The following is a 57,671-nucleotide window of genomic DNA, read 5'->3' on the forward strand; positions in this document are numbered from 1 at the left end:
ATTAAATGAGAAAGGTTTATTGGTTATTCTTGTTCTCACATTGGTAGCAGCCCTGTTTTTAGGCGGTTGCGGTGATAATGGTAATGACGATACTGAAATTACACTCTATCATCCCACCGGCCGTTACCCACAGGATGCTGCGGTTGCCGAAGCTGTACAGGCTATGTTGGCTGACGTTGGTTTGACTGTTAACTTGGAGACTCTGGATTGGGGTACCTACCTCGATACCGTAATCGTACCGCCGGAAGAAGCTGAGCATGACATCTTCATGCTGGGCTGGGGTACCATGACACTGGATGCGGACTACGGTCTGTATGCCCTGTTCCATTCCTCTCAGTTCCCACCCTCCAACAACGTATCCTACTACGATAATGAAGAAGTTGATGCACTGTTGGACGAGGCACGGGTAACTGCCGACAGAGCAGAGCGTGAAGCATTGTATCATGAAGCCATTAACATTATTTGGGAAGATGCTCCTTGGATTTTCCTGTATGACGAAGGTCAGGTTAATGGCGTTAGAGATAACGTACGGGGCCTGATTCACCATCCTCTGGAGAATCTCTCCGCCTGGGATGCCTGGATTGAAGATGAAGATCAGGATTTGATAATTGCCATCGGAGCCGAGGCTGAGAATCTGGACCCGATTACCATGATGTCTTCGCCTGCAGCTACTATTTCTGAGCATATGGCTGAGACACTGATTTATCTGGATGTTGACGGCACCCTGCAGCCGCAGTTGGCTACTTCCTGGGAGCCCAGCGAAGATGATATGTATTGGGATCTGACTCTGCGTGAAGGCGTTGAGTTCCATGATGGTACTCCCTTTAACGCTGAAGCAGTAAAGGTCAACCTGGACCGCTTCATGGCTGATGCACCTTTTGCTTTCCTTCTGGGTGAAGTAAGTGAAGTTGAAGTGGTTGAAGAGTATCTGGTACGGATCCATCTGGAACGTCCCTTTGCTCCCATCGCTTCCCACCTGTCCCATTCCTTTATTGCCATGCACAGCCCCGCTTCCCTGGAAGCATTGGATGAAGGTGAGTTTGTAGAAGGCCCCGTTGGTACAGGTCCCTTTGTTTTTGATGGCTGGGACCGCGGTCAGCAAATCAAAATGGTTCGCAATGACAACTACTGGGGTGACGCTCCCCAGCTGGATACCGTTACTTTCCGCTTTATTCCTGACGAAGGTTCCCGCGTTGTAGCTCTGGAGACCGGTGAAGTACATGCCATCATGGCTGTACCTCCCAGTGAAATCGCACGGCTGCAAGATGTAGACGGAGTCGACATTGTAGAAGAAACCAGTGTACGTGTAATCTACCTTGGTTTCAACCAAGACCTGGAGCTTTTCCAGGATGTAAGAGTAAGACAGGCACTAAACTATGCTGTAGATAAAGAAGCTATTGTAAACACCATCTTCGAGGGTGTTGGCTCTCCATCCACAGCTCCCATCGTTCCGGCAATCTTTGGTTACAACGAAGTAGGCCCTTACGAGTACAATCCGGAAAGGGCAAGAGAATTACTGATTGAAGCTGGAGTAATATCTGAGTAATGAGTAAGTGACACTTCGGGGTCAGGGCCGGCTAGACGAAAGTTTAGCCACCTTGTCCCCGATATGTGTGTTAATGAACATTTTCTGCAATGCTTTAGCGAGGCAAAGTAAGATTTTCAGAAGGCGATCAGCCGGGGAGTGACTGAAATTATGAGTTCTTATATTTTAAGGCGCCTGTTTTTGGCTATCCCGGTTTTACTGGGAGTTTCTATCCTTGTTTTTTCTATTGTGCGTTTGGTACCCGGCGAACCGGCACGGGCCATGGCCGGTCCCAATGCCACACCGCAATTTATTGCGCAGATAGCAGAGGAGTTGCACCTTAATGAACCGCTGCATGTGCAGTATGGTATTTATATGAGAAATCTGCTGCAGGGGGACTTGGGCAGGTCCACCTATTTCCGTCGCCCTGTTGCTACGGTATTGGGAGAAAAGTTTCCTAATACATTACGACTGACGATAACAGCAATGTTTGTTGCAACCGTTTTGGGCATGAGTGCGGGTATTGTTTCCGCCACAAAGCGGGGTTCAATTCTTGACAATGCCAGTATGCTCGGCTCACTTATTGGGGTAGCTGCTCCGGTATTTTGGTTGGGCATAATGTTTCAAATATTTTTCTCAGTTCGTTTGGGATGGTTTCCTTCCGGAGGCATGGAGGGGTGGCAGTCGTATGTTTTGCCTTCCCTTACTTTGGGGATGGCCAGTGCGGCTCTGATTTCCCGCATTACCCGCTCCAGTATGCTAGAAGTGCTGCGTTCGGAGTTTATTGTTACCGCCCGGGCCAAGGGCTTAACCGAAAGGGTGGTTATCTTTAAGCATGCCTTAAAGAGTGCTTTCATTCCCGTTGTTACCGTAATGGGCCTGCAGTTCGGTACTCTTTTGGGTGGTGCGGTTTTAACAGAGATTGTTTTTTCCTGGGACGGCATTGGCCGCTTGATGGTAGATGCCATTCAGAACCGGGACTATCCGCTGGTACAGGGAGCGGTGCTGTTGTTGGCCGTTATGTTTGTGTTAATTAATATTTCCGTAGATATTGTCTATGCTTGGCTAGATCCGAGAATCAGCTATTCTTCACGGGAGGGGGAGTAAGCTATGGGTGAAGTAAAAGTTGCAACCCCTTCTAAGTTGGTGTCTAAAAGTGATTCTGAATTTTATCAGGTGATGAAGCACCTGCGGCGCAACCGCATGGCTATGCTGGGGCTGGCAGTACTTTTGGTGTTTATTTTTGCAGCAGTTTTTGCTCCATTTTTGACAACTTATGATCCGATAAGAACGGACATGGGCAATGCCCGGCAGTCTCCTTCTGCGGAGCACATCCTCGGTACCGATGATTTAGGCCGGGATATGTTTACACGGCTTATCTACGGTGCCCGTGTTTCTTTGCAGATTGGTTTGATAGCGGTGGTCATCGGTTTGGCCGCCGGCGTTCCTCTGGGTGCGTTGTCCGGCTACTATGGCGGCACCTTTGATTTGATAGTGCAGCGGCTGGTGGATATTATGATTGCTTTCCCCGGTATTTTACTGGCCATTGTGGTGGTAACCATATTAGGGCAAGGGGTAAACAATGTGATGATTGCTATAGGTATTGCCTCTATACCGATATACACCCGGCTTGTACGGGGGTCAGTGTTGGCGGTAAAAGAGCAGCGTTTTGTGGCTGCAGCCAAAGTGCTGGGCATCAGCAATTATAAGATTATTTTGCGCCATATTATGCCTAACTGCCTAGGCCCCATTGTGGTGCAGTCCACCTTCCAGGTAGCTACCGCTATTTTGTGGGCCGCGGGTCTGAGTTTTATCGGTATCGGTGCCACCCGTCCCACTCCGGAGTGGGGTTTAATGCTCTCCAGCGGGAGACAGTTTATCCAGACTTCTCCTCACCTGACCACCTATCCCGGCTTGGCAATTCTCTTTTTAGTCCTTGGCTTTAACTTACTGGGTGATGGCTTGCGCGATGCTCTTGATCCCAAATCCAGGAGCGTCAGGTAGGGGGGATATGATGGAATACTTGCTGGAAGTAAAAGACTTACAGACGTCCTTTTTCACAGAAGAGGGAATTGTGCGGGCAGTAGACGGAGTATCCTTTAATGTCAAACCCGGTGAAATTGTGGGAGTGGTGGGAGAGTCCGGCTGCGGCAAAAGTGTGGTTTCCCAGAGTATAATGCGCCTGGTAGCTTATCCGCCGGGCAAGATTGTGGGCGGAGAGATCCTTTATAGGGGCCAGGATTTGTTGAAGAAAAGCAATAAAGAGATGAGAAAGATCCGGGGTAATGAAATTGCCCTGATTTTTCAGGAGCCCATGACTTCATTTACGCCGGTGTACACCATCGGTAACCAGATTGGTGAAGCTATTCGGCTGCACCAGAATGTCAGCAAGCAGGAGGCGCAAAAGAGAGCGGCGGAAATGTTAAAGCTGGTGGGTATCCCCAGAGCGGAGGAGATCTTAAAAGAGTATCCGCACCGCTTAAGCGGGGGGATGCGGCAGCGGGCCATGATTGCCATGGCACTGTCGTGTAACCCTAATCTGCTCATCGCCGATGAGCCCACCACCGCACTGGATGTAACCATTCAGGCTCAGATTCTGGAGCTGATGAAAGACCTGCAGCAAAAAATTAACACCGCCATTATCTTTATTACCCACGACCTGGGTGTTATTGCGGAGATGGCGCAGCATGTGCTGGTGATGTATGCAGGGAAAGTGGTGGAGGATGCCGGTATTGAATCACTCTTTGACGAACCGCTTCATCCCTATACCGCAGGCTTGATTAATTCCAAACCGAAATTGAACGAGGAGCGGGAGCAGCTGGACTTTATTCCGGGGGCGGTGCCTAACCCGGTGGAGATGCCGGAGGGCTGTGCCTTTAATCCCCGCTGTCCAAAGGCAATGGATATTTGCCGGGAACAAATGCCGGCAATGATTGAAGCTAAGCCGGGGCATCAGGTAAGATGCTGGTTATACTGTGATGAGCGGGGGGGTAAAGCATGACTTGCGCTGAACCAATCTTACAAGTTGAAGGATTAAAAAAATACTTCCCCATCAAAACCGGTGTGTTTTCCCGGGTGTCCAGTTATGTGCGGGCTGTGGATGATATTAACCTGGATATTTATCCCGGTGAAGTGTTTGCGCTGGTGGGGGAATCGGGTTGTGGCAAGTCCACCACCGGCCATACCATTATGCGCATGACCAACCCCACAGCGGGGAGAATTCTTTATGAGGGCAAAGATATAGCTGCAATGAAGGGCAAAGAACTGCACCAACTGCGCAAAAAAGTTCAGCTGGTCTTCCAGGATCCTTATAGCTCTCTTAACCCCCGTATGACCGTGGGGCAATCCATCGGTGAAGCGTTGGAAGCTCATGGTGTTACCAAGAGGAATGAACGGCGGGAAAAAGTGGAAGCAGTCCTTGAGATGTGCGGTTTGGCCACGTATCATTACCGTCGCTATCCCCACGAGTTTTCCGGCGGGCAGAGACAGCGGATTGTTATTGCCCGGGCACTGGTTTTGGAGCCGCGTTTTGTGGTGGCTGATGAACCGGTCTCCGCGCTGGATGTGTCCATTCAGTCGCAGATTATTAATTTGCTAAAAGAGCTGCAGAGTAAGATGGGTCTTACCTATCTGTTTATCTCTCACGATTTAAGTGTGGTAAAGCATATGGCAGACCGGGTAGGTGTAATGTATCTGGGCTCTATGGTGGAAGTGGCTCCAAAAACAGAGCTGTATAATAACGCCCAGCATCCCTATACCCAGGCTCTTTTGTCTGCGGTGCCGGAATGGGATCTGAGCAAAGAGAAAAAACGGATTATCTTAAAAGGTGACGTGCCCAGTCCTTCCAATCCACCTGAAGGTTGCAGGTTCCACACCCGTTGTCCCTTTAAAATGGACATCTGTGTGGAAGAACGTCCGGAACTAAAAGAAGTATCTCCTGGGCATAAAGCCGCCTGCCACCTGTGCAGCCGGTAAACAACTGCAAACTAATAATAGGCCATGAGGATTTTCATTATCCTCATGGCCTTTCTTATAGTGCCAGGAAAATTATATCGCTTCGTAGATAGCGAAGCTGCTAAGGTAACCAGCAAAAGCACGAGTTGAGGGAACTTCAATACGCGTGCTTTTCTTATTTAAGACTCTCGTAATATTTGGGGCAGGATAGGGGAGTAATTTGGAGAAAAAGGTACATAAGTTTCTCTAAGGTGGTGTAATTATGAATGAAGAACGGCTAGGCATTCTAATGCAGGAAGCGTTTGAATTACATACATCAGGAGAGATTCAAAAGGCGGAGGCTTTGTTGTTGGAGGCGTTGGCGGAAAATGAACTGCCCATGATTCGGGTTGCTTTGGCGCAGCTTAGGCTTACTTCGGGAAACCCCCAGGGAGTTTTGGAGCTGATTGCCCCATTGCTTCACGAAGATGATTTTGTGGTAACCATGATGGCCGCCCGGGCATACCTGGAGTTGGACAAGACCCCTGAAGCCGGCAGGCAGCTGGATAAGCTGGTGCGCATTGTGGACAGAATTATATCGGCCAACCGGGAAGGGCTACGGGGAATGAAGCGGGAGTATCCCGGAGTGGTTCTGAACCTGGTGGGTTCACTGGGCCAGCACCGGCGGGTGCTGGAGCTGTATAAGCGCTGGGCACAGTGCAAGTCGGACTGGGTAGTCCGGCACTATGTGGCGGTGGCCTGCTTTAATCTGCGCCGCTATAAACAGGCCGCTTCGCACTGGAGTGCCATTGGAGAAATGCCGCATGCTTTGGGGATGCAGCATGTGGCGGTGCTGGCTGAACGCGGTACAGTACCGCCGTTTTCTTTGGAATATGCGCTGCCAAATCCTGAAATGATAAGCGAGCTGCTAAACTCTGCCACAGTGGATGTTGAAAAAAAGGGTATGCAGATGGGGATTTTACGCATGGTTCTTTTGGAAATGGCTTTGGATGAAGAAGAGGATGATGAACTAAGGGAAAGCGCGTTGGCTCCGCTGATTTGTGGAGGCGGTGACTGGGGCGCAGCGTTGGGGATGGGGCTGTTAGAGTCATCGGTGATACGCAAACCGGTGAAGCTGGCAGTTACTAAATTGTTGGTGGAAGCAGGTTTCTTCCCTGAAGAGACACCAATTCCGGTGATGCTGGACGGGGAAATGACTTCGGTGGTTATTCACCGAGAGGAGAAGAAAAAGGAGCCGGAAAGTGTATCTGAGAACATGTTGCAGGATATGCTCTACCGGATTGAGGAGCATTTCCGGATAGATGTGGAACAAAAAACACTGCCGGTGACGGCGGATGTGGCGCGGGGTTTGAAGAATATGCCGGCAGCCTGGTTGGAGGCAATTTGTGAGTTGTTGGGTATTCGGGCAAAGAGGTTGCGAAAAGAGAGGGAGAAACAGATTGTAAACCATCTTACCACCTGGGGTGGGCTGTATGGTGTGGTGCAGAGGCTGTCGGAAGATGAAAAGGAGCTGCTGGGGTACGTATTGGATAAGGGCGGTTGGGTCCGCCTAAGCAGTGTGGCCACAAAGTTTGGCTCCATGGAAGGAGACGGTTTCTACTGGCTGGAAAAGAAGCCGGAAGGTACGCTGGCCCGTCTGTGGTGTCATGGGTTGGTTATGGTGGGCTCTGCCAAGATAAATAAGCGGCGGGTAACGTTTGTAATGGTTCCTGTGGACCTGCAGGAAAGGCTGGAACAGTTGTTAAACGGTTTTGTGCCGGAGGGTTGGGTTATTGCAGAAGATGTGCTTAGAGAAACCGCTGCTGCCATGGCTGAAGAAACCCGGTTATCTGAGGTGTTTCAGTTAAGGGTGGAGTTGGAAGGGACCCACCCGCCGGTCTGGAGGAGTCTTGTGGTGCCGGAGACTTTTACTTTCTGGGAGTTACATGTGGCTATTCAGGATGCTTTTGGCTGGGAAGACCGTCATCGGCATATGTTTTACGGTTCAGGACTTGCAGACAGGGGAAAAGTAAAGATTGGCATGCCGGATGAGGCTTTGTTTGCTGAAAGCGGCGAAGTGCTGGCAGGTTGGGAAATACAGGTAGGGCCTTATTTTTCCCGGGAGGGAAAGCAGATGAAGTATCTTTATGATTTTACCGATAACTGGCTTCATATAGTAACGTTGGAAAAAAAGAGGCCGGCACGGGAAGGGTTGGCTTACCCTCAATGCAGCGGCGGTGAACAAATGTGTCCGCCGGAAGGTTGCGGCGGGAATTATGGTTATCGGAAACTGTTGGGTAAGGGGGAGATTGTGCCCGGTTCTTTTAACCCGCAGGAGGTTGTCTTTTCTGATGCGCAAAAACGGTTAGAAGAAGTGCTGCAGATTCGCTGAATTCATTGTAAAAGTATTTTTGGTGCAGGTTTTTAGTATATGACGTTTTGTGATAAGATTGGACAAAATACCGGATTGATTTTGCGGGCAGGAGTTAAGCTATTGTTGGAGAATTTAAAAAACTATACGAGAGATACGGAGGGATAAAGATGAGCGTGACCAAAGAGAATTTGGATCGTGTTCTGGCATATCTGCCCTATTTTCAGGACCAGGAGACCGAGAAGTTTGAAGTGTCATCTGTGTCCATGGCCGGGCCGTATATATATGCAGAACAGGTGGTTAAGTTTCTTAAAACCTTGCATGAAGAGGGACTGATCATTGATTTTGACTGGCATGGCTGGGGACAGGAATCCATTCGTTATTTTACCGACAGAGAGCTGATAGAATCTGCCGATTTGGAGACGGTGCAAAAATTATTTTCCACCATTGTCAAAGCAGAGAAGATTACCAACGGTGTACTGGCGGAGATGATAACCAAAGGGGTTATTGTCGATCTTTTACTACGGTTATCACAACTACGAAATGAAATGCAGAAAGGGTAGTGAGAACGTTTGAAACCAATAGACCGCGTCAGAGGCAAAAAGCCGGAACGAATTCTCAAGTATGTGACAGGGATTTTATATTTTTACGGTGTAATTAGTTTTGATGGCCTCTATCAGATTTTAAATGAAACAATTGAACCGGATATTGACCGTGAGGAGTTTCAGCTGCTTTTAGACAGCAATGCCAGCCTGGAAAAAACGCCCTACATTTTTAAAAGGCAAGAGGACTGGTATTACGATATTGAAGTGGCTGATATTGAGCGGGTGCTGGCGGCACAAAAAAAGCATGCCGAAATCCCATTCAGGCCGGTAAGCGAAGATGAAACAAGACTTGTGGTGGATGAACAATTCCCCCGGATGTGGAACAACAAAGAAGAAGCGGTTTATACCTGGCTGATGAACAAATGTAAGGATGTGCAGTTATCCATTGCACTGACGCTGGAATATGCGGCAGAAGTTAAAAACGGCATGACCGCAGAGGAGCTGCTGCAAAAAATTGAGAAGCAGCTAAAGCTGGGTCAGGCAACAGATGAAATCAAAAAGATGGTATATGAGTTTGCTTTCGCTACGCCACAATGGATTCTGAAGGGCTGGTCCGCCGAAGAGTTGGAGAAAAACAAGCATCAAGAGATTTAGGAAGCTGCGCAAGCGGCTTCTTTTATTTTGGTTTGAAGGAAACCAAGCAAAGAGCGGCGAATACTATAGATTGAAGAAAATATTCACATACTTTAATATGAATTTAAGGAGCGATAGCTTTTGAAAAACAGCAAGCTAACAACGCAAATTCTTACGCGTACCGCTATGCTTTTAGCCCTGACCCTGGCCTTTCAGGCCTTGGGCCTGCCTACGGTTATAACCGGGCCGATGGTCAACTTTATGCTTGTTTTGTCGGTGATTCTGGTGGGCACCGGCGGAGGTGTGTTTATCGGCACCATTACGCCTTGGATTGCTCTTTTGGTGGGAATACTTCCGGCGCCTCTGGCACCTGCCGTGCCTTTTATTATGGCGGGAAATGCTATACTCTGCCTCACTGTGGGAGTGTTGTCGCAAAGCACTGCTATGAGGGTGTTAGGGGTTATCCTTGGTTCTTTGCTGAAATTTGCCGTGATAGGGGGAGCAGCTTCCTATGTATTGACGCTTCCCGCTCCCATGGCGCAAATGCTTACTTTTCCTCAGTTGACCAATGCTCTTTTGGGCGGTTTGCTGGCGGTAAGTATGGCTTCCGCCATTCAGTGGGCGGTGTCGGCCGGAAACCACAGTGCGGCAAAATAAATGAAATTAAGAAGCAGCAAATTCAGCGCCTTCATCATGCAATTGATGGGGGCGCATTTTACTGCAAGCAATGTTTGGTGGTAAAATGACAAAAAAGAGAGGGGAGGAGCTTTAATATGGAAAAAAACAATGAGTCGAGAGTTCTGACCTATGTTGGGGGAATTCTTCATTTCTACGGGGTCATCTGTTTTACAGATTTGCAGGAACTTGTCCGGGAGCGTATCGGGGATAATATGGGGGCGGTTGCCCTGCGTGACATATTGCAGACGGGAGTTTCCCAAGGCAGGTTTTCAGCGGTGGGAGACTGTTACTATGATTTGGAGGTTGCCGATGTGGAGTGGGTTTTGGCGGGACAAGCCAAACGGGATGAAATCGGCTATCGGCCTGTTTCTGAAGAAGAGGCGCAATATGTGGCGGAAGGCAAGCTGCCGCTGTTATGGAATGAAAATGAGAAGGAGTTTTTTCGTTGGCTGGTTACGTTGTGCGGAGGTGATGCAGAGCGGGCAGCTCTGTTACTCTTGGATTATGAGGCCCAAATCAGAAATAATTTGGAGCCGCTGCAGCTGGCTCAGGAAGTGGTGGCAGAATTGGGCTTAAGTGAGTCAGATGAGGTGCGGCAGGCTGCGGCCAAGGTAGTAGCCCTTTATAAACATGTACCGCTCTGGACTCTTAAAGGCTGGACTCCCGCTGATGTACTGTATGGAGACTAAGATGTACGATTAAATAGAAGGAATCAGGCTTTTAATACAGAAACGTACTAGCAGGGGGAGCAGGGAAAGATAAAGCTCTCGCCATAGATGCCAGACATAAGAGGTGAGTACATGCCAAGAAGAATGGACGGAGAAAGGGTATTAAGTTACGTAACCGGGTTGCTTCATTTCTATGGCGTCATATGCTTTGAAGACTTGTTCAATGTTGTATCAGAAATGATGCGGGAGGAGCTGGACCGTGATGATTTGCGGGTGCTCCTGGAAGCGGCGGCCGCCCATGAAGACGGCCCTTATGTATTGGATATGCTGGATGACTACTATTTTGATATTGATGTGGAAGACATTGACTGGGTTCTGGAGGAGCAGGGCAAGTGGGACCTGCCATACCGGCCTATTACAGAAGAAGATGCCCGGTTAGTGGTGGAAGACCAGTACCCGCTGCTGTGGAAGGAAGGGGAAACCGCTTTCTGGCATTGGTTACAGGACAAATGTGACGATGATAAGCAGCTGGCCATGACCATGGTGCTGGAATACGCAGCGGAGCTTAAAAATGGTATGTCCACACAGGAGTTGGTTGAAAAAATAGTTGAGAAGCTGGCCTTGGCCGGCGCCGAAGAAGTGCGGGAAGCTGCCAGGATGGTCCACCGGTTTGTGGAAGATGTGCCCCGTTGGTCCTATAAAGGATGGCGCCCAAGTGAACAAACCAACCATTAAAACAATATACTGTACTGTGAGTCACCTGACCGGTGGCTTTCATGATAGATGGTCCTGAGCATGACCTGAAACTGCTCATTAAACAAAAAAGACTGTTGACGTTAACGTTAACGATATTATAAAATCATAGTATCAGCTATTTGAAGTCATATTATAAGTTCAATTAGAAGGAGTTTTAATCATGGAAGAATACACAATTTCTGAGTTAGCCGGTGAGTTTGGAATTACCACCCGCACCATCCGCTATTATGAGGAGATGGAGCTTTTGCATTCCCACCGGGAAAGTATTCATCACCAAAGACTTTATGACGACCGGGACCGTGTGCGCCTGAAGTTGATCCTGCGGGGCAAACGGTTAGGTTTTTCTCTGGGCGAGATTAAGAATTTGCTTGATCTCTACGATGCGGATCCCACCCAGCGGGAACAGTTGATACAGGCTGTGGCTTACGGGGATAAGAAAATTAAAGAGATCGATGAAAAGATTTCTGAATTGCAAGCTACCAAGGAAGAACTCCTGGAGTTTAGGGAAAGGTTTTTGGAGTTGTTGCGGGAGGGAGATAAGTAGGAAAGGAGAGGCGCCAATGTTGTCGTTTCTGATGGATGAGAGGCAAAAAAGCCTGCAGGAGGAGACAAGGACATTCGTTAAAGGCGTGGATAAGCAGCTGATTCTTGATATGGACGCAGAACGTATTACCTATCCCGCCGGGTATATGCGGGAGCTGGCTGAGGCTAATTTGTTGGGGCTGCGTTTCCCCCGGGAGTATGGCGGACGTGGGTATGGTTGGAGCGAGGAAGTGGTGGCCCTGGAGGAAATCGGTTATTTGGGGACTTCGCTGGCCTGTCTCTACTCTTTGCCGTCCATTGTGGGGGAAGCCATTAATATTTTTGGCAGCCAACAGCAAAAAGAAGACTATTTAAAAGCAACGCTGCAGGGCAAAAAGTTTACTGCTGAAGCTTTAACCGAGCCCCGGGGCGGTTCTGATTTCTTTGGTGCAACCACCACGGCAACAAAGACCCAAGGCGGTTACGTACTTAACGGACAAAAACGTTTTATTGTGGGGCCGAAGGGGCCGACTATTTTATGGTTTATGCCAGAACAGATGAAAACGCCAAGCCCCATCAGGGCATCAGCGCCTTTCTGGTGGACCGGGGACCCGGTGTGGAAGTTAAACACGTCTATGGTTTAATGGGCACCCGGGGCGGCGGAGCAGGACGGCTGGTGTTTCGCGACGCCTTTGTGCCAGAGGAGAATTTGCTGGGTGAGGAAAACGGTGCCGGAGCGATCTTCTACCAAATGATGATTCCTGAAAGACTGACAAGCGCTGCCGGTGCGCTGGGAATGGGGCAGGCAGCTTTGGATGTGGCGGTAAAATACAGCCGCAAACGCAAAGCATTTGGCCAACCCATCAAAAACTTCCAGGCGGTCAGCTTTAAAGTGGCTGAATCCATTACTCAGCTGGATGCGGCACGGTCAATGATTTATGCCACCGCCCGCTGTGTAGATACAAACACCCCGGCGGCACTGCAGCGGCGCATGGTTTCTCAGGCTAAAAAGTTCTGTACCGATACGGCCTGGGAGGTTGTAAACCATGCCATGCAGATTTTGGGCGGTATTGGCTACACCAACGTATATCCGGTGGAACGTCTGCTGCGTGATATCCGCCTGATTATGATCTGGACCGGAACCAATGAAATTATGGACCTCATTATTCAGCATGAGTATTTTAAAGAAACACAAAACGGCCCCGCCGGCCGTGATGTTGAAAATGATGCCCCAGAGGCAGATAATGAAGAAGAAAAAATATATGAATAAAGAAAATGGAGCGAGGCCTGCTGGCCTGCTCCATTATTTTTGGTGTGATTAACGGGCCCCTCCGCCACCACCGCCAAAACCTCCGCCGCCTCCAAAACCACCGCCGCCGGTAAATCCGCCGCCGCGGCCGGAGCCTGAGGAAGAGGAGCTGGTGGCTGTTTGCAGGGATTGGGAGATTTGTGAAGTGAGGTTATCGAAGCTGCTGGTCATGGCGGTAAATGAAGTCGGGCCGCGGGTGCCGTACATATACCACCAAGTGCCGCCAAAGCGGTGCCCGCCGCTTTCCATATTGGGATAAACTATTTGCAGCTGCTTTATCACTTCTTTGGCCACACCCAGAGTAATGGCGTATACCAGGTAGTGTTCCCAGAGAACCAGAGACGGTATTTCATGGCGTTCCATTTGGGAGAAATGCTGCAAAAAGCGCCGAAAAGCCCGCCAGCGGACAAAGTCCTCCACTCCCCGCCGGGAGCGGCGGCGCAGTACTGTGCCGGTAATTATCAGAATCAGGGCGGCTAAAAAGAGGGCCGGGGTGAGGACGTTTGCCGCCAGAAAGCCCAAAGGAAGCAAGAGAAAGCCTAATCCAAAGGCTATTATTTTGCCGGTGCTGACGTCTGAATCAAAGAAGTCCAGTTCCACGCCGCGGGCACTTAAAGTATATTTCCAGTCCTGCCAGAACTTTGCAAAAGCACTGCGTTGATTCTTGGCGTATTCTTCCAGTTCAATGAAGGTAAGCTGGTTTTGGTTGGTGGCCACCTTATCAAACATGAAGTCCAGTAATTTAGTTTCATGAGTTGCCAGTTTACCGCCTTTACTGATTAGGGTGACGCGGTAATCCTGCTTCTTGCCGCCGATGCCAAACAGGCCCCGTTTTTGCGGATCATATTCCTCCAGGCGCAGATTGCCTTTTCGTGCCAGGTCTACCAGGGTGGCGGTCAAGTCCTCCGGTTCCGTTTTGCCAAAGCGCCACAAAACACCCATCTCCGCGGGAGTGTAGTCGGCGGGAAGTTCCCGGTAGTAGTCACCGTCAAAGTCAGGCGTGTATTCTTTGCCGTAGCGCTTCCAGATAAAGAAAGCAAGGATTATACTGCCAAGCACTATCAGCGCCGCACCAATCCAGATAAATTGCTGTCTACCCCGTTCCAGGTTGGCTTCCTCTGCCAGGGCCTCTTCTTCGGCCAGTATATCCGGCAGGGCAGTTTGCCCCGTTTGTTGGGTGGCAGCAGGTACAAGATCAGTGGGGAAAGTAACCCGGCCTTCCAGGAAAGTGTTTTCCGGCAGCGGGCTGATCTCCCAGGTCACCGTTTGCCCGTCTACGATGGTTACTTCGCCATGCAGCGGGCCGTGGCCCCAGGCGCGGATATCTTCGGTGTCCGCTTCCCCTGGGAGTTGCAGGCGTACCAATACATCGTCGGTGCGGGTTTCCCATTCATCACCGATAAACTGAAAATAAAGCTCCGCCACGTCGTCATGGACCTTGACCACGTCTTCTACCCGGTAACGCAGGGAAAAGGTGCGTGTTTCATCTGTGGCATTGAAGCTCCAGTCCACAAAGAAACGGTCATTTTCTTCGATGGTGAAGTAGGTACCAGCCGGACCTTCCGTATCCCCTGGATTGTAGGTATAAGTTTCACCGTTTTCAGCAACGGTCATTTCGCTAACTGTGATGGGGTCTTGCGTATCAATCCACATGTACATTCCCCGGAACGTGCCGTTAAACTCAGCGGTGCGCTGCTCGTAATGAGCATGGAGCCGTCTTCCTGCACTTGGGCATCGATTTCCACAGAGGGGAAATAAAAGGAACGGGCAAGGGCCTGAGCAGGAGCAAGGAGCAGCAAAAGGATTGTAAGCACCAATAGAACACGGTTAATTTTAGGCATTATAACACCTCAGTCAAACTTCACATCAACCGGTTGGCGGGCTGCAGCATCTCCGTCCAGGTTGAAGTAAGTTTCTTCGGTAAAGCCCAGCATACCGGCAATAAGCACGGTGGGAAAGACCTGGATTTTGGTATTGTATTTCTGCACCGTATCATTGTAGAACTGACGGGCAAAGGCTATCTTGCTTTCAGTGTTACCCAGTTCTTCCTGGAGCTGTTTGAAGTTACTGTCGGCTTTGAGCTGCGGGTAGTTTTCTGCTACGGCAAAAAGAGACTTCAGGGTTCCGGAGAGCATGCTTTCCGCATTGGCCTGTTCCTGAACAGTGCCTGCAGACATGGCCCGGGTACGGGCTTCGGTAACCTTTTCAAAAGTTTCTCTTTCATGTTTTACATAGCCTTTGACTGTATTGACCAAATTGGGAATCAGGTCGTAGCGCCGGCGCAGTTGGACATCCACCTGGGACCAGGCATTTTTTACCCGCTGGCGCAGGGTTACCAGGCCGTTGTAGGTAAGCATAAAAAACAGGCCGACAAGAACGATGGCAATAATTCCATAAATCATGGGCGAAACCTCCTGTATAGATAAGTTATTGTGTTTGGCTGCGAAGAACAATATCGTAGATTACTGTCTGAGCCACATTTCCCGGTTCTGAGTACTCCTCTGAAGTGCTTTTGCCCTCACCGGCGATAAAAAGGTTAATATAATGCCAGGGTTTTTTGCAGTTGTGTTTTCAATTCTTCCACCAACCAGGCCGGTTCAAGCAGCTGGATACTGTTTCCCCAGCCTAAAAGCCAGGGCAGCATTTCCTGAGCACCGGTGACCCTGAAGGTTACTTCCAGGTCGCCATCGGGCAGTGGAGTTAACTGCTGGCTGTCATGAAAGCAGGTGGTGCGGAATTTTTCAGCCAATCCTTTACCTACCCGCAGACTGATTTTCTCCGGTTTTGGAGATTTGTCTGAAGTCCAGACACCCCAGCAGGCCGAGTATTCCCGGTGCAGTGAGAAATCAGCGGGAATGGTATAAATGCTGTTTTCCACTAAACGGACATTTTGAATCTGGCTAAGCAAGAAGATGCGGCGGCCGTTTTTATCACAACAGCGACCAACCAGGTACCAGTTGTTAAAGCGGCAGATAAGTCCATATGGTTCTACCTGCCTGTTGGTCAGGGTGCCGTCGTAGGTGCGCAGGTACTGAAAAGTGATACGTTTTTGACGGCGAATCCCATCCAGAATTAACTCAATAAGATGGAAGCTTTTTTGTGGTTCAGTGGGGCCGGCTCCGGTGACGTAAACGTATTGCTCGATATCCTTGTGCATGTTGCCGTAAGTGGCCAGCTTACTGAAGATTTCTTCAAAAACCAGCTTCATTACCACTTCAAACTGGTCTCCCAACATACCGCGCTGTTGGGGGTAGAGGCTCAGTGCCATCAAAAATGCAGCAGTGGGGTCTACCTGGCGCGAGGCCAAATCCCTGGTGAACCTGTACCGTAGCTTACCGTTTTCTCGTTCTGTTTCAATGGGTTGCGATGTATTACTGAACTCATTGTCGTAGGCCAACGGATCAAAGAGAACGTTAAGACGTTTAATGGCCCGGTCAATGGTTTTCTTATGCGGCCGGTTGCCCCGCACGTCTTCATAGGCATCTTTTAGCTGCTCTAATGTTGCTCCGCCTTCCGTAGTCATATCGATAATGGTAAGCAAAATTTTTATCAGCGCTTCCGGATAATCACGGTTTCGGGCATAAGTACTCATGGGGGCCCTCCTCACTGTTATATGTGTATTATTTTGACATATCCCTCCTGTGTCCTTTTTGTACAGAAAAATAATAGCCATACAGAGAAGAATATAAGTGAACGGTAAGTGTTTTCACCGAAAAATATCTTCAGTTGGAAGGAAATTCCCCGGAGATGTTGAAACATCACAGGCCACAACCAGCACCTCTCCTGCCCCGGCCGGAACCAGCGGCCTGATCCAAAGTTGGATGTGGCAAAATCTGCCGGCCCTGCCACGTGTCTGTTGGTGGCACTGGAGAAGGGCCGTCTGGAGGACCTGTCTGCCCTGACGGAGCTGCCGGTACTGCAGGTGGGCCGTCTGATGGAATAATAAGCATGCAAGATTTTGCATGGTTTGTGCGAAAAAAGGTCCGTCCCCGTTTTGCGCTTTGACCATTCTCTATTTTTCTGTTAATCTGTATGGAAACGGGAGTAATAGGGGGATGTGAAAAGTGACAAGCGCAGAAGAAGGCTCTTTGGGGCTGGCTTGTTTTGTGGATGTGGAGACAACGGGTTTGAGCCCCCGTAAAGAAGAGATTGTGGAACTGGCCATTTGTTTATTTGCGTACCGCCGGGATAGCGGGGAAATTACCCGCATTGTGGACCGCTATGTTGGGCAGCGTGAACCGGGGGTGCCTGTTTCTCCGGGAGCTGCTCGGGTTCATGGCTTAAGGATGGCGGATTTGCGTGGTAAACAGCTGGACACCGCCCGGATAGAGGCCATACTACATAGTGCGGAGTTTATTGTGGCCCACAATGCTTCCTTTGACCGTGGTTTTGTGGCCCGGCTGTTTCCTGTAAGCGGCAGGAAACAATGGCTTTGCTCCATGTCCGGGATTGACTGGAAAGGAAAAGGGTTTCCGTCGCGGGGGCTGCAGAATCTGCTGCGTGCGCATCGGATTGATGCCGGGCGTGCTCATCGGGCCGAAGATGATGTGCTGGCTACATTAAAGCTGTTGGCTTGCTGTGACCATAGTGGGAAAACTTACTCTAAAGAGTTGATTGAGAGGCTGCCGGATTGCAGCGATTCGGTGGGCGAAGCAGGATAATAACGAGGTGAACTGTAATGGAATATGGAAAACTGGGCAACACAGGTATCGAGGTATCAAAAATTGCTTTTGGCACATTAACCATGGGTCCGCTGCAGCGCGACATTGCTGTTTCTGAAGGTGCACCGTTAATCCGTGAAGCACTGGAAAAAGGCATTACTTTTTTGGACGGAGCGCAGGCCTATGGCACTTATGGCCATATCCGGGAAGCATTAAAAGGTTTTGGTGGAAACGTGGTGATTGCCAGTAAATCCGCTGCCAAAAGTTACACTGAGATGGCGGATGCTGTGGAAGAGGCCCGCAAAGAGCTGGATAGAGACATTATTGATGTGTTTCTGATGCATGCTGTTCAGCGGGAAGATGATCTGGCAACCCGTCAGGAAGGCGCCTGGCAGTGCCTGCAGGAAATGAAGGCCAAAGGCATGGTAAAAGCTATTGGCCTCTCCACACACAATTTGGATATCGTGGAGCAGGCAGCCGAGTGGCCGGAGATGGATGTAATACATCCTATTTTCAACAAGTTGCACTTCGGTTTGATTAATCCGGACAACAAGGATCCGGAAGTAGTAATTCGCAAAGCATATGAAAAGGGTATTGGCATGTACGCCATGAAGCCCCTGGCCGGCGGCCACCTGTACCAGGATGCAACCGCGGCACTGCGCTATGCCTTTGACTTCCCCTATATCCACGCCGTGGCGGTGGGAATGGTGAAAAAGGAAGAGCTAGACGTCAATCTGAAGATATATAATGGGATTGAAGTGAGCAAGGAAGAGCTGGAAGCAGCGGCCAGTAACAAACGCATGTATGTGGTGAAGTTCTGCAAGGGATGCGGCAATTGCGTGGAATCCTGTGAGCAAGGCGCCATCAGCATGGTGGACGAAAAAGCATACATTGAACACAGCAACTGTATCCTCTGCGGCTATTGCCGTAAGTCCTGTCCGCATAGCATGATCCGCATCATCTAATCCACAATAATTAGTAATAGGAATCGGTCTTGACAAGAAATTGTGTATAGGATAGACTAAATTTACAATCAGGTCAACAATGAGGTTGATGCTGAAAGTAGAGATGGTGATCTCTCTTTCACATCGGCCTTTTTTTTATCCATCATCCAACCAAAAAAATAAATAAAAGGAAACAATTGGTAGAAAGGTGATACGGTTAATAACTTAAATTCTCTAGTCATAATTTTAGAAGCAACTCAGGGAGGTAAAATGGTATAATGGTTTTCCCAGGGGAGAGAAAAGGTGACGGACAAAGAATTCTGCAGCATCAAGAGCTGCAGGAAATGGGAGCATGTTTTTTTACGGCGGACTTGTCTTTTATTCCTGAGGAGATGTTAACTAAGGAGTTAAGGTTCCTGCACCACAAGGAAATATTGATTATAGGTCAGCAAAACAGACGGGCTTTTGCAGATTTTCTCCTGAGTAAAGAAACAGATGAGCAACACAGAGCTCAGAAAGCAGATAAATACTTTTGTGAACTGGATTATATTTTAAGAGATTTTGCACTTGATCAGTATCAGGAACAAAACCATAAACTAGCGGAAAAATGCTATTTGTATTTAATAGGGATATATCCGGATGAAACAGATGAGGGTAAATTTCTTTTTCGTATTTACAATTCGCTGTTCTCATAATTTTTAATATGGCGTTCCTATTGCTTGTTACTTATTATTTTTCTGCTACATTTGTGATAGATGGTGGCATTCTCAATCTGCAGCTATATAATATAGCAAGTGCGGAAAGGAGATGTATACCATGTGGAAAGTTCGTTGGGCCAAAGCTGCACCCTGGGTGTTTTGCGCTTTATGTACGCTGCGCTAGCTCCGGAGTAAATTATATTTTCAGGTGAAACCAGCCACAGGAATTGAAGGTCCGGTGGTTGGTTTTTTTCTTATCAAAATCTTAACGTTATTGGCAGGCGCAGGAAATAATTTTGTGGTGCAAGAATTTAAATATCATAGTTTTTATTAAGTGGGGGTGAAAGCGCTGAAGTGCGACGTTAAAAACAACAGCCCAATGGTTTTTGGGGAAGTATTGTTTGATGATTTTGGCGATAAGAGGGTTTTGGGTGGCGCACCCTTTAATGTGGCCTGGCACCTGCAGGGCTTTGGGCTCTCACCCTGTTTAATCAGCAGAGTGGGACGGGATGCTTTTGGCGAAGAAGTGCTGTCGTCCATGGAAGAGTGGGGGATGGATACCCGCGGTATTCAGATTGATGATAATTATCCCACCGGAACGGTGAATGTGGAAATTGAAGCGGGTGAACCCAATTTTCATATCTTGGCTGAGCAGGCTTATGATTTTATTGAAGCCGACGCGGCTTTAAAAGTGTACTCTGAAATTGCGCCGACGCTTTTGTATCATGGGACGCTGGTTGCGCGCAATGGGGTTTCCGCCGGTACGTTACAGAAACTGCGGGACAAAGCGCCTGCAGTTTTTATGGATATAAATTTACGCCCACCATGGTGGCAGGCCGATAGTGTGATCCAACTGTTGGAGAAAATCCGGTGGGTCAAAGTAAATGAGCAGGAGTTGGCCACGGTGGCAAAGTTGGTTAAGCTACCCGCCGATGCGGCTGACAAGGTTCGCCGGTGTTTTGAAAATGAAATACTGATTGTTACCTGCGGTGATAAAGGGGCGTCCTTCTATGACGGCGAGCAAAACTTTACCGGTAAAGCACCGTCAGTGGAGGATGTGGCCGATACTGTAGGCGCAGGGGATGCCTTCAGTGCGGTGACAATAATGGGCCTGTGGCATGGATGGGATCAGCAGGTTATTTTAGAGAGGGCACTGCACTTTGCAGCAGAGATTTGCCGTGTGCAAGGGGCCACTGTCAGTGACCCGGCGTTTTACCGGCAATACGAAAAGGAGTGGGCCAAGTGAGTGATAAACAAGGATTATATATCATCTTGGTGAGTGTGCACGGGTTAATTCGCGGCCACAATCTGGAGCTGGGCCGGGATGCGGACACAGGAGGGCAGACGCTGTATGTGGTGGAGCTGGCCCGGGCCCTGGCGGAGCATCCAGACGTGGACCGGGTTGACCTGGTGACCCGGCAGGTGATTGACGCCAAAGTGGATTCCTGTTATGCACAATGGGAAGAGGAAATAGCGCCAGGGGCCTATATTGTCCGGGTTCCCTGCGGGCCGCGTCGTTACTTGCGCAAAGAAGTGCTGTGGCCGTATCTGGACAGTTTTGCCGATGCGGTACTGCAGCATGTGCGCCGGGTGGGGCGGGTACCGGATTGGGTTCACGGTCATTACGCCGATGCCGGCTATGTGGGAGCACGGCTTGCCGGCTTACTGCGTGTGCCGCTGGTTTTTACCGGTCATTCACTGGGCCGGGTTAAACGCCAGAGACTTTTGGATAGCGGTATGAAAGCGGAGAATATTGAAGCGCAGTTTAATATTTCGCAACGTATAGAGGCCGAAGAGCTGGCTTTGGACAGTGCTTCGCTGGTGGTAGGCAGCACCAATCAGGAGGTAGAGGAGCAGTACCGGTTGTACGATAACCATGTGATGGACCGGATGCAGGTGATACCACCGGGAACCAATCTGGAGAAGTTTAGGCCTCCCCGGGATGATGATGGGTCACCGCCTATACAAGCAGAGCTGGAGCGTTTCCTGCATAATTCTGATAAGCCTATGATTTTAGCTGTGTCACGGGCCGATGAGCGCAAAAACATAGCTACTCTGATACAGGCTTACGGTGAAAACAAAGCGTTGCAGGAAGCGGCCAATTTAGTGGTGGTGGCCGGCAACCGTGATGATATTACGGCCATGGACAGAGGGGCACGCAATGTGTTAACAACAATGCTTTTGCAGGTCGATAAATATGACCTGTACGGCAAAATGGCGTATCCCAAGCATCATAAGTCCGAAGATGTGCCGGATTTATACCGGATGGCGGCGGCCAGCGGCGGTGTTTTTGTCAATCCTGCGCTTACCGAGCCCTTCGGGCTGACACTGATTGAAGCGGCGGCCAGCGGGCTGCCGGTGGTGGCCACCGAAGACGGTGGCCCCAGGGATATCCAAAAGAATTGCCAGAACGGTTTTCTCATAGATCCGTTGGATGCCAACGCCATGGGAGAAACCATTTTATCCGCTATAACGGATAAAAAACGCTGGCAGCAGTGGTCGGAAAACGGCCTCCGCGGAGCGCGGGAAAACTATGCCTGGCAGAGCCATGTAGGCGCATATCTGGATAAAATGAGCCGGCTTATTTACGAAAAGCAGGGTTCGGCCGTCTTGTTTGACCGCAGCCAGCTGCCGGTGGTGGACCGTATTCTGGTCTCCGATATTGACAATACTTTAATAGGGGATGAGGCCGGTCTGGAAAAATTGCTGGCCAGGCTGAAAACAGCTGAAGTTTCGGTGGGTTTTGGCATTGCCACTGGCCGGCGAATTGAAAGTACGCTGGAAGTTCTGGAGGAATGGGGTGTGCCTGTTCCCGATATCCTCATTACCTCGGTGGGCAGTGAGATTCGCTACGGTCCCAACCTGATTGAGGATAAAGGTTGGGCCAAACATATTAATTTCCGCTGGAAGCGTGCAGCAATAGAGGAGGCAATGAGCACAATTCCGGGGCTTAAGCTGCAGTCCGATGTGGTGCAGAGGCGGTTTAAAATCAGCTATTACTATGATCCGGAAAAAGCGCCGGGCATCCGGGAAATCAAGCGGCATCTACGCAAGCTGGATTTGCATGCCAAAGTGATCTATTCCCACGGCAAGTACCTTGATATATTGCCTATCCGGGCTTCCAAGGGCCTGGCCATTCGTTATCTGAGCATCAAATGGGGATTGCCCCTGGAGTGGTTTTTGGTAGCCGGTGACTCCGGCAATGATGAAGAGATGCTCACCGGCAATACATTGGGTGTGGTGGTGGCCAATCACAGTGAAGAACTGGAAAAGCTCAAAGGGCGCAGCCGCGTATATTTTGCCAAAGGTGAATACGCCAACGGGATTTTGGAGGGCATAGACCATTATGACTTTCTTGGAAACATTCGTAATCCCGAGCAGGAGCTAAAGGAGGATACCGATGGAGAATTTGTTTTCTCAGCATCGTGAAGCAGTATATCTGCTTTTGCGACACTACTTTAAGTTAGATAGAACTTTTTTGCTTGGCTCCGACTTGCGGGATGAGCTGGAGAATTTTTTGTCCAATCAGGATGAAGAGACTGTAAAAAAATTGGAGCCGCTCAGTAAATTAATTAAGGATGCACAGGAGGCAATACTGAGCGATCCCTGGGTCTATCTGGCAACTCGTCCCAATGTGGCCCGGTGGAAGTATTATCGCTTTCATATGCACGACATGTTGTTTAATGAGATTCACGTCTCGGAGTTTCTGGCGTTTAAAGAGCGGCAGGTAAACGGACATGATGACGAAGAATGGATGCTGGAGCTGGACTTTGACCCTTTTAACCGGGATTTTCCCAAGCTAAAGGAGGCCCGCTCCATTGGTAACGGCCTGCAGTTTCTTAACCGTCATCTTTCCAGCCGCTTCTTCCATGAACAGGCCAAGGCTCAGGAGATTCTTCTGGAGTTTTTGCGCCGGCACCATATCCGCGACCGTAATCTGATGTTAAACGGCCGCATTAAGACCATTAAAGCTCTGCGGTCGGCACTGCGCAGCGCCGATGAACATTTGGAAAACCAGTCCGAGGATACCACTTGGCATGATGTGGGCCCTGCTCTGCAGGAGTTGGGTTTTGAGCCGGGGTGGGGACGGGATTTGCCCCGCATTCGGGAAACAATGCGCCTGTTATCCGATATCCTGGAAGCGGCGGAGCCGGGTAACCTGGAAATGTTTCTTGGCCGCGTGCCCATGATATTCAACATTGTCATCCTTTCACCCCACGGTTACTTTGGTCAGGATAACGTTCTGGGGCTTCCGGATACCGGCGGCCAGGTTGTTTATATTCTGGACCAGGTCCGGGCGCTGGAAGAAGAAATGTGTTCCCGGCTCTATGATCAGGGGTTGGATTTAATGCCGCAGATTTTGGTGGTAACGCGGCTGATTCCCGAAGCAGGCAATACAACCTGTGATCAGCGCCTGGAAGATATAGTGGGTACGGAAAACGCCAGGATATTAAGGGTGCCGTTTCGTAACCCGGACGGTCAGGTGGTCCGTCCCTGGATATCCCGCTTTAATATCTGGCCGTATCTGGAGCGCTTTTCCCAGGATGCCGAAAAAGAGGTTTTGGCGGAGCTTGGTGCCAAACCGGATTTGATTCTGGGCAATTACTCCGATGGGAATCTGGTGGCTACTTTAATGGCCAAAAAGATTGGTGCTACTCAGTGCAATATTGCTCACGCCCTGGAGAAGCCCAAATATCTTTACTCCGATTTGTACTGGAAGGATAATGAAGAGCAGTACCATTTCTCCTGCCAGTTTACCGCTGATTTAATTGCCATGAACGCGGCGGATTTTATCATTACCAGTACTTTTCAGGAAATTGCCGGTAAAAAGGACACCGTGGGCCAGTATGAAAGTTATAATGCCTTTACCATGCCGGGGTTGTACCGTGTGGTAAACGGAATAAATATTTTTGATCCCAAGTTCAATATCGTATCTCCCGGAGCTGACCCGGTGAGCTATTTCCCCTACACCGAGAAAAAGCGTCGCCTTTATGCTCTGCATGATGAGATCGAAGAGATGGTCTACAGCGGTGAGCGCAGTGATATCCGCGGCCACTTTACCGATAAGGAAAAGCCGCTTTTGTATACCATGGCCCGGCTGGATACCATTAAAAACATCACCGGCCTGGTGGAGTGGTACGGGAAAAATGAGCGGTTGCGCAAATCTGCCAACCTGCTGATTAAAGCGGGGCATGTGGACCCGGCATTGTCGCAGGATACCGAGGAGAAGGCCCAGATTGCCCGTATGCATCAGTTAATGGATGAATATGAGCTGGATGGGCAGGTGCGCTGGCTGGGTTTTCATCTGGAAAAAAATCTGTCCAGTGAGATGTACCGCTTCGTGGCCGATAAGAGGGGGGCTTTCATCCAACCGGCCCTGTTTGAAGCCTTTGGTATTACCGTAATTGAGGCCATGATTTCCGGGCTGCCCACCTTTGCCACCTGCTATGGCGGGCCTTCAGAGATCATTGAAGAAGGGGTCTCCGGCTTTCATATTGACCCCAACCACGGTGAAAGATCGGCCAACAAAATTGCCGATTTTATGGAAAAGAGTGCCACAGATCCTTCCCACTGGGACAGCATCTCCCAAGGAGGTATTGAGCGGGTGCTGGATCGCTATACCTGGGAACTTTATGCCCGACGACTGATCACTCTTTCCTGTATCTACGGTTTCTGGAAATATGTCTCCGATTTGCGACGGGTGGAAACAAAGCAGTATCTGGATATGTTCTATGGGCTGCAGTACCGGCCGCTGGCCAATTCGGTGGAGTTGGCGGATTGAACCAGGATAGATAAAGCGCACCCCTTTGTTGGGCACTCAAAATTGGTGCAAAATAAAAGGGGTGTGCTTTTTGCTTGGCGAAATAAGTGAGAAGGAAGGGGTGTGGGTATGTATAACTCTTTAAAGCTGGAACAAAAAGACGGTGTAGCAACTTTAACGCTTAATGCTCCTGAAAAGCGCAATGCTCAGACACCGGAGCTGACAGAGGAATTTCCCCGGGCCATTGCGGAAATTAACAATAATCCTGATATAAAGGCGGTAATTATCACCGGCAGTGGCAAGGCTTTTTGCGCCGGGGGAGATTTGCAGATGCTAAAAGATAAGCTGGACCAGCCTCCGGAGCAAAACAGAAGGGAAATGCTGGCCTTTTATAAAGCTTACCTCAGTGTTTTGCAGTTGGACGTGCCCAGTATTGCAGCCATAAACGGTTATGCCATTGGTGCCGGTTTGTCTTTTGCCCTGGGCTGTGATATACGTATTGCCGCCACAGCGGCCAAGATGGGCTTTACGTTTTTGAACATCGGGCTTCATCCGGGAATGGGGACCACCTGCCTGCTGCCGCATGTGGTGGGAACGGCCCGGGCGGCAGAGCTGGTTTTTACCGGTAAGCTCATTGACGGTGAAGAAGCATTCCGGATGGGGTTGGTAAATAAGGCAGTGCCTTTGCCAAAACTGCAGGAATATGTATGGGAAACGGCCAGGCAGATTGCTGCCAAACCTGCCAGTGCGGTAAGGATGACAAAAAAAGCCCTGCTTAAATACAAGCTGCGCTACCTGGAGGAAACCTTGGATTATGAGGCCAATGCCCAGATGCAAAACTATGCTTCACAGGAAATGAGAGAGCTTATTAACCGCCACCTGCAAAATTAACGGATTTGAGCAGAAGAGGTTGCCTGCCCGGTGAGGGCGGGGTATAATAGAAAGAAGAACATTTGTTCGGAGGTGCGTTGTGGTATCTGATGAGGCAAGGGCTGTGTTGGAAAAAGTGTTTGGTTACCCGTCATTTAAAGACGGACAGGCACAGGTGGTGGAGAGCCTGCTTTCACAGCGGAACACACTGGCTGTGATGCCCACCGGTGCCGGCAAATCCATTTGTTACCAGCTGCCGTCGCTGCTTTTTGACGGTGTGACACTGGTGGTGTCACCCTTGATTGCTCTGATGAAAGATCAGGTGGATGCTTTGGGTTCACTGGGTGTGCCGGCCACCTTTATTAACAGCTCACTAAAAGGCAGCGAAGTAAAACAACGAATGCTGGATGCGGCAGCAGGACGTTATAAATTAATTTATGTGGCTCCGGAGAGGTTGGAGGCGGAGGACTTTCGCCAATTGGTGGATAAAATCCACGTTTCTTTTATTGCTGTGGATGAGGCTCACTGCGTTTCACAGTGGGGACATGATTTTAGGCCCAGTTACCGCAAGATTGCCCCTTTTGTGCAAAGCTTGCCCCGGCATCCGCTGGTGGGCGCTTTTACCGCCACCGCTACCCCGGAGATTAAACAGGACATCGCCCGGCTGCTTTCCCTGCAGGATGCCAATACTTTTGTCACCGGCTTTAACCGGGATAATCTTTATTTTTCAGTTTTGCGGGGAGAAAACAAAAAGGAATTTATCCTGGATTATCTGGCGGCGCGGCCCAGCCAACCCGGCATTATTTATGCCGCCACCCGCAAGGAAGTGGATAACCTCTACGAAGCTCTGCAAAAAAACGGAGTGGCTTGCGGTCGTTATCACGCCGGGATGCGGGAAGCAGAGCGGGCCCAGAGCCAGGAGGCTTTTTTGCGGGATGATTTATTGGTGATGGTGGCCACCAATGCTTTTGGCATGGGGATTGATAAATCCAATGTGCGCTTTGTGGTGCATTACAACATGCCCAAAAACATGGAAGCCTACTACCAGGAAGCGGGCCGGGCCGGCCGCGACGGAGAACGGGGAGAGTGTATCCTGCTTTTTGGCCCCCAGGATATTCTTTTACAGAAATTCCTCATTGAGCAAAGCGTATATTCCCCCAAACGTAAATCCCACGAATTTGCCAAGCTGCAGGTGATGGCCGATTACTGCCATACCCCCCAGTGCCTGCGCACCTATATTCTCAATTATTTCGGGGAAGCGGATGCCCCCAAAGAGTGCAATAACTGCGTAAACTGCCTGGATGACCGTGAAGCGGTGGATATAACCACACAGACCCAGATGGTACTCTCCTGCGTGGTGCGCATGAAGGAGCGCTACGGGACTGTGATGGTGGCGGAAGTGCTAAAGGGATCCAAGAACAAAAAACTGAAATCCTTTGGTCTGGACCGACTGTCCACATACGGGTTAATGTCGGAGATGACCCTGCAGGAAATTAAGGACCTCATCGGTTTTCTCACTGCGGAAGGGTACCTGAGCCTCACTGAGGGGAAGTTCCCCCTTTTAAAACTGGGCTCCAGGGCTGCGGCGGTGCTACGCCAGGGAGAAACGGTGCGGCGCAAAGTCCAGCAAAAGCAGGAAGTTAAAAAGGACGACAACCTTTTTGCACAATTGCGCCGCCTGCGCAAAGAGATTGCCGACCGGGAAAACATTCCTCCCTATGTTGTGTTCTCCGACGCCACGCTGCGGGAAATGAGTGAGCGGCGCCCCGCCGACTCTCAGTCGTTATTACGAATTAACGGTGTGGGAGAGAAAAAACTGGAGAAGTACGGAGCGCATTTTATCGACGCCATTCATACTTATCTACAAGAAAACTAAGAATAAAACCCCCTCTATACCAATAGATATAGAGGGGGTTTTTTGGTAAATTTTAAAAATCTATGTCTAATTTGTTAAAAAATAATTATTATTAGCAGGAAATGGTAGAGCAGGCAGCGAAATTTCACAAACACAAGTCCCTTATTGTTAGGGGGGGTATAATGATAAGTTATAAGGAAAATGGTGATAACCCCATAGGCAATACCCGGGAGACCGATCTGTCCTCACTGCTGCAATGCGTGGGGGCAGTATTAAAATATCCTCAGTTTAGGGATGCGGCACGGGAGATTTTTATCCAGTGTAAACAGTTGATTGGTGCCGGGCACGGTTATGTGGCGCTGTTATCAGATTCCGATCACTCCACACATGAAGTGCTGTTTTTTGATGAACAGCGTTCCTTGTCTGAGAAGACCGCACCATTGGTGCTGCGGCTAAAAAGCCTGGCTGCGCACATCTATCAGACCGGTACTGTTTATTCCGACAACAACTTCCTGGAAAGTGAATGGGCGAACTTGTTGCCAAAAGACCACCTGCCCATCGAAAATATTCTTCTTATTCCCATCCGGTCAAACGAAAAAGTGGCGGGCCTGTTGGCTTTTGCCAATAAACCAGGCGGTTTTACCGAATATGATGTGCAGTTGGGCACTTATTTTGGTGAATTTGCTTCCATTGCGTTGCACAACAAAAGAAGCAGTGAACAGTTAAAAGAAAGCGAGGAGAGATACCGGCGCCTGATAGAGATTATTCCCGATGCCATTATTATTAGTGCAGAAGACAAAATAGTATTTGCCAATGCGGCGGCTGCCAGAATTTTTGGTGCCGGTTCTGCGGAGGCCCTCATCGGGAGCAGTTCCGTTGGTTTTGTTCAGCACCAGAGTCGCCAGGATGTACAAAAAGGTTTAGTGGATATGCACAGCAGAAATGAAGCAACGCCGCCCAGTGAACTGCAATGCATGACGGTGGATGGAGCTGAGGTGGATGTGGAAGTGGTGGCAACACCCCTGGTTTTTCAGGGGGCTCCGGCAGAGTTGGTGGTGCTGCGCGATATCAGTTTGCGCAAGAGGATGGAAGAAGATGTCCTGCAGGCTACTAAGCTGGAAGCCGTCAGCGTGTTGGCCGGAGGGGTGGCACACGACTTTAATAATCTGCTGACTGTTGTGTTGGGCAACCTGTCCATCGCTAAAATGTATGCCGCCAAAGACACGCAAATCTTGCATAAATTAAAAGAAATTGAAAATGCGGCTCAGCAGACCAAGGAACTGACCCGCCAACTGCTCACCTTGTCCAAGGGCGCTGCTTTGAGCAAAAAAGTGGTTTCCCTGGAGGATTTCCTGCAGGAAACGGCTTCCTTTGTGGTGCGGGGAACCAATGTAAATGTCAGTTTTTCCTTTGCAGATGATTTGCCCCCGGTGGACATTGATGCGGGCCAGTTTAGCCAGGTGATGAATAACCTGCTTATTAATGCCATTCAGGCTATGCCGGAGGGCGGAACAATCCGGATTTGCGCTGAAACTCTTAACATCATACATAACGGGCTTTTATTTATGTTAGAGCCGGGCAGGTACATAAAAATTTCAGTGAGCGATGAGGGGGGCGGTATTGCCCCGGAGGATTTAAGCAAAATCTTTGAACCCTTCTTTACCACCAAAGAGGAAGGCACCGGACTGGGGTTAGTCACATCTTACAATATTGTCCGGCAGCATGGTGGCCATTTGGCAGTGGAGTCAGAGGTCGGTGCCGGTACCACTTTTAATATTTATCTGCCTGTTTCCAGTGGCGCTATTGAACAACGAAGCAGTCCTGACTGTATTTGTACCGGTCACGGTAAGGTTCTTCTCATGGATGATGAGGAAAACGTCAGGAAAATGGCGGGGGAGATGCTAAAACTATTAGGGTATGTGGTGGATTTTGTGGCCGACGGAGAAGAGGCGGTGGTGCGCTATCTGGAGGAATGGTCTAAGGGACGAAAGTATGATTTGGTGATTCTGGATAAAACGGTGCGCGGTGGCATCGGCGGGCAGCAGGCCATAGAAAAACTACGGGATATTGATCCGGCGGTAAAAGCTGTTATCTCCAGTGGATATGCCACTTCGGATTTGCTCACAGACCACAAGAAGTACGGCTTTAAGGAGTGTATTTCCAAGCCATATAAAATTGAAGAGTTGAGCAGTGTGTTGCAAAAAGTCCTGGAACAATAAAAAGGAAGCGGTGGCCGCTTCCTTTTTATTTTATAATATTCTGCTTAAGAAGGCCTGGGTTCTTTCGTTTTGTGGATCACCAAAGATTTGCTCTGGAGAGCCTTCTTCCACAATCTGGCCTTCATCCATATAGACAACCCGGTCGGCCACTTCGCGGGCAAAGCCCATTTCATGGGTTACCACCATCATGGTCATCCCTTCGGCGGCCAATTCCTGAATAACCGCCAGAACTTCACCCACCAGCTCCGGATCCAGGGCTGAGGTGGGTTCGTCAAAGAGCATAATTTTGGGGCGCATGGCCAAAGCGCGGGCAATGGCCACCCGCTGTTTCTGTCCGCCGGAGAGCATGGCAGGGTAGACATCAGCCTTGTCGGAGAGGCCCACCTTTTCCAAAAGCTCTTCTCCCGTCTTTATAGCTTCGCGGCGGGGCACTTTTTTTACCTGGGTCAGCCCTTCAATGACATTATCCATTACCGTTTTATGAGGAAACAGATTAAAGTGCTGAAACACCATGCCCACTTCCTGACGGATGCCGGGCAAGCGCTTGATATCTTTTTTAGGATTTACTACTTTCCCATCTATGGCTATTGTGCCCTCTTCGGCAATTTCCAGGAAGTTGACACAGCGCAGCAGGGTACTTTTCCCGGAACCGCTGGCACCAATCAGTACCACAACTTCACTGTCGGCCACATCCATGTTAATTCCTTTGAGGACGTGCAGTTCACCAAACCATTTATGCAGTTCTTCAATTTTAATCATTGTCGTCCCCCCTATGCCCTGTACTCGCTGACGCGTAGCCGCTCTTCCACATGATTGACAACAACAGTCAGAACGGAGGTCATGATCAGGTAGTAGATTCCCGCAATAACCAGCATCTCCATATACAGGAAGTTTGAAGATCCAAATTGTCTGGCCCGCGACAGTAGCTCAGGCACAGCAATTACACTGGCCAGTGAAGAGTCCTTGAGGGCAATGATGAACTGGTTGCCCAGGGGAGGAACAGCCCTTTTAAAAGCCTGGGGAAGAATAATGCGCTTCATAGCCTGCCAGGACGTCATTCCCAGAGACATGGCCGCCTCTCGCTGGCCGCGGTCAATGGACTGGATTGCGCCGCGGAAAATCTCAGCCAGGTAGGCAGCGTTGTGGATACCAAGGGCAATAACTGCTGCAGGATAGCGCTCGATGCGCATAATTGGCGCCATACCGTTATAGATTATCAACAGCTGCAATAGCAGCGGGGTGCCGCGAATAGCCCAAATGTAGGCTTTGGCCGGGGCATTTAAGATTTTAATGGGAGAAATGCGCATTAAGGCAATGACAAGGCCAAGAATAAGCCCCAGCACAATTCCCAAGGTGGTAATCTGCATAGTCATCCATGCCGCAAAAATAAACCGGGAAAAAAACTGTGGGATAACAGAAAAATTATACGGAAAATAAATTTCAAACATTTGGAGCCATCTCCCTTATATGAGCAATAAAAAAGGCACGGCACCAGGGGCCGTGCCTTTTTGCTTTTGCTTATTGATCTACTGTGATGTCTTCTCCGAGCCATTCTTCGCTGATTGCTCTCAGCGTGCCGTCGGCGTGCATTTCTTCCAGGATTTCATTGAGTTCTGCCAAAAGCTCCTCATCATCTTGGCGTAAGGCCAGAGCCATTTGCTCCAGGCGCAACAGGTCGCCTGCCATGGTCAGCTGATCGCCGCCCTGCATTCCATCGATGTTAACAATGGCCACAACCCGGTCTGTAATGACTCCGTCGATACGACCGTTAATCAGTTCCATCAGGGTCTGGTTGTCATCTTCGTAGTAGCTTACAGTGGCTCCTAACTCTTCAGCGTCATCAGCGAAGGTGGTACCGGTGGCAACGCCGATGGTCAGCCCATCCATTTCACTGGGGTCGGTGATGCCGGAATCTTCGCGGACAACAAGCTGTGCTCCGGAGTAGTAGTAAGGAATGGTAAAGCTAACAACTTCCAGGCGCTCATCGGTGATGGCCATGCTGCCCAGTACTGCGTCGTAGCGGCCGGCACGCAAGCCTTCAATGATACCGTCCCAGGCGGTGTCGCCGTAGTTCAGTTCAACGCCCAGGCGTTCGGCAATGGCTGCGCCGGTATCTACGTCAAAACCAACGATTTCGCCGTCTTCATCAAAATAGTTGAAGGGACGATAGCCGCCGCTGCCAACAACATGGAATTCACCGGCATCCAAAACACGCTGCAGGCTGCCGTCGCCTACGGCTTCGCCGTTATCATTACCGTTATTGTTGTTGTTGTTGTCGGGAGCCGGTTCATTGTTATCACCACAGCCCACCACTGCCAGGGCCAGAATGGAAACAGCAATAATTAAAAACAGTAAGTTTTTCTTTTTTAACAAGTTATTCACTCTCCTCTTAATTGTTTAACCCCTTTTTCTGTCACTTAAGTAGACACCAGCTAGAATCTTACTCTAAAAAACAATCACCTCCCGAATTACAAATGGGAAAATAAAAAACCTGAGCATTCCAGTCTCTTCACGTATGAAGAAGAGACTAGAGTGCCCAGGTTTCGCCTTTCGACTCACCTTAAACCACATCTTCAGATGTAGCCTACTGCTGGCCCAACAGGGAACCAGCCAGGAACCCCTTTCCTCCCCACCGGTTTTTCCCCAATCCGGTTTCAGTGTTTTATTGGAGCTCGACTGCGGCCTGTCTACCCAACAAACCTTTGTTGTTAGGTAGACATGCTGCAGCTCACATCCCACTTACTACCGGCAGGTACTTCACCCCAGGTGTTAAGGTGCTAAAATTACAAAAAAGATATGTTAATTATATCATAAGTATTTGAGCAAATCAATTAATATGCCCTGTTTATCATGTCCGTATACAGGCACCGTGGTGGGCAGTTTCTGTTTTTCTGCATAAGATGTACTACCGACTTCTCTGTTTTAACAGTTGTTTGGGGGGACAGATATGCCGGAAAAACAGTACGTGTGCTCGCGGTGTGGGTATAAGTTTGACACGCCGTATCCTTCGGACAGAAAAGTTCGCTGCACGCGCTGCGGAAGTTATGCTGTGGCAGAGAGCCGGAGCGCAAAACAGAATCCCAACGGCCCGGCCAACACAGGAGTTTTTTTGCCTTAATCCGCATCCGGCGGATTATTTTGTACAACTTTCTTGTGCCTTTTCGAACAAGGTGTGTCCAAAGTTTACAAAAGTATGAACTTCTTTTAAAGTGGACGGAAACGGCAGGAAAAAAAATTGCCGTCGGCGAATTTTTATATACGTGAGAAGACTGATTCTCGCACAGTTGGGTAAAATATTGCCAACTGTGGAAACGCGGCCTCACGACAATCTTAAAGGAGGGCTCAAAAATGTCGAGTTTTTACTATGACGAAGAGTTGGCGTTGGTGTACAAGATTGGCCCGGTTGTCGCATCTGTTGTGGAGAATGAGGAGCAAGGTGTTAGTTCTGGAATATTGGTCCATACCAATGTGAAGGTGACAAATTTCAGACGGGAGAAAATCAGACGGACGCTATCGGAAATATATCCGGCAAATAAGTATGATATTGATTCCGCAAAGCAGGAATTTGAGAATAAGGTTTTAGCTAAACTTTTGGGCAAAGCTACTTCCATAAGCCAAGATGAGTATGACCGTATTAAAAAGCGGGTAGAGCCGCAGGTTCCTTCTGCCTGCTCCTCTTAGGGTATTGCCTGACTGAAAGTAATCTTATATAATGAAAGAGAGATCTGAGGGCAGGGGTTTGCCGTGTCCGAGGATAATGATGATTTTGCCTGCTACCAAGGGGTTTTCCCTGAGGAGAAGGGGGTTAAATTAATGATGCATACAAAAGCCTGTGATGAACCTTAACTGAGGTTTATTTGCAGGCTTTTTTTGTGCCGGCAGGAAATTATAACGCTTCGCAGTTGCGACGCTGCTAAGGAAACCGAATAAGCGTGCCTTTCTTATACTGCGATTTAAAGGGGTGGGAAAAAATGGATAAAAGAATTGGTGTTATCGGTATTGTTATTGAGGACAGGGAGAATGCGGTGCGGCGGGTTAATGCTGTACTTAGCGAATACGCCCATGTTGTGGTGGGACGTATGGGCATTCCTTACCGCGAGCGTCAGGTGGCCGTTATTTCCCTGATTGTGGACGGAACCACCGATGAAATCGGGGCCATGACCGGTAAATTGGGAGCCATTGATGACGTGGCGGTAAAAACTGCACTGACCAAAAAATAAAGGAGAGCATTATGGGAAAAAACATAAATGAGATTATAGAACAAGCTGTTAATACCGGGCGGCTGACCAAAACAGATGTTGTAACCCTTTTGTCCTCCTCCGGGGAAGATGCTGCCGCTTTGTTTGCGGCCGCCGATGGAGTGCGCAAAAGCCAGATGGGTGATGAGGTCCATCTGCGTGGACTGATAGAGTTTTCCAATTATTGTGAGCGCAATTGTACATATTGCGGTTTGCGCAGCAGCCATAAAGACCTTGCGCGCTACCGTATGGAGGAGGAGGAAATCCTGGCGGTGGCTGCCGCTGCTGTGCCGCTGGGTTACCGTACCGTGGTGCTGCAGTCCGGCGAGGATAGTTATTATGACGCCCAGACTGTGGCCTCCATTGTGCACAGACTAAAGAAGGAACTGGGGCTGGTTATCACCCTGAGCCTGGGAGAGCGGAATAGGGATGAGTACAAACTGTGGAAAGATGCCGGTGCCGACCGTTACTTATTAAAACATGAAACGGCAGATGCGGATTTGTATGCTGCCCTGCATCCGGATATGACCTGGGAAAGGCGCAGGCAGTCACTTCTGACACTGCGGGAATTGGGCTATCAGGTGGGCTCAGGCTGCATGGTGGGGCTGCCGGGCCAGACCCTAAATGCTCTGGCGGAGGATTTACTGTTCTTGCAGGCCCTGGATGTGGAAATGGCGGGAATCGGGCCCTTTGTTCCCAATCCCCATACTCCGCTGGCCAAAGCGGAGGGCGGAACGGTGGAGATGACCCTGAAAATGATTGCCGTAGCCCGACTGCTGCTGCCCAAGGCCCATTTGCCCGCCACCACTGCGCTGGGCTCCATTGACAAACAGGGGCGGCAGAAAGCGCTGACCGGCGGGGCCAATGTGGTGATGCCCAATATCACGCCGAACCGTTATCGGCGGATGTATGAAATCTATCCCAACAAGATTTGCCTGGACGATAATCCGGCTCATTGCCGCAATTGTATCGGTGGTATTATTGCCTCCCTGGGAAGGCATGTAGCCGATGGGCCGGGGCACAGCCCCAAAGATTGTTTCTCCGGTTTGGCAGGATAAGTTGCGAAGGGAGAAAAACGTATGGACTATCGCATGGAACATGATTTGCTCGGCGAATTGGCTGTCCCCAATCAGGTGTATTATGGTATTCACACCTTGCGGGCAGCGGAAAACTTCAGCGTTTCCGGAAACCCGGTGCACCCGGAGCTGATTAAAGCACTGGGGGTGGTAAAACAGGCGGCCGCCGAAGCAAACATGATGCTGGGACGGTTGGATAAAGACAAGGGCCGTGCCATCTGCCAGGGGGCAGCTGAAGTGGCCCAAGGTGAGCTAAATGAGCAGTTTATTGTGGATGTGTTCCAGGGCGGTGCCGGTACATCCACCCACATGAATGTCAATGAAGTAATTGCCAACCGGGCTATTGAAATTTTAGGCGGTACCAAAGGCGACTACCGGGTGGTGCATCCGCTGGATCATGTGAACCTCAGCCAGTCCACCAACGATGTATATCCCACGGCGTTGCATATTGCCGCTATCCGCCTGGCTCTGCCGCTGACTGAAGCGGCGGCCTATCTGCAGGAAGCACTGCAGGAAAAGGCAGCGGAGTTTGCCGGGGTGCTTAAAGTGGGCCGCACTCAACTGCAGGATGCGGTGCCGGTTACACTGGGACAGGAGTTTGCCGCGTATGCCCAGGCAGTTTCCCGGGACCATCGGCGCCTGCAAAAGGCAAAGGAGCGCCTGCGTCAGGTCAATCTGGGCGGCACTGCGGTGGGGACCAGTATTAACGCCGATAAACAGTACATAGCAACGGTGATTGAACGGCTGCGCTCTCTGACCGGCCTGGATTTGGATCCCTACGAAAACCTGGTTGACGGAACACAAAACGCCGATGTGTTTGTGGAGGTTTCCGGGCTGATTAAGACCTCAGCCACCTCACTTTTAAAGATATCCGGCGACCTGCGGTTAATGGGTTCAGGCCCGCGGGCCGGTTTGGGAGAAATTCGCCTGCCAGAGCTGCAGGCCGGCTCTTCCATTATGCCGGGTAAGGTAAACCCGGTAATGACGGAGATGGTTTCCCAGGTGTCTTACCAGATCATTGCTCAGGATCTGGCGGTGACGCTGGCGGCACAGGCAGGCCAGTTGGAGTTAAACGCCTTTTTGCCGCTGGTGGCGGCTAATCTTTTGCCGGCGTTGGATACTTTGGCCAAGACAAAAATTATGTTTGCCGATAAATGCATCCGGGGAATCACAGTTAATCTCTGCCGCTGCCGCGAAGAGGTGCTAAACAGTACCAGCATCCTTACTGTTCTGGCGGCAAAAATCGGGTATGAAAAAGCAACGGAGCTGGCCCATCAGGCCATAGAGGCGGGGGTGCCGGCCAAGGATGTGGTGCTGCAGTCCGGTCTGATAAGCGAAGAGGAGCTAGAGACACTGTTGGCTATGGACAATGCGGTTAAAGCGGAAAATCATATACATTGAGGTGAGGAAATGCAAAATACGCCGAGGGGGAGTCGGCTGCATATTGCTATTTTTGGCAAAAGGAATGCGGGAAAGTCCAGTTTGATTAATGCCCTGACCAATCAGGATATTGCTTTGGTCTCATCGGTTCCCGGCACCACCACCGACCCGGTCTATAAAGCCATGGAAATCCTGCCCCTGGGGCCGGTGGTGCTAATTGACACAGCGGGCCTGGATGACGAAGGGGAGTTGGGAGAGTTGCGGGTACAGCGCTCCCGGGCCGTCTTAAATAAGGCGGATTTGGTCTTGTTGGTGCTGGACGGGGCAGATGTTCCCGGTGTTTTTGAAGAAGAGATTAGCAGGCTTTGCCAAAAAAAAGATGTCCCGGTGGTGGGCGTCTTAAATAAAGCGGATGTTAATGCGCCGGATAAGTTGACAGTAGAAGCTTTTACCCGCTTGCTGCAGAAGGAGCCGCAGGTGGTAAGTGCGGCCACCGGGGCGGGAATTGGCCAGCTGAAAATAGCCATGATTCAAAGTGCTCCCGAAAAGTGGGATGAATTAAGTATTGTGGGAGATTTGCTTGAACCCGGCGATACTGCGGTTTTAGTAACCCCGATAGACAGGGCGGCTCCCAAAGGAAGGCTGATTTTGCCGCAGGTGCAGACTATCCGGGACATTTTAGATAACGACGCCCTTTCTGTGGTGGTGAAGGAGGAGCAGTTAAAGACGGCGCTGGAGCAGCTTGCCAAAAAGCCCAGGATTGTTATCACCGATTCCCAGGCTTTCTTAAAAGCAGATGCGGACACCCCTGAAGATGTGCTGCTCACTTCCTTTTCTATTTTGTTTGCCCGCTACAAAGGAGACCTGGAAGCCCTTGTCCGGGGAGCAAAGGCCATAGACACTCTGCGGCCCGGTGACCGGGTACTGATGGCGGAAGCCTGTACCCATCATCGGGTGGAAGACGATATCGGCAGGGTTAAATTGCCGCGCTGGCTGCAGCAGGCGGTGGGCGGTGAACTGGATCTTACCTGGTGCAGCGGACAGGGCTTTGCAGAAGAGCTAAAGGATTACAAGTTGGTGATTCATTGCGGGGGCTGTATGACCAACCGCCGCGAAATGCTGGCCCGTATTGCCCAGGCTGAAGAGGCCGGTGTAGGTATTGTCAATTACGGGGTAGCCATAGCGCATTTGATGGGGATTCTACCCCGGGCGCTCTCACCTTTCCCTGCCATGCAGCAGCTGCTTTTGGCAGAGACAAAGACAGAAAGGCGGATTAATTATGGGGAATAATCTGGCGGCAATGAGGCATGACCAGTGGGAAGAGGCGGATTTTATCAAAGACGGTCAAATTTGGTCCTGGCTAAAAAATGGCAAGGCAGTTTCCCATAGCCATGTTCTGGAGGTAATTGAGAAAGCGCGGCAGGCCAAAGGCCTCACACCACAAGAGGTGGCCATCTTATTGCAGGTGGAGGATGAAGAGCTGTTGGCAGAAGTCTTTGCCGCCGCCAAAGAGGTAAAACAAAAAATTTACGGCAAACGGGTGGTGGTTTTTGCTCCGCTTTATGTAAGTGATCACTGTGTAAACAGCTGCACTTATTGCGGTTATCAGCAAAAAAATTTATTTAGACGTCGTAAGCTGTCCATGGCGGAGCTAAAAAACGAGGTTGAAGTGCTGGAAAACCTGGGGCATAAACGACTGGCGCTGGAAGCGGGTGAACATCCCACTGAGTGTTCCATGGACTATATTCTGGAGTGCATTAGCACCATCTACGGCCTTAAATTTAAAAACGGCAGTATCCGCCGGATTAATGTCAATGTGGCGGCCACTTCGATGGAGGATTATGCGCGGCTGAAAAAAGCCGATATCGGCACTTATATTCTTTTTCAGGAAACGTACCACCGAGAGACTTACCAAGAAGTCCATCCGGCCGGGCCCAAGGCAGATTATGACTGGCACACCACTGCCCATGACCGGGCCATGGAAGCAGGCATTGATGATGTGGGTTTTGGTGTGCTCTTTGGTTTGTATGATTTTAAATATGAAGTGCTGGCCATGCTGCAGCACGCGCTGCATTTGGAAGAGCGTTTCGGTGTGGGGCCCCATACCATTTCGGTGCCCCGCTTGCGCCCGGCGGAAGGCATGGATTTAAGTAAGTTTCCTCATCTGGTCACAGACCAGGAGTTTGCCAGATTAATCGCCGTTATCCGGCTGGCGGTACCTTATACCGGATTAATTCTCTCCACCCGGGAGCGTCCACAGTTAAGGGATAAATTGCTGGATTACGGTATCTCCCAGATTTCTGCCGGCAGCTGCACCGGCGTGGGCGGCTACAGACGCGAAGACAGCATGGCGGTGGGAGAAGACGAGGCGGCGCCTCAGTTTAGCGTAGATGATCACCGCAGCCCCGACGAGGTATTAAAAAGTGTCTGTGGGTCCGGGTATCTGCCCAGCTACTGCACCGCCTGTTACCGGCAGGGACGCACCGGAGACCGGTTTATGGCATTGGCCAAAAACGGCCAGATTCAAAACGTCTGCCAACCCAATGCGCTTTTGACATTTAAGGAATATTTGCTGGACTATGCTTCGCCGGACACCCGGGCTGTGGGAGAGGAAACCATTCGTCGGCATCTGGATGAGATTGAAAACCCTAAAGTCCGGGAGGTTACCGCAGAGCGCCTGAATCGGCTTGATCAGGGGGAGCGGGATTTGTATCTGTAGGCCTGTAGCAGAACATGTGCGCCTTGCAGTATTTGCCTGTTAGTATGGTATACTGTAAAATATAACTACCAAAGGCTGCACACGAGGTTAAATAATTCCAATGGTAAGGCGTGCGGTTTTGCTCTTAATCTGAGCAACAGCTGCGCGCCTTTAAAGTGGGGAGGTTTTGCGGTGTTTTCAATTCAGGAATATGTCCGGCCCGGCAGTGTGGAAGAAGCATATCAACTTTTACTTGAGAGAAGAAACAACCGTATTCTGGGCGGGACAGCTTTTTTAAGGCTTGGTTCCAAAAGAATTCGGACAGCTTTGGATTTGTCTCTTCTGGGCTTAAATTACATAAAAGAGCAGGACGGATACATTGAGATTGGGGCCATGACAACCTTCAGGGATTTGGAAGTTAGTACGATAATAGCTGAGCACTTTAACGGCATGCTGTCCAAAGCTGTGAGCAATGTGCTGGGAGTGCAGTTTAGAAACATTGTTACTGTGGGAGCCTCTGTATTTTCCCATTACGGTTTCTCTGATTTAATCACCGCCTTGTTGGCACTGGATGCCGAAATTGAACTATATAAAGCGGGCAGAATGCCATTGGCTGATTTTTTAAAGAGGCCCAGAGAAAAAGATGTTTTAATCCGGGTGCTGATTCCCCATAATCAAAGGCAGGCCTCTTATCAGCACCTGCGTAAAGCAGCAAGTGATTTTCCCATCTTAAACGTTGCCGTCTCCAGGTTGGATGATAAGTGGCTCATTGCTGTGGGCGCAAGACCCAGAAAAGCGGCCATTGCGCATCAGGCAGGCAAACAGTTGACAGATGGTTTTGCATTAGATGGGGTAGCAGATACGGTGGTGGAGGAGCTGACTTTTGGCACCAATGCCAGGGCCGGCGCAGAATATCGACAGATAGTTTGCAGAGCATTGGTGAAAAGAGCGGTCACGGAGGTAATGCAATGCAAATAGAAGTTATTTTAAATGGTAAAGAAGTAGTCCTTGATGTTAAAGAGGATGAGCTTTTGGCAGATACCCTGCGGGCCCACCGGCTCCATAGTGTGCGGAAGGGCTGCAATACAACCTGCTGCGGTCTGTGTACCGTTTGGGTTGATGGCAGGCCGGTTTTATCCTGTGCAACTCTTTCTGTGCGTGTCCAGCACAAACAGATTACCACCATGGAAGGGGTATCTGAAGATGCCGAAGAGTTTGCCCGCATTCTGGTGTCTGAGGGAGCAGACCAGTGCGGGTTCTGTAATCCCGGCTTTATTATGACGGTTCTGGCCATGAAAAATGAACTGCATAATCCCACAGAGGAAGAAATCATCCATTATTTAACCGGTAACCTGTGTCGCTGTACCGGTTATATGGGACAATTACGGGCAGTTAAGAAATATCTGGGGGTGGCATAAGCAAATGAAAATTGTGGGCAAAAGTGTACCTAAAACCGATGGACTTGCCATAGCCACCGGAAAACCTGTGTATACCGAAGATCTGGCACCGGCAAATGCCTTGATTGTAAAGATTTTGCGCAGCCCCCATGCCTTTGCCAAAATTAAAGCAATCGATAAAACCAAAGCGGAAAAACTGGCCGGGGTGGAATGTGTCCTTACATATGAGGACGTACCCGCGGTGAGGTTTGGTACAGCGGGGCAAACGTATCCCGAACCCTCTCCTTATGACCGGCTGATTCTGGAGGACATTGTCAGATATGTGGGGGATGAAGTAGCCATTGTTGCTGCAGTGGACGAGGAAACGGCGCTTAAGGCCATGAAGCTGATTAAAGTTGAGTACGATGTACTGGAGCCGGTCCTGGACTTTGAAAAAGCAGCGGGGCACCCGTCGGTTATTCACCCCGAAAAAGATCTGCACTGTAACTTCGACATCGGCATGCAGCAGGATAAAAATATTGCCTGCACACATAAGGTCCAGGTGGGAGATGTAAAAAAGGAACTGCAGAACTGTCATGTGGTGATTGAAGAAACCAGTTATATACATGCTGTATCCCAGGCCATGATGGAAACCTTTCGGGCTTTTAGCCATTATGATCATTTAGGCAGGCTGGTGGTGGTAAGTTCCACGCAAATTCCCTTCCATGTCAGAAGGATTTTGGCCAGGGCCCTGCAAATACCGGCAAGTAAAATCAGAGTGATTAAACCCCGTATCGGCGGTGGTTTTGGAGGAAAACAGACAGCGGTGGTGGAGTGTTTTGCCGCTCTGGTCACTATGAAAACAGGCCAGCCGGCCAAAATCGTTTATGACCGTAAGGAAACCTTTGGCTGCACAAACAGCCGCCATGCCATGCGTATCAAAGTCAGGCTGGGGGCAGATAAAGACGGCTATATCAGGGTAGTTGATATGGAGGGACTCTCCGATACAGGAGCTTATGGAGAGCATGCGCCCACCACCTTTAGCGTCGTGGGGCAAAAAACGCTGCCGCTGTATAGTAAGACCAGAGCAGTCCGCTTTGAGGGCAATGTGGTATATACAAACAAACTGCCGGCGGGGGCTTTTAGGGGATACGGCGCGCCTCAGGGAGCCTTTGCGCTGGAAAATGCGGTTAACAAGTTAGCTGATGAGCTGGCAATGGATCCCTGTGAGATCAGGGCTAAAAACGTAATTAAAGAAGGGGAAAAATCTCTGGTTTATATTACCGAAGGACTGGTCAGCTCCACTTTGCACAAATGCATGGAAAAGGGAAAAGAAATGATTGGCTGGGATGAAAAGTATCCCCGCAGGCAAGAGGGCAACAAGGTAAGAGCGGTGGGAATGGCGGTGGCCATGCAGGGATCGGGGATTGCCGATATTGATACTGCTTCCGCCACAGTCCGTTTAAATGATAACGGCGATTATTCACTATTTGTCGGTTCTGCCGACATGGGTACGGGAAGTGATACAATTCTTACCCAGATGGCGGCAGAAATTTTGCAGACTCCCCTGGAAAACATTACGGTACATGCGGCGGATACGGATATATCGCCCTTTGATCCTGGCTCATATGCTTCCAATACCACGTATGTAACAGGCATGGCAGTGGTTAAGGCGGCAGAAGATTTAAAACGCCGGATTATAGAAAGCGCCGCCGGATTTTTGCTGGTGTCCCCTGAAGAGATGGAATTTACCGGGGACATGGTGCAGATGGTGGATGGCAAAAGAAAGATCAGCCTAAAAGAAATAGCCGAGCGACTTACCATAGGTGTGAATCCGCGCCAGTTGGTGGGTAATGCATCCCATGGTATCCCCATATCGCCGCCTCCCTTTGTGGCCGGTTTTGCGGAAGTGGAAGTGGATAAAGAAACGGGGAAAACAGACTTAATTCAGTATGTGGCCGTGGTGGACTGCGGTAAAGTAATTAACCCCAATTTGGCCAGAATCCAGGCAGAAGGTGGCCTGGCACAGGGTATTGGCATGGCACTTTTTGAAGATGTTCGCTATGACGCCCGGGGTAAGATGAAAACCAATTCATTTATGCAGTACAAAATTCCCGGCAGAAAAGATGTGGGCAAGATTCGTGTTTCCTTTGAGGAAAGTTATGAGCCCACAGGACCCTTTGGCGCCAAGTCCATCGGTGAAGTTGTTACCAACACTCCGGCTCCCGCCATTGTTCACGCCGTCTACAATGCCATGGGCGTCAGAGTCACCGACCTGCCCATAACCCCTGAAAAATTGGTTATCCGTTCCTTATAGACTTTTCACCGGAGCTCAAAGGAGCTCCTTTTTTCCCTGTAATGAAAGGTCGGGATAAGATGCAGTTTCTGGAGACTTTTTGCTGCACGGCAAAGGAAATTATCGCTTTAACCGGCGCGGGCGGAAAAACTTCCGTCATGCTTGCCATGGCCGCCGAAGCTAAGCAGCGAGGCATTAAAACCATTCTCACAACCACCACAAAAATATATGAGCCTCAAGGCATGAGTGTGGTGGTTGCAGCAAAGCCAAGCATTCTGCAGCGCAAAATAAACAGTGCATTTGCTAAAAACACCGTGATTGTTGTCGGCAGATCCAGGCTGGGCGGCAAGTTGTTGGGGTTGGACTTTTCGCTGTTTAAAGTCCTGGCTGAAACTGAAGCGGCACTGATTATTGCAGAGTGCGATGGGGCTTCGGGCAAGCCCTTTAAAGCTCCGGCTGAGCATGAGCCTCCTATCCCCCCGGACACCACTTTGGTAGTTCCGGTAACGGGAATTGACTGTATCGGACGCCCCCTCACTGCTGAGAATGTTCACCGGCCGGAACTGGTGGCACAAATTGCCGGGGCAGCTTTGGGAAGCAGGGTAACAGCAAAGATGGTTGCTGACGTTATCACCAGCAATGCCGGTTACCTGAAAAACATCCCACCGCAAGCCAGGTGGATTCCTTTCATAAACAAAGTGGAAACAGCGGCAGAGGCAAATACGGCCCGAGACATTGCCACAAAAATTACAGCACAAAACCCTGCTATCGTCAGCTTTGGTGCTGCCTTGCAAGCGGACCCTGTTAAGGAGGTCATTTGAAATGATTGCCGCCATTGTTTTAGCGGCGGGAACATCATCCCGCCTGAAAAGACCAAAGCAATTGCTGGATTATCAGGGACGTCCGCTAATCCGTCACGCGGTGGAAACCGTGGTCAACAGCAATGTGGAGCAGGTCCTGGTGGTGGTGGGAGCGGCCTCTGAGGAAGTATCTGCCGCACTACAGGGTCTGCCGGTACAGATCGTTAAAAATAAAGCGTACGCCTGCGGGCAAAGTACATCTGTTAGAGCAGGCCTTAAAGCTTTAGCCCAAGATTCTCCGCCTGAAGGTGTTCTGTTTGCCCTGGGCGATCAGCCTCTTGTAACTGGTAAAACCATTGATATTTTACTAGCGGCCTTTAAACATCAGCGGGGAATTGTTGTTCCTTACCATGAGGAAACTCCGGGAAACCCGGTCATTTTTGCCAAACAGTTTCTGCCGTACTTTAATTCTCTCAGAGGCGATGTGGGCGGCAGGCAGCTGATAAAGCGCTTTAATAAGGAAGTTCACCGGGTGGATGTGGAGGATCCAGGCGTGGTCTTTGATATCGATAACTGGGAAGATTATGAGAAACTAAAGGGAAGCTGATTATGAAGAAACCACTGGTTATCATTAAAGGAGCGGGAGATTTGGCAAGCGGTGTGGCCCACCGGCTTTTTCAGTGCGGCTTTGCCGTTTTGATGCTGGAGACTTTTCAGCCCACTGTGATTCGTCGCAGTGTTTCTTTTGCCGAAGCCGTATACCGTGGTGAGCAGACGGTGGAAGGGGTGCAGGCCGTCTTGGCCGGAGGGATAGATGATGTGGCTGCAATCCTAAAGGCCGAGAGAATCTGTGTTCTGGCCGACCCGCAGTGGGAGGCGCTAGTGCAGTTACAGCCTCAGGCGGTGGTGGATGCGGTGATGGCCAAGCAGAACCTGGGCACTTCCATAGACGATGCGCCGGTTACCATAGGGCTGGGCCCGGGCTTTACCGCAGGAGGAAATGTACAGGCCGTCATTGAAACACAAAGGGGCCATGATTTGGGTCGCGTGCTCTATAAAGGAGCGGCTGCGCCTAATACGGGAGTACCCGGTGAGATCCAGGGTTATACCACACAGCGGCTTTTGCGGGCACCGGTGGCCGGCCAATTTCGTGGTCTGCAGGAAATCGGTGATTTGGTAACTCAGGGCCAGCCGGTGGCTGCGGTGGGCAAAGAAGTAATTTGTGCACCCATTTCCGGAGTATTACGGGGAATTATGAAAACAGGACTGCAGGTTACGGCAGGATGTAAAATTGGTGATATCGACCCCAGAGGGGTAAAAGAATATTGTTTTACCATCTCGGATAAGGCTCGTTGTGTGGCCGGCGGTGTTTTGGAAGCGCTGATTTATTTAGGCAGGAGAGAAGAGTTATGGATGAGCAATTAATAAGAGCCTTAAAAAAAATCTGCACCGGTGAAGAACCGGCAGCTTTGGTGACTATTATTAACGTGCGGGGTTCTACACCCCGCAAGCCGGGCGCAAAAATGCTGGTAACCCGGGATGGGCAAATCTTTGGAACTGTGGGCGGCGGCTGCGGTGAAGCAGAAGTCAGGCGCCAGGCTTTGCTTGCCCTGGATAACTTACAACCTGCAAGATATACGGTAAATATGACCCAGGAGACGGCAGCAGAAGAAGGGATGGTCTGCGGCGGCGTGATGGAGGTGCTGATAGAAATCCTACCGCCGGGGGACAACAGGGAAAAAGCATTAATGCTTAATTACCTGCTCGCCTTAGAGCATAACCGCCAACCCGTTTTAGTTACGGTTTTGGAGACAAAAGATAAACAGGTTAAGGTGTGCGGAAAATCCTCTAAAGCCCAGGATGAAACGGCCACTTTTTATGCTGAAAACGAGTGTGCCTTATTAATAAAAACAATCCATGATAAATTAAGTAAGCCAGAGCAACCGTTACTGACACAAGAGGGCTCCCTGCAAATTTTTGCAGAACCGGCAGCAAAGCAGTTGGAGCTAATTATTCTCGGTGGTGGACATATTGCGTTGCCGCTAAGCAAAATGGCTAAAGAGCTGGGCTATCATGTAACAGTGGTGGACGACAGGCCTGCTTTTGCCAACACCCATCGGTTTGGCCATGTGGAGCGGGTAATCTGTGCTGACTTTGTGCCGGCCTTAGATTCCATAACCACATGGGAGAACACTTATATTGTTATTGTGACCAGAGGCCACCGCCATGACAAGCTTTGTCTGAAAGCTGTTGCAGAAAAGCCTGCAGCCTATGTCGGCATGATTGGCAGCAGGCGCAGAGTTAAAACCGTGCTGCAGGAACTTATTGATGAAGGAGTAGCCGAGAAAGCTGTGGAAAAGGTGCACTCCCCAATAGGTTTGGATATCGGTGCTCAAACTCCGGCAGAAATTGCCGTTAGTATCTTAGCGGAAATCGTCTGTGCCCACCGCAAAAGAGGTGAAACCTGATGCGGAAAATAAAAACCTCTGAAGCTGTGGGTATGGTTCTTTGCCATGATGTCACCAAAATAGTACCCGGAGAATTTAAAGGGCCGGCCTTCAAAAAAGGTCATGTGGTCAAAGAAGAAGATGTGCCGGAACTTTTAAAAATCGGCAAGGAAAACCTCTATGTCTGGGAGTGTGACAAAAACAGTCTGCATGAAAATGATGCAGCTATCCGCATATGCGAGGCGGCCGCGGGAAAGAATCTGTTCCTCACTCAGCCCAAAGAGGGTAGAGTTAATCTAAAATCTGCACAAAGGGGACTTTTAAAAATTAATGTAGAGGTGCTCTCAGAGATTAATGCCATAGAGGAAGTAACACTGGCTACCCGCCATACCAACATAGCTGTGGAAAAAGAAGAGACGGTGGCGGGCTGCAGAGTCATACCCCTGATAATCAAACAAGAAAAAGTTGAGCAAGTGGAAGAAATCTGCGCACAGAGTGGGCCGGTTATAGAGATTAAGCCGTACCGTCAGTTGAAAACCGGGATAATTACCACCGGCAATGAAGTGTACAGCGGGCGCATCACAGACTGTTTCGGCCCCATGGTCAGGGACAAGCTGGAAAACATCGGCTGTCCGGTTATCCGCCATGATTTGCTTTCCGATAATTCGGCGCAAATTGCCACCAAAATTAAAGAGCAGATAAGTCAGGGCGCCGAGATGGTGGTGGTGACCGGCGGCATGTCGGTGGATCCCGATGATGCCACCCCCGGTGGTGTCAAACAAACAGGAGCTCAAATCATAACTTACGGGACACCCTTATTCCCCGGAGCCATGTTCCTTCTGGCTTATCTGGACAACGTTCCCATCCTGGGCCTGCCGGGCTGCGTCATGTATCATCAGGCCACCGTCTTTGACATCATCCTGCCCCGCATTGTAGCCGGTGAAACAGTCACCCGTACCGATATCACCCGCCTGGGTCACGGCGGCCTCTGCCTGGACTGCCCCACCTGTCGCTTTCCCCACTGCTCCTTCGGCAAAGGCTAACCAGGGGAAAAGTGGGACAGCTGACCTGTCCCCCTGTCCCAAAAGAAAGGGCCCGGGCTGGGGGAGGCCCGGCCCGGGCGTGAAGAAGGAGTATATATAGGAGATTAGTGGAAGGGAAGCTTAGTAACGGTTCCGCGGAGTGTAATGGGTGTGTAAGAGGTCGTGGGCTTTATGGCTGTTGGGCTCGCCCAGGTATTCTTTGTAGAGCTGTTTTACCGCGGAGTTTTCATGGGATTTGCGAACCCTGTTTGCGGCATCTACTTTGTAGATGCTGGCAGCACGGGCCACGCGGTTATCAGAGCCGTTTTTAATGGGCTGGCCGCCGCCGCCGATGCAGCCGCCGGGACAGGCCATGATTTCAATAAAATGATATTCTGCTTCGCCGTTTTTTACCCGGTTTAATACTTCCCGGGCGTTGGCCAGTCCGCTGGTAACGGCGATTTTAACGTCGGTGCCCCCCAGATTAACCGAGGACTCTTTAATGCCGTCCAGGCCGCGCACCGGTTCATACTCCATGGTGGGCATTTCCTGGCCGTTTACCAGTTCATAAAGGGTGCGCAGAGCCGCTTCCGCCACACCGCCGGTGGTGCCAAAGATGGTAGCGGCGCCGGTTAGCATACCAAAGGGAGCGTCGAACTGCTCATCGGCAAGTTTGTTGATATCCAAAGATGCTTCATGAATCATCCGGGCCAGCTCCCGGGTGGTGATCACCGCATCCACATCACGGTAGCCGCTGGAATTCATCTCCGGCCGTGCCGCTTCATACTTTTTGGCAGTACAGGGCATCAGGGATACGGAGTAGATCTTGGAGGGGTCGATGCCGTTTTTCTCAGCATAATAGGTTTTGGCCAGAGCGCCGAACATTTGCTGCGGTGATTTACAGGTAGAAAGGTTTTCCAATAGTTCGGGGAAGTTGTGTTCAATAAATTTAATCCAGCCAGGGCTGCAGGAGGTAATGAGGGGGAGGGCGCCGTTATTTTTCAGGCGTCCCAACAGTTCAGTGCCTTCCTCCAGAATGGTCAGGTCGGCGGTAAATTCAGTGGTAAAAACCCGGTCAAAGCCCAGGCGGCGCAGAGCAGCGGCCATCTTGCCGGCCATGGGGGTGCCGGGCTCCAGGCCCAAAGCTTCGGCAATGCTTACCTGTACTGCCGGTGCTGCCTGCACCACCACATGTTTATTGGGGTCGGCTATGGCCTGCCAAACGTCATCCACCACAGATTTTTCATAAATTGCACCCACCGGACAGGTGGTGGCGCATTGGCCACACTGGACACAGACGCTGTCGTTTAGATTATACCCGGGGGGAGGCCCCACCTCGGTGTCAAAGCCCCGGTTAAAGAAATCCAGAGCGTTTACGGCCTGCACATCACTGCAAACCCGGACGCAGCGGCCGCAGTAGATGCATTTATCTGGTTCGCGAACCAGTGCAGGGCTGGAGGTATCCATGGGTAGTTCGCGCTGGCGGCCCTGGTAGTGTACTTCTGAGACCCCCATGTCCAGCGCCAGTTGCTGCAGTTCGCAGTTCAGGTTGCGTTTGCAGGTGGGGCATTCCAGGGGATGATTGGCCAGAATCAGTTCCAGATTGGTACGTCGAGCTTCCCTGACCAGCGGGGTATTGGTGTTGACCACCATTTTATCTGTTACCGGTGCAATACAGGCGGCCATCAGGCTGCGGGCTCCGGCTACTTCCACCACGCAGACGCGGCAGTTGCCGTCGGGGCGCAGGGCTGGATGATAGCAGAGGGTGGGAATTTTCAGGCCGGCCTTTTCTGCAGCCTGGAGAATAGTTGCGTTCTTTTCCACCAGGACATCGTGGCCGTCTATCTTTAAAGTGACCATTTCCACGTGTTCATCACTCTCCTTCAGGTAAGGGTTTATTCCTTAATTACGGCATGGAACGGGCAGGCGTCTACACAACCGCCGCACTTAATACATTTTTCCATATCCAAATGATGTGCCTGCTTGCGCTCTCCTTCAATGGCATCGGTGGGGCATGCTTTGATACATACGCCGCAGCCCACACAGATATGGTCGTCGATGCGGTAGAAGAAGAGGGCCTGACATACACCGGCGGGACATTTCTTATCCTTAATATGGGTTTCGTATTCTTTGCGGAAATATTGTAAGGTGCTGAGTATCGGGTTTGGTGCCGTCTGGCCCAGGCCGCAGAGGGCACTGGTTTTAATGGTTTTGGCCAGCCGTTCCAGTCTGTCCAGGTCTGCCATTTCCCCTTCGCCGGCGGTGATTTTCTCCAGCATCTCCAAAAGGCGCATGGTGCCTTCACGACAGGGTGTGCATTTGCCGCAGGATTCCTTACGGGTAAAAGTGAGGAAGTATTTGGCCACATCGATCATACAGGAGTCTTCGTCCATCACCACCAGGCCGCCGGAACCCATTATGGTGCCGGCACTGGCCAGGGAGTCGTAGTCAATGGGCAGATCCAGTTTGCTCTCTGGCAGACAGCCTCCGGAGGGTCCGCCGGTTTGTACCGCTTTAAATTTTTTGCCTTCAAAAGTACCGCCACCGATTTCATAGACAATTTCCCGTACAGAAATGCCCATGGGTACTTCCACCAGACCGCTGTTTTTAACTTTGCCGGTGAGAGCAAATACTTTGGTGCCTTTACTCTTATCCGTACCCACCGAAGCAAAAGTTTGGGCGCCCTGGTCAATGATGTAAGGGATGTTGGCCAGAGTTTCCACGTTGTTAATGATGGTGGGTTTGCCAAACAGGCCTTTTATTGCAGGGAAGGGGGGACGGGAACGGGGTACGCCGCGCTCTCCTTCGATGGAGGCAATGAGGGCCGTTTCTTCCCCGCAAACAAAGGCGCCGGCACCTTCCTTAATTTTCAGCTCCATGTTAAAGCCGGAGCCGAGAATGTTTTCGCCTAAGAGGCCTAATTCCTTGGCCTGGTTAATGGCGTTTCGGATCCGCTTAATGGCCAGCGGGTATTCAGCGCGGATATAAAGGTACCCTTCATCGGCGCCAATGGCATAACCGGCAATAATCATTCCTTCCAGCACACTATGCGGGTCGCCTTCCAAAAGGCTTCTATCCATAAAAGCACCGGGGTCACCCTCGTCGGCATTACAGATGATGTACTTTTTATTGCTTTTAGCTTTGGAGCAAAACTCCCACTTGGTGGCGGTGGGAAAACCACCGCCGCCCCGTCCGCGCAACCCTGACTCTTTAATCTCATTAACTACCTCTGCCGGTTGCATGGTATCCAGCATCTTGGCCAGGCCGGAGTAGCCGCCTCTGGCAATGTATTCATTGACGCTGTCAGGGTCCATCATGCCGCAGTTGCGCAGGGCAATGCGATGCTGTTTTCTGAACAAATCCAGTTCCTCGTATTTGGGTACCTGGTCAACGGAAATGGGATCGGTGAGGAAGAGGCGGGTTACGGGCTTTCCTTTCACCAGATGTTCGTTTACAATTTCGGAGGCATCTTTTACGCCCACCCGGTTGTACATTACGCCTTCCGGATAAACCACCACCAGCGGGCCCTTTTCACAATAGCCATGGCAACCGGTCTGAACAATTTTAATCTCATCTTCTATCTTCTTTTTGCGCATCGCTTCGCGAAACGCCCCATGTACTTCATTGCAACCGGAGGAGGTACAGCCTTCTCCCCCGCATACCAGCAAGTGTCCACGATAAAAGGTCACGATAGGTTCAGTCCCCTTTCTTTATCAACTTTACATGCTACACTCTAGACGGCGGTAAGCCGACCTACAACCATGTCTTCAACGATGCGGCCATTGACGATATGTTCGCCGATAATCCGCGGGATATCGCGGGGGACTACCTGGCCATATGTGACGCGGTCTTCACCGGCGCGAACCACATCAATCAGTACTTCTCGCTCGCACATACCGATGCAGCCCGTTCTGACCACTTCCACATTGGTGATGTGGCGCCTTTGCAGCTCTTTTAATATTTCATTGACTACGTCCTGGGCACCGGCAGCAATCCCGCAGGTACCCATGCCCACAATAATCCGGTTTTTATTTTGATTGCGCTCGGCAATTTCTTGCTGTGCCTGCTGGCGCAAGGCCTGCAATTCATCTTTATTGGTTAGTTTTTTCATGGGTTCACCTCCAAAAGGTTGGCTTATTCATACAGGGGAAGGATTAACTTGACGCGGTCCGCAGTGAGACGTCCGTGGGTATCATTGTTGATCATAATCACCGGTGCAAGTCCACAGGCGCCAATGCAGGCCACCGATTCCAGGGTAAAGCGCAAGTCTTCCGATGTTTCCCCTTCGGCGATGCCCAACTCCTCCTTGATTTTATCCATAATTCTGCCAACACCCCGTACGTGGCAGGCAGTTCCCTGGCAAACTCGGATTACGTTGCGTCCACGAGGTTTAAGGTGGAACTGGGAATAAAAAGTTACAACGCCATAGATTTTTGCCATGGAAAGATCCAGTGCTTCAGCGATGCGCAGCAATACGCTTTCCGGAAGAAAACCATAAATGTCTTGTGCCTGTTGCAGCACGGTAATCAGCATTTCCGGTTTCCCCTGATACTTCTGCATCAGGGCCTCCATTTTGTGATGAGTGCCGTTTGCTATAAAATCCGTGCATTTTTCGTGTGCAGCCTCCAAAGCCATAAACATCCCCCTTTTGAATATTATTTTAGGCCGGGCAGATGAACGGGTTCACTGTCGGCCTCTGCTAACTGTAAAGTAACAGGACACTGGGTGTCATGTTTTGAGACAATCGGACAGTCGCCGTTCACGCCTTTAATGAGCAAAAATGATGCCAAGCTATAGTACAGCTTAAAAATTCAGTAAAATTAGGGCTTTTGTCTTGAAGAACAGAACGGGACACTTTTGTACAAAAGTGTCCCAAAATTGTACAGTTAAAATTTTCACAAAATTTTAGTGCTGTATCTATTGACAAAGGGGAGGTTGTATATGAAATCGGACAGTGTTTGGTTAGCCAGACACAAGTTAATATTTTCACTAATACCTACTGCCCGGGCGTTGCTTTTTAATAAAAATAACGTCCAAAATCAGGACGTTATTTTCAGAAGCTGTTTAAAGCAGGTCATAGCGTTTGAGTTTTTCATAAAAGGTGGAGCGGTGGAGTCCCAGCAGTTTAGCTGCTTTGGAACGATTGTTTTTAGTTGCTTTTAGCGCATTAATAATTGCATCCCGCTCCACTTCCGAGGTCATGTTGTCCAGGCTGTGTCCGGAGGCTAGGTAGCGGGAGCTTTGGATGTGCTGCCAAAGGTGGGCCGGCAGGTGGTCAATGTTTATGATGTCTTCCTCCACCAGATTCAGCAGCCGCTCCAGCATGTTTTCCAGCTCACGGACGTTGCCGGGCCAGGGGTAGCGACAAAACACTCCCATTACTTCTTCGCTTACCTTTTTGGGAGGGACATGATGTTTTTTGCAGATCCGTTCAATCAGGCTCTGTGTCAATACCGGAATGTCGGAGGCCATCTCTCGCAGCGGGGGTATGGAGATGCTGAGAACATCCAGGCGGTAATACAGGTCTTCGCGGAAACGGTTGGCTTTGATTTCTTCTCGCAAATCCCTGTTGGTGGCGGCAATAACCCGCACATCAATGGGGATGCTGTGGTGACCGCCAATCCTTTCAATCTCCCTTTCCTGCAGGACGCGCAGCATTTTTGCCTGCATATTAAAGGGCATATCCCCGATTTCATCAAGGAAAATGGTTCCGCCGTTAGCCAGTTCAAACTTACCTATTTTGCCGCCTTTTTGGGCCCCGGTAAAAGAGCCTTCTTCGTAGCCAAAAAGCTCCGACTCCAACAGGGTTTCCGGAATGGCGCTGCAGTTTACTTTAATAAAGGGTCCGTCCTTACGGTTGCCGCTAAAGTGGATGGCCCGGGCAAACAATCCTTTACCGGTGCCGCTTTCACCCAGTAATAAAACCGTTGATGCGCTTTGTGCTGCTTTGAGGACAAAATTCTTGGCCGTTTTAACTTTTTTGGAATCGCCGATAATTTGCTGTGATATGCCCTGAAAGGTTTCCATCAGCTGGATTTCCTGACGGTAATGAGCGATTTCCTGTTCGGATTTATGCAGTAAAAACGGCAGGCACATGTTGGCTTCCGCCAGTCCATGATAAACAGCTTTTGCTTTGTCCCGGCAGGTGTCGTACCCGCAGGCGCCGCAGTTTAATTCATCGGAGACATTGAATTTGCCGGTGGCTTTTAAAATATCCCGGATTTCATGCTCGCTGGGCTGCAGGGCTTTTTGTGCCAAAGCGATGAACTTTCTGGATAATTTAATCTTACCGGCCTCGGGAGGTTCTTTAACGGCCGGGCGCCTCTGCCGGATAAAATCAATAACCTTTTTTTTGCGCTGGTTTAAAGACTGGGAATTGTGCAGGTCGGGGCCATCGATGCAGCCCCTGCAATAAAGGATGTCTATCAGAGCCGGAGAAAACTGTTTTGTTTCAATGGCATGCAGTGTTTCCATCACTTCCTGCCGGCCTTCCACCACAACAAACTGTTCTGCCAGAATGTCGTTTTCCAGACCGGCCGCCTTAAGCAAGCCCCCTGCCAGGGGAAAAGCCCCTCCCAGGGTTGCGCCCCAACCGTCAAATTCGGCAGGTGCGGCTATGCCGGGGGTGCAGTTGCGATCACTTAGCAATTCTTTCAGTTCGGAGAAAGTCAGTGCATAATCAACGTCGCCGGAGACGGATGGATGGTTTATTTCACTTTTCTTTGCCACACAGGGGCCGATGAATACGGTGTTGATACGTTCCCCATATATTTTCCGGGCCAGCCGGGCCGCGGCAATCATGGGGGAAACCACCGGAATCAGTTGTGACACCAGGCGGGGGTAGTGTTTTTCAATCAGGTTAATAACAGCAGGACAGGGTGAGGTGAGCAGTGGTTCGGCCAGGCGCTTGTCGGCAAACATGCGATTATATTCCCGGGCCACCAGTTCAGCACCATATGCCACTTCACAGACCTGGGAAAAGCCGGCCTCTTTCATGGCGCCTAAAACCTGATATGGCGTATAGTCAAAGGCGGCGGCAAAAGCAGGTGCCATCAGGGCCACCACGGTACTGTCTTTTTCCAGCAGCTGCCTGACGTTGTCCACGTCACGGCGAATTTGTTTGGCTTGCTGTGAGCAAACATTTTTACATGCCCCGCATGTTATGCAGGAGGCCTCGGTGACACTGGCCTGGCCGTCTTCCACCTTGATGGCCTTTACCGGGCAGTTGCGCACACAGGCATAGCACCTTTTGCAAAGATTGGATTCTGTTCGGACTACAGGCAAAGCGAACACCCTTTCCGAAGTTACTTGTTATCATCATAACATAGCCTGTGTCCAAAAAACAGTCATAATTTGTACGGATGACAGGACAGGTTCAGACAGGTTTATAATATAAATGGTTTTAAATTCAGCAGGATTTGGAAAATAAATAAAGAAAAGCGTATTAGTCAAATGGTGGTGTATTGGAGGTAACGTTGTGACCAAGGTGGATCTGAATTGCGATATGGGGGAAAGTTACGGTAGGTATAAATTAGGTGACGACGCAGAGATTCTTGATTATATCACCTCTGCCAATATTGCCTGCGGACTGCATGCCGGTGACCCGGTGGTTATGGATACAACCGTAGCCCTGGCAGGTAAAAAGGGGGTAGCAATCGGTGCTCACCCTTCTTTTCCAGATTTGCAGGGATTTGGCCGGCGGCCCATGGTAATGAGCAAAGATGAGATAAGGGCTTTTCTGGTGTATCAGATAGGTGCCTTAAAAATGTTTACTCACCTGCACGGATATCCGCTGCAGCACGTTAAACTCCATGGAGCTCTGTACAATTTAGCTTGTTGTGAGCAGGAACTGGCGGAAGTTACTGCTCAAACAGTTGCGGCCATGGACCAAGACCTGATTCTGGTGGCTCTGTATAATTCCCAACTTTATCAGGCCGGAAAAAAATACGGCCTGCGGGTTGCCGGAGAGTTTTTTGCCGACCGTAACTATGCAAATGACGGCTCACTGCTGCCTCGCTCACATCCCGAAGCGTTAATCAGTGATGAAGACCAGGCGGCAGAGCGTTGCCTGCAGGCTGTTTTTGAAGAAAAATTAGCAGCGGCCGACGGGACAACCATTACTGTTAAAGCAGATACCATCTGCCTGCACGGTGATTCTCCGCAGGCATTAAGTTTCTCCCGAAAAATAAAAAACTCCCTGCAAAGTGCAGGCGTTACCATCTCTCCTTTATGGAATTTTTTATAAGGAGGTAGCCATGGCTGCTATTAAGTTCCGGCCGGCCGGAGATTCAGCATTAGCTGTGGAATTCGGTGAAACCATAGATGAACAGACAAACCAGAAAGTGCGAAATATGTACTATGCACTGCAAAACCTTAAGCTTCCCGGAGTGGTTGAAACTGTACCTACATATCGCTCTCTATTGGTTTATTTCGACCCCCTGCAGCAGGTGCCGGAAAGGTTAGCTGAAGAGCTGCTGCGTGTGGAGATGGAAATGGACTCCGTCCCTCTGCCACCGCCGGTTCTGTTTCATGTGCCGGTTCTCTATGGCGGAGACGTTGGCCCGGACCTGGCTTTTGTGGCTGAACATGCGGGCCTTTCAGAAGAAGAAGTTATCAAAATACATACTGCCAAACGCTACCGCATTTATATGTTGGGCTTTACTCCGGGGTTCTGTTATCTGGGCGGAATGGCAAAACAGTTGGCCACGCCAAGGCTTTCTGTGCCCCGCACAAAAATTCCCGCCGGCTCAGTGGGCATTGCCGGAGAGCAGACAGGAATTTACCCCATGGACAGCCCGGGAGGATGGCAGTTAATAGGCAGAACACCGCTTCGGCTGTTTGCTCCGCTGTCTAAAACACCTTTTCTGTTTTCCGCCGGCAATTATCTGCGCTTTTTCAGTGTAGATGCCTGTGAGTATCGCCGCATTGAAGAGTTGTGCGCCCAGGGAAAATATCAGCCACAAGCGGAGGTCTTTGCAGATGGAGGGAGCTGAAGTTCTTAGCGGCGGACTGTTAAGTACTGTACAGGATGAAGGGCGTTTCGGCTGGCAGGCATACGGCCTGCCAGCCGCAGGGGCCATGGACTGGTATGCTTTTCAAACGGGAAACATGCTTTTGGGCAATGCCGCCGAAGTAGCGGCATTGGAAATTACTCTGGCCGGCCCCACACTTCGCTTTACCTGCAATTCCATGGTGGCAGTTACCGGCGCCCCGCTACCAGTGCTCCTAAACGGTAAAGAAATGCCGCTGTGGCAGAGTTTTGTAGTAAAAACAGGCCAGCAATTAAGCCTGGGAGCTGTAAGCGCCGGTTGCCGTGCCTACCTGTGTGTTGCAGGAGGTATTCTTGTCCCCAAAGTTTTGGGGAGCAGATCCACATATCTGCGTGGGCAGCTGGGCGGCGTTGACGGTAGAGAGCTGGCAGCGGGGGATTTTTTGCCTCTTGAGCCATGCACTGCTGTGGGAAGGGAGGGGCTTTATCTACTGCCGGAAGCCATCCCTGCATATCCGAAGTCACAATCAGTCCGTGTTATGTTAGGCCCTCAGGATGATTATTTTAGCATAGATGCCTTAAATGCCTTGCTGCACAGCGAGTATAAAATTACCCCCGAATCAGATCGCATGGGGTATCGCCTTGATGGGCCGCAGCTGACCCATAAAGAAAGTGCTGATATAATTTCCGATGGTGTAGTGCCGGGAGCTTTGCAGGTTCCAGGCCACGGCACACCTATTATTATGATGGCGGACCGCCCTACCACCGGCGGTTATCCAAAAATCGCCACAGTTATTACAGCAGACCTCTGGAAGGTAGCCCAGCTAAAACCGGGGGATTCCATCAGGTTTCAGGAAGTTGATTTTTACCAGGCAAGGCAAGCTCTTTATGAAACGAGAGCGCTGTTGCAATCTATATTCACACCTAACAGCAGGCTGTTTAACGTACGTGTCAACGGTAAAAAGTACTTCGTCCGAGTCCGGGAATTGGAGGATGAATAGCGGACAGGCAACTTGATTTTACAAGGGTTTTCAGTTATAATTGTAAAGCAATGCGCCTGTAGCTCAGGGGATAGAGCAACGGATTCCTAATCCGTGTGCCGCAGGTTCGATTCCTGCCAGGCGCACCATACTAAAATGTAAACACCGCAATGGATGCGGTGTTTTTTTTTTAAGTGCTTAAATTTTAAAGTGAACGTAAAAAGTGGTCCCGTTTTTATCGCTTTGGCATTTTACTTTTGCATCGTGTTTTCTGGCGATGGTAAGACAAACCGGCAATCCAAGACCGGTACCGCTTTCCTTAGTTGTGAAAAAAGGATTTAAAATTTTGTCGGTGTACTCGGGCGGGACGCCATGTCCCTGGTCTGCAACGGATAGGACTACTTCATCGTCGGTGCGGTGT

Annotated in this window: 52 protein-coding genes, 1 tRNA gene and 1 pseudogene (1 of these 54 running past the window's edge); 41 read left to right on the top strand and 13 right to left on the bottom strand. The window is 50.2% G+C overall.

Translation table 11 applies throughout. The annotated features are described in order from the left end of the window. From DEALDRAFT_RS16005 to DEALDRAFT_RS17480, 13 genes and pseudogenes are all read left to right on the top strand, one after another. Positions 1 to 1,546 (top strand): ABC transporter substrate-binding protein (locus tag DEALDRAFT_RS16005; RefSeq protein ID WP_008516646.1); only part of this gene is annotated, 1,546 nt, incomplete at its 5' end. A 150-nt stretch (positions 1,547 to 1,696) separates the two neighbouring features. Beyond that, positions 1,697 to 2,632 carry an ABC transporter permease gene (locus DEALDRAFT_RS08505; protein ID WP_008516647.1) on the top strand — a complete coding sequence of 312 codons (936 nt, stop codon included), beginning with the start codon at positions 1,697 to 1,699 and terminating at the stop codon, positions 2,630 to 2,632. A gap of 3 nt (positions 2,633 to 2,635) precedes the next feature. Further along, positions 2,636 to 3,529, top strand: coding sequence for an ABC transporter permease (locus tag DEALDRAFT_RS08510; protein ID WP_008516648.1), 894 nt, complete (start codon positions 2,636 to 2,638; stop codon positions 3,527 to 3,529). A gap of 10 nt (positions 3,530 to 3,539) precedes the next feature. Beyond that, on the top strand, positions 3,540 to 4,526 hold the full coding sequence (locus DEALDRAFT_RS08515; RefSeq protein ID WP_008516649.1) for an ABC transporter ATP-binding protein: 987 nt from the start codon (positions 3,540 to 3,542) through the stop codon (positions 4,524 to 4,526). Then, complete coding sequence (locus tag DEALDRAFT_RS08520) at positions 4,523 to 5,500, top strand: ABC transporter ATP-binding protein (protein ID WP_008516650.1); 978 nt, start codon at positions 4,523 to 4,525, stop codon at positions 5,498 to 5,500. The genes DEALDRAFT_RS08515 and DEALDRAFT_RS08520 overlap by 4 nt, the downstream gene beginning before the upstream one ends. 241 nt (positions 5,501 to 5,741) lie before the next feature. After that, positions 5,742 to 7,850 carry a plasmid pRiA4b ORF-3 family protein gene (locus DEALDRAFT_RS16010; RefSeq protein ID WP_008516652.1) on the top strand — a complete coding sequence of 703 codons (2,109 nt, stop codon included), beginning with the start codon at positions 5,742 to 5,744 and terminating at the stop codon, positions 7,848 to 7,850. A gap of 149 nt (positions 7,851 to 7,999) precedes the next feature. Continuing rightward, positions 8,000 to 8,392 carry a DUF6508 domain-containing protein gene (locus DEALDRAFT_RS08530; protein WP_008516654.1) on the top strand — a complete coding sequence of 131 codons (393 nt, stop codon included), beginning with the start codon at positions 8,000 to 8,002 and terminating at the stop codon, positions 8,390 to 8,392. 9 nt (positions 8,393 to 8,401) lie between these two features. Next, positions 8,402 to 9,028, top strand: coding sequence for a hypothetical protein (locus DEALDRAFT_RS08535; protein WP_008516657.1), 627 nt, complete (start codon positions 8,402 to 8,404; stop codon positions 9,026 to 9,028). 120 nt (positions 9,029 to 9,148) lie between these two features. Beyond that, on the top strand, positions 9,149 to 9,664 hold the full coding sequence (locus tag DEALDRAFT_RS08540) for a hypothetical protein (RefSeq protein ID WP_008516659.1): 516 nt from the start codon (positions 9,149 to 9,151) through the stop codon (positions 9,662 to 9,664). Positions 9,665 to 9,780: 116 nt separating this feature from the next. Continuing rightward, entirely contained in the window at positions 9,781 to 10,374 is a 594-nt protein-coding gene (locus DEALDRAFT_RS08545) for a hypothetical protein (RefSeq protein ID WP_008516660.1), read from the top strand. Between the two features lie 111 nt (positions 10,375 to 10,485). Next, on the top strand, positions 10,486 to 11,088 hold the full coding sequence (locus DEALDRAFT_RS08550) for a hypothetical protein (protein ID WP_008516661.1): 603 nt from the start codon (positions 10,486 to 10,488) through the stop codon (positions 11,086 to 11,088). A gap of 181 nt (positions 11,089 to 11,269) precedes the next feature. Next, on the top strand, positions 11,270 to 11,653 hold the full coding sequence (locus tag DEALDRAFT_RS08555; RefSeq protein WP_008516662.1) for a MerR family transcriptional regulator: 384 nt from the start codon (positions 11,270 to 11,272) through the stop codon (positions 11,651 to 11,653). 16 nt (positions 11,654 to 11,669) lie between these two features. Continuing rightward, positions 11,670 to 12,901, top strand: a pseudogene (locus DEALDRAFT_RS17480) (acyl-CoA dehydrogenase family protein). 48 nt (positions 12,902 to 12,949) lie between these two features. Here the strand turns inward: DEALDRAFT_RS17480 and DEALDRAFT_RS17090 are convergent. The 4 genes from DEALDRAFT_RS17090 to DEALDRAFT_RS08575 all read right to left on the bottom strand — a co-directional run bounded on the left by DEALDRAFT_RS17090 (position 12,950) and on the right by DEALDRAFT_RS08575 (position 16,532). Continuing rightward, a complete protein-coding gene (locus DEALDRAFT_RS17090) occupies positions 12,950 to 14,593 on the bottom strand; it encodes a DUF2207 domain-containing protein (protein ID WP_008516666.1) in 1,644 nt (547 codons plus the stop codon). Then, a complete protein-coding gene (locus DEALDRAFT_RS17000; RefSeq protein ID WP_008516668.1) occupies positions 14,551 to 14,781 on the bottom strand; it encodes a hypothetical protein in 231 nt (76 codons plus the stop codon). The genes DEALDRAFT_RS17090 and DEALDRAFT_RS17000 overlap by 43 nt, the downstream gene beginning before the upstream one ends. 9 nt (positions 14,782 to 14,790) lie before the next feature. Continuing rightward, a complete protein-coding gene (locus DEALDRAFT_RS08570; RefSeq protein ID WP_008516670.1) occupies positions 14,791 to 15,342 on the bottom strand; it encodes a LemA family protein in 552 nt (183 codons plus the stop codon). 134 nt (positions 15,343 to 15,476) lie between these two features. After that, the gene (locus tag DEALDRAFT_RS08575) at positions 15,477 to 16,532 is read right to left on the bottom strand and encodes a helix-turn-helix transcriptional regulator (RefSeq protein WP_008516672.1); all 1,056 of its coding nucleotides are present in this window, start codon (positions 16,530 to 16,532) and stop codon (positions 15,477 to 15,479) included. A gap of 225 nt (positions 16,533 to 16,757) precedes the next feature. Between DEALDRAFT_RS08575 and DEALDRAFT_RS17410 the strand changes: the two genes are divergently transcribed. The 10 genes from DEALDRAFT_RS17410 to DEALDRAFT_RS16015 all read left to right on the top strand — a co-directional run bounded on the left by DEALDRAFT_RS17410 (position 16,758) and on the right by DEALDRAFT_RS16015 (position 29,948). Beyond that, entirely contained in the window at positions 16,758 to 16,883 is a 126-nt protein-coding gene (locus DEALDRAFT_RS17410; RefSeq protein WP_276324449.1) for a hypothetical protein, read from the top strand. Between the two features lie 121 nt (positions 16,884 to 17,004). Then, entirely contained in the window at positions 17,005 to 17,601 is a 597-nt protein-coding gene (locus DEALDRAFT_RS08580) for an exonuclease domain-containing protein (protein WP_008516673.1), read from the top strand. Between the two features lie 17 nt (positions 17,602 to 17,618). Then, positions 17,619 to 18,566 (top strand): aldo/keto reductase, encoded by a 948-nt coding sequence (locus tag DEALDRAFT_RS08585; RefSeq protein WP_008516674.1) that lies wholly within the window; start codon positions 17,619 to 17,621, stop codon positions 18,564 to 18,566. A 323-nt stretch (positions 18,567 to 18,889) separates the two neighbouring features. Continuing rightward, positions 18,890 to 19,240: a hypothetical protein gene (locus DEALDRAFT_RS08590; RefSeq protein WP_143753424.1), complete on the top strand. Its 351-nt coding sequence runs from the start codon at positions 18,890 to 18,892 to the stop codon at positions 19,238 to 19,240. A 343-nt stretch (positions 19,241 to 19,583) separates the two neighbouring features. Next, positions 19,584 to 20,489 (top strand): carbohydrate kinase family protein, encoded by a 906-nt coding sequence (locus DEALDRAFT_RS08595; protein ID WP_196776610.1) that lies wholly within the window; start codon positions 19,584 to 19,586, stop codon positions 20,487 to 20,489. Next, on the top strand, positions 20,486 to 22,672 hold the full coding sequence (locus DEALDRAFT_RS08600) for an HAD-IIB family hydrolase (protein ID WP_008516677.1): 2,187 nt from the start codon (positions 20,486 to 20,488) through the stop codon (positions 22,670 to 22,672). Before DEALDRAFT_RS08595 ends, DEALDRAFT_RS08600 begins: the two co-directional genes overlap by 4 nt. Next, a complete protein-coding gene (locus DEALDRAFT_RS08605; RefSeq protein WP_008516678.1) occupies positions 22,644 to 25,025 on the top strand; it encodes a sucrose synthase in 2,382 nt (793 codons plus the stop codon). The genes DEALDRAFT_RS08600 and DEALDRAFT_RS08605 overlap by 29 nt, the downstream gene beginning before the upstream one ends. A gap of 108 nt (positions 25,026 to 25,133) precedes the next feature. Continuing rightward, on the top strand, positions 25,134 to 25,895 hold the full coding sequence (locus DEALDRAFT_RS08610; RefSeq protein WP_040378787.1) for an enoyl-CoA hydratase/isomerase family protein: 762 nt from the start codon (positions 25,134 to 25,136) through the stop codon (positions 25,893 to 25,895). Positions 25,896 to 25,974: 79 nt separating this feature from the next. After that, the gene (gene recQ, locus DEALDRAFT_RS08615) at positions 25,975 to 27,750 is read left to right on the top strand and encodes a DNA helicase RecQ (protein ID WP_008516682.1); all 1,776 of its coding nucleotides are present in this window, start codon (positions 25,975 to 25,977) and stop codon (positions 27,748 to 27,750) included. 161 nt (positions 27,751 to 27,911) lie between these two features. Further along, positions 27,912 to 29,948, top strand: a complete 2,037-nt coding sequence (locus DEALDRAFT_RS16015; protein WP_008516683.1) for a hybrid sensor histidine kinase/response regulator — start codon at positions 27,912 to 27,914, stop codon at positions 29,946 to 29,948. Positions 29,949 to 29,978: 30 nt separating this feature from the next. Here the strand turns inward: DEALDRAFT_RS16015 and DEALDRAFT_RS08625 are convergent, their stop codons facing one another. From DEALDRAFT_RS08625 to DEALDRAFT_RS08635, 3 genes are all read right to left on the bottom strand, one after another. Further along, positions 29,979 to 30,707, bottom strand: coding sequence for an amino acid ABC transporter ATP-binding protein (locus DEALDRAFT_RS08625; protein ID WP_008516684.1), 729 nt, complete (start codon positions 30,705 to 30,707; stop codon positions 29,979 to 29,981). A gap of 11 nt (positions 30,708 to 30,718) precedes the next feature. Beyond that, positions 30,719 to 31,396, bottom strand: a complete 678-nt coding sequence (locus tag DEALDRAFT_RS08630; protein ID WP_008516685.1) for an amino acid ABC transporter permease — start codon at positions 31,394 to 31,396, stop codon at positions 30,719 to 30,721. A 70-nt stretch (positions 31,397 to 31,466) separates the two neighbouring features. Further along, positions 31,467 to 32,321, bottom strand: a complete 855-nt coding sequence (locus DEALDRAFT_RS08635; protein ID WP_008516686.1) for an ABC transporter substrate-binding protein — start codon at positions 32,319 to 32,321, stop codon at positions 31,467 to 31,469. Positions 32,322 to 33,296: 975 nt separating this feature from the next. Here DEALDRAFT_RS08635 and DEALDRAFT_RS08640 point away from each other — a divergent pair. The 14 genes from DEALDRAFT_RS08640 (at position 33,297) to DEALDRAFT_RS08705 (ending at position 47,302) form a co-directional block, all read left to right on the top strand. Then, positions 33,297 to 33,629: a hypothetical protein gene (locus tag DEALDRAFT_RS08640; RefSeq protein WP_008516687.1), complete on the top strand. Its 333-nt coding sequence runs from the start codon at positions 33,297 to 33,299 to the stop codon at positions 33,627 to 33,629. 290 nt (positions 33,630 to 33,919) lie between these two features. Then, the gene (locus DEALDRAFT_RS08645) at positions 33,920 to 34,168 is read left to right on the top strand and encodes a TM1266 family iron-only hydrogenase system putative regulator (protein ID WP_008516688.1); all 249 of its coding nucleotides are present in this window, start codon (positions 33,920 to 33,922) and stop codon (positions 34,166 to 34,168) included. 11 nt (positions 34,169 to 34,179) lie between these two features. After that, entirely contained in the window at positions 34,180 to 35,244 is a 1,065-nt protein-coding gene (gene hydE, locus DEALDRAFT_RS08650; protein ID WP_008516689.1) for a [FeFe] hydrogenase H-cluster radical SAM maturase HydE, read from the top strand. Positions 35,245 to 35,265: 21 nt separating this feature from the next. Beyond that, on the top strand, positions 35,266 to 36,663 hold the full coding sequence (locus DEALDRAFT_RS08655; RefSeq protein ID WP_008516690.1) for an aspartate ammonia-lyase: 1,398 nt from the start codon (positions 35,266 to 35,268) through the stop codon (positions 36,661 to 36,663). Positions 36,664 to 36,672: 9 nt separating this feature from the next. Then, complete coding sequence (hydF, locus tag DEALDRAFT_RS08660; RefSeq protein WP_008516691.1) at positions 36,673 to 37,932, top strand: [FeFe] hydrogenase H-cluster maturation GTPase HydF; 1,260 nt, start codon at positions 36,673 to 36,675, stop codon at positions 37,930 to 37,932. Then, positions 37,922 to 39,361, top strand: a complete 1,440-nt coding sequence (gene hydG / locus DEALDRAFT_RS08665; RefSeq protein ID WP_008516692.1) for a [FeFe] hydrogenase H-cluster radical SAM maturase HydG — start codon at positions 37,922 to 37,924, stop codon at positions 39,359 to 39,361. The genes hydF and hydG overlap by 11 nt, the downstream gene beginning before the upstream one ends. 171 nt (positions 39,362 to 39,532) lie before the next feature. After that, entirely contained in the window at positions 39,533 to 40,318 is a 786-nt protein-coding gene (locus DEALDRAFT_RS08670) for an FAD binding domain-containing protein (RefSeq protein ID WP_008516693.1), read from the top strand. Further along, positions 40,309 to 40,758 carry a (2Fe-2S)-binding protein gene (locus DEALDRAFT_RS08675; RefSeq protein ID WP_008516694.1) on the top strand — a complete coding sequence of 150 codons (450 nt, stop codon included), beginning with the start codon at positions 40,309 to 40,311 and terminating at the stop codon, positions 40,756 to 40,758. Before DEALDRAFT_RS08670 ends, DEALDRAFT_RS08675 begins: the two co-directional genes overlap by 10 nt. Positions 40,759 to 40,762: 4 nt before the next feature. Next, positions 40,763 to 43,033, top strand: a complete 2,271-nt coding sequence (locus DEALDRAFT_RS08680; protein WP_008516695.1) for a xanthine dehydrogenase family protein molybdopterin-binding subunit — start codon at positions 40,763 to 40,765, stop codon at positions 43,031 to 43,033. 59 nt (positions 43,034 to 43,092) lie between these two features. Continuing rightward, complete coding sequence (gene yqeC, locus DEALDRAFT_RS16020; protein ID WP_008516696.1) at positions 43,093 to 43,833, top strand: selenium cofactor biosynthesis protein YqeC; 741 nt, start codon at positions 43,093 to 43,095, stop codon at positions 43,831 to 43,833. 1 nt (position 43,834) lies between these two features. Beyond that, entirely contained in the window at positions 43,835 to 44,419 is a 585-nt protein-coding gene (locus tag DEALDRAFT_RS08690) for a nucleotidyltransferase family protein (protein WP_008516697.1), read from the top strand. Positions 44,420 to 44,421: 2 nt separating this feature from the next. Next, the gene (yqeB, locus tag DEALDRAFT_RS08695) at positions 44,422 to 45,237 is read left to right on the top strand and encodes a selenium-dependent molybdenum cofactor biosynthesis protein YqeB (RefSeq protein ID WP_008516698.1); all 816 of its coding nucleotides are present in this window, start codon (positions 44,422 to 44,424) and stop codon (positions 45,235 to 45,237) included. After that, positions 45,222 to 46,280 (top strand): XdhC family protein, encoded by a 1,059-nt coding sequence (locus DEALDRAFT_RS08700; protein WP_008516700.1) that lies wholly within the window; start codon positions 45,222 to 45,224, stop codon positions 46,278 to 46,280. Before yqeB ends, DEALDRAFT_RS08700 begins: the two co-directional genes overlap by 16 nt. Next, on the top strand, positions 46,280 to 47,302 hold the full coding sequence (locus DEALDRAFT_RS08705) for a molybdopterin-binding protein (RefSeq protein WP_008516701.1): 1,023 nt from the start codon (positions 46,280 to 46,282) through the stop codon (positions 47,300 to 47,302). Before DEALDRAFT_RS08700 ends, DEALDRAFT_RS08705 begins: the two co-directional genes overlap by 1 nt. A 120-nt stretch (positions 47,303 to 47,422) precedes the next feature. Here the strand turns inward: DEALDRAFT_RS08705 and DEALDRAFT_RS08710 are convergent, their stop codons facing one another. The 5 genes from DEALDRAFT_RS08710 to DEALDRAFT_RS08730 form a co-directional block, all read right to left on the bottom strand. Then, positions 47,423 to 49,147, bottom strand: coding sequence for an NADH-dependent [FeFe] hydrogenase, group A6 (locus tag DEALDRAFT_RS08710; protein ID WP_008516702.1), 1,725 nt, complete (start codon positions 49,145 to 49,147; stop codon positions 47,423 to 47,425). A gap of 29 nt (positions 49,148 to 49,176) precedes the next feature. Then, complete coding sequence (gene nuoF / locus DEALDRAFT_RS08715; protein WP_008516703.1) at positions 49,177 to 50,970, bottom strand: NADH-quinone oxidoreductase subunit NuoF; 1,794 nt, start codon at positions 50,968 to 50,970, stop codon at positions 49,177 to 49,179. Between the two features lie 44 nt (positions 50,971 to 51,014). Further along, the gene (locus tag DEALDRAFT_RS08720) at positions 51,015 to 51,392 is read right to left on the bottom strand and encodes a (2Fe-2S) ferredoxin domain-containing protein (RefSeq protein ID WP_008516704.1); all 378 of its coding nucleotides are present in this window, start codon (positions 51,390 to 51,392) and stop codon (positions 51,015 to 51,017) included. A 23-nt stretch (positions 51,393 to 51,415) separates the two neighbouring features. After that, positions 51,416 to 51,916 (bottom strand): NADH-quinone oxidoreductase subunit NuoE, encoded by a 501-nt coding sequence (nuoE, locus tag DEALDRAFT_RS08725; RefSeq protein ID WP_008516705.1) that lies wholly within the window; start codon positions 51,914 to 51,916, stop codon positions 51,416 to 51,418. Positions 51,917 to 52,345: 429 nt separating this feature from the next. After that, on the bottom strand, positions 52,346 to 54,565 hold the full coding sequence (locus tag DEALDRAFT_RS08730; protein WP_008516709.1) for a sigma 54-interacting transcriptional regulator: 2,220 nt from the start codon (positions 54,563 to 54,565) through the stop codon (positions 52,346 to 52,348). Between the two features lie 193 nt (positions 54,566 to 54,758). On the opposite strand from DEALDRAFT_RS08730, the gene DEALDRAFT_RS08735 reads away from it, so the two are divergent. The 4 genes from DEALDRAFT_RS08735 to DEALDRAFT_RS08750 all read left to right on the top strand — a co-directional run bounded on the left by DEALDRAFT_RS08735 (position 54,759) and on the right by DEALDRAFT_RS08750 (position 57,399). After that, complete coding sequence (locus tag DEALDRAFT_RS08735) at positions 54,759 to 55,526, top strand: LamB/YcsF family protein (protein ID WP_008516711.1); 768 nt, start codon at positions 54,759 to 54,761, stop codon at positions 55,524 to 55,526. Positions 55,527 to 55,536: 10 nt separating this feature from the next. Next, positions 55,537 to 56,274 carry a 5-oxoprolinase subunit PxpB gene (gene pxpB / locus DEALDRAFT_RS08740; RefSeq protein WP_008516712.1) on the top strand — a complete coding sequence of 246 codons (738 nt, stop codon included), beginning with the start codon at positions 55,537 to 55,539 and terminating at the stop codon, positions 56,272 to 56,274. Next, entirely contained in the window at positions 56,261 to 57,271 is a 1,011-nt protein-coding gene (locus DEALDRAFT_RS08745) for a 5-oxoprolinase subunit C family protein (protein WP_008516713.1), read from the top strand. The genes pxpB and DEALDRAFT_RS08745 overlap by 14 nt, the downstream gene beginning before the upstream one ends. Positions 57,272 to 57,323: 52 nt before the next feature. Further along, a tRNA-Arg gene (locus tag DEALDRAFT_RS08750) sits at positions 57,324 to 57,399 on the top strand. Between the two features lie 49 nt (positions 57,400 to 57,448). Here the strand turns inward: DEALDRAFT_RS08750 and DEALDRAFT_RS16025 are convergent. After that, positions 57,449 to 57,671, bottom strand: the 3' portion of a protein-coding gene (locus DEALDRAFT_RS16025; protein WP_008516714.1) for a two-component system sensor histidine kinase NtrB. It continues 977 nt past the right edge of the window; 223 of the gene's 1,200 nt are visible here — the last part of the coding sequence; the start codon falls outside the window, past its right edge; the stop codon is at positions 57,449 to 57,451.

This window comes from Dethiobacter alkaliphilus AHT 1 (assembly GCF_000174415.1).
Lineage (GTDB): Bacteria > Bacillota > Dethiobacteria > Dethiobacterales > Dethiobacteraceae > Dethiobacter > Dethiobacter alkaliphilus.

Bases quoted from the DNA above. Each gene is read 5' to 3' on its own strand.
- DEALDRAFT_RS08745 (WP_008516713.1), top strand. From the start codon at position 56,261: ATGGAGGGAGCTGAAGTTCTTAGCGGCGGACTGTTAAGTACTGTACAG.
- DEALDRAFT_RS08585 (WP_008516674.1), top strand. From the start codon at position 17,619: ATGGAATATGGAAAACTGGGCAACACAGGTATCGAGGTATCAAAAATT.
- DEALDRAFT_RS16010 (WP_008516652.1), top strand. From the start codon at position 5,742: ATGAATGAAGAACGGCTAGGCATTCTAATGCAGGAAGCGTTTGAATTA.
- DEALDRAFT_RS08700 (WP_008516700.1), top strand. From the start codon at position 45,222: ATGGATGAGCAATTAATAAGAGCCTTAAAAAAAATCTGCACCGGTGAA.
- DEALDRAFT_RS08505 (WP_008516647.1), top strand. From the start codon at position 1,697: ATGAGTTCTTATATTTTAAGGCGCCTGTTTTTGGCTATCCCGGTTTTA.
- hydE (WP_008516689.1), top strand. From the start codon at position 34,180: ATGGGAAAAAACATAAATGAGATTATAGAACAAGCTGTTAATACCGGG.
- DEALDRAFT_RS08720 (WP_008516704.1), bottom strand. From the start codon at position 51,392: ATGAAAAAACTAACCAATAAAGATGAATTGCAGGCCTTGCGCCAGCAG.
- DEALDRAFT_RS08680 (WP_008516695.1), top strand. From the start codon at position 40,763: ATGAAAATTGTGGGCAAAAGTGTACCTAAAACCGATGGACTTGCCATA.
- DEALDRAFT_RS08610 (WP_040378787.1), top strand. From the start codon at position 25,134: ATGTATAACTCTTTAAAGCTGGAACAAAAAGACGGTGTAGCAACTTTA.
- DEALDRAFT_RS08690 (WP_008516697.1), top strand. From the start codon at position 43,835: ATGATTGCCGCCATTGTTTTAGCGGCGGGAACATCATCCCGCCTGAAA.
- DEALDRAFT_RS08640 (WP_008516687.1), top strand. From the start codon at position 33,297: ATGTCGAGTTTTTACTATGACGAAGAGTTGGCGTTGGTGTACAAGATT.
- DEALDRAFT_RS17000 (WP_008516668.1), bottom strand. From the start codon at position 14,781: ATGCCTAAAATTAACCGTGTTCTATTGGTGCTTACAATCCTTTTGCTG.
- DEALDRAFT_RS08555 (WP_008516662.1), top strand. From the start codon at position 11,270: ATGGAAGAATACACAATTTCTGAGTTAGCCGGTGAGTTTGGAATTACC.
- DEALDRAFT_RS16015 (WP_008516683.1), top strand. From the start codon at position 27,912: ATGATAAGTTATAAGGAAAATGGTGATAACCCCATAGGCAATACCCGG.
- DEALDRAFT_RS08705 (WP_008516701.1), top strand. From the start codon at position 46,280: ATGCGGAAAATAAAAACCTCTGAAGCTGTGGGTATGGTTCTTTGCCAT.
- yqeC (WP_008516696.1), top strand. From the start codon at position 43,093: ATGCAGTTTCTGGAGACTTTTTGCTGCACGGCAAAGGAAATTATCGCT.
- DEALDRAFT_RS08550 (WP_008516661.1), top strand. From the start codon at position 10,486: ATGCCAAGAAGAATGGACGGAGAAAGGGTATTAAGTTACGTAACCGGG.
- DEALDRAFT_RS08570 (WP_008516670.1), bottom strand. From the start codon at position 15,342: ATGATTTATGGAATTATTGCCATCGTTCTTGTCGGCCTGTTTTTTATG.
- DEALDRAFT_RS08605 (WP_008516678.1), top strand. From the start codon at position 22,644: ATGGAGAATTTGTTTTCTCAGCATCGTGAAGCAGTATATCTGCTTTTG.
- DEALDRAFT_RS17090 (WP_008516666.1), bottom strand. From the start codon at position 14,593: ATGTGGATTGATACGCAAGACCCCATCACAGTTAGCGAAATGACCGTT.
- DEALDRAFT_RS08630 (WP_008516685.1), bottom strand. From the start codon at position 31,396: ATGTTTGAAATTTATTTTCCGTATAATTTTTCTGTTATCCCACAGTTT.
- DEALDRAFT_RS08590 (WP_143753424.1), top strand. From the start codon at position 18,890: ATGGGAGCATGTTTTTTTACGGCGGACTTGTCTTTTATTCCTGAGGAG.
- DEALDRAFT_RS08645 (WP_008516688.1), top strand. From the start codon at position 33,920: ATGGATAAAAGAATTGGTGTTATCGGTATTGTTATTGAGGACAGGGAG.
- DEALDRAFT_RS08510 (WP_008516648.1), top strand. From the start codon at position 2,636: ATGGGTGAAGTAAAAGTTGCAACCCCTTCTAAGTTGGTGTCTAAAAGT.
- DEALDRAFT_RS08520 (WP_008516650.1), top strand. From the start codon at position 4,523: ATGACTTGCGCTGAACCAATCTTACAAGTTGAAGGATTAAAAAAATAC.
- DEALDRAFT_RS08530 (WP_008516654.1), top strand. From the start codon at position 8,000: ATGAGCGTGACCAAAGAGAATTTGGATCGTGTTCTGGCATATCTGCCC.
- pxpB (WP_008516712.1), top strand. From the start codon at position 55,537: ATGGCTGCTATTAAGTTCCGGCCGGCCGGAGATTCAGCATTAGCTGTG.
- nuoE (WP_008516705.1), bottom strand. From the start codon at position 51,916: ATGGCTTTGGAGGCTGCACACGAAAAATGCACGGATTTTATAGCAAAC.
- hydG (WP_008516692.1), top strand. From the start codon at position 37,922: ATGGGGAATAATCTGGCGGCAATGAGGCATGACCAGTGGGAAGAGGCG.
- DEALDRAFT_RS08515 (WP_008516649.1), top strand. From the start codon at position 3,540: ATGGAATACTTGCTGGAAGTAAAAGACTTACAGACGTCCTTTTTCACA.
- DEALDRAFT_RS08625 (WP_008516684.1), bottom strand. From the start codon at position 30,707: ATGATTAAAATTGAAGAACTGCATAAATGGTTTGGTGAACTGCACGTC.
- DEALDRAFT_RS08655 (WP_008516690.1), top strand. From the start codon at position 35,266: ATGGACTATCGCATGGAACATGATTTGCTCGGCGAATTGGCTGTCCCC.
- hydF (WP_008516691.1), top strand. From the start codon at position 36,673: ATGCAAAATACGCCGAGGGGGAGTCGGCTGCATATTGCTATTTTTGGC.
- yqeB (WP_008516698.1), top strand. From the start codon at position 44,422: ATGAAGAAACCACTGGTTATCATTAAAGGAGCGGGAGATTTGGCAAGC.
- DEALDRAFT_RS08545 (WP_008516660.1), top strand. From the start codon at position 9,781: ATGGAAAAAAACAATGAGTCGAGAGTTCTGACCTATGTTGGGGGAATT.
- DEALDRAFT_RS08675 (WP_008516694.1), top strand. From the start codon at position 40,309: ATGCAAATAGAAGTTATTTTAAATGGTAAAGAAGTAGTCCTTGATGTT.
- DEALDRAFT_RS08575 (WP_008516672.1), bottom strand. From the start codon at position 16,532: ATGAGTACTTATGCCCGAAACCGTGATTATCCGGAAGCGCTGATAAAA.